This window comes from Neorhizobium sp. T7_12, from assembly GCF_002968535.1.
Lineage (GTDB): Bacteria > Pseudomonadota > Alphaproteobacteria > Rhizobiales > Rhizobiaceae > Neorhizobium > Neorhizobium tomejilense.
Genome location: NZ_PVBK01000002.1, coordinates 224,915 through 280,291 on the forward strand (window position 1 = coordinate 224,915; position 55,377 = coordinate 280,291).

58 protein-coding genes and 2 tRNA genes (1 of these 60 running past the window's edge) are annotated in these 55,377 nt (G+C 62.3%); 38 read left to right on the forward strand and 22 right to left on the reverse strand.

Features of this window, described 5'->3' with window-relative positions:
* Positions 1-17: 17 nt before the first annotated feature.
* A complete protein-coding gene (locus tag C5J26_RS07020) occupies positions 18-356 on the reverse strand; it encodes a PilZ domain-containing protein (RefSeq protein WP_105401131.1) in 339 nt (112 codons plus the stop codon).
* A gap of 186 nt (positions 357-542) precedes the next feature.
* Here C5J26_RS07020 and C5J26_RS07025 point away from each other — a divergent pair, with 186 nt between their 5' ends.
* Complete coding sequence (locus tag C5J26_RS07025) at positions 543-1,142, forward strand: TetR/AcrR family transcriptional regulator (protein WP_245441125.1); 600 nt, start codon at positions 543-545, stop codon at positions 1,140-1,142.
* On the forward strand, positions 1,139-1,972 hold the full coding sequence (locus C5J26_RS07030; protein ID WP_105401133.1) for a DMT family transporter: 834 nt from the start codon (positions 1,139-1,141) through the stop codon (positions 1,970-1,972). Before C5J26_RS07025 ends, C5J26_RS07030 begins: the two co-directional genes overlap by 4 nt.
* On the opposite strand, the gene C5J26_RS07035 is transcribed toward C5J26_RS07030, so the two are convergent.
* Positions 1,967-2,428: an Lrp/AsnC family transcriptional regulator gene (locus tag C5J26_RS07035; protein WP_105401134.1), complete on the reverse strand. Its 462-nt coding sequence runs from the start codon at positions 2,426-2,428 to the stop codon at positions 1,967-1,969. The genes C5J26_RS07030 and C5J26_RS07035 overlap by 6 nt on opposite strands.
* Before the next feature lie 153 nt (positions 2,429-2,581).
* On the opposite strand from C5J26_RS07035, the gene ald reads away from it, so the two are divergent.
* Positions 2,582-3,700: an alanine dehydrogenase gene (gene ald, locus C5J26_RS07040; protein ID WP_105401135.1), complete on the forward strand. Its 1,119-nt coding sequence runs from the start codon at positions 2,582-2,584 to the stop codon at positions 3,698-3,700.
* Positions 3,701-3,881: 181 nt separating this feature from the next.
* On the forward strand, positions 3,882-4,568 hold the full coding sequence (locus tag C5J26_RS07045; RefSeq protein ID WP_105401136.1) for a PadR family transcriptional regulator: 687 nt from the start codon (positions 3,882-3,884) through the stop codon (positions 4,566-4,568).
* A 67-nt stretch (positions 4,569-4,635) separates the two neighbouring features.
* Here C5J26_RS07045 and C5J26_RS07050 read toward each other — a convergent pair whose 3' ends face one another.
* The 6 genes from C5J26_RS07050 to C5J26_RS07075 form a co-directional block, all read right to left on the reverse strand.
* The gene (locus tag C5J26_RS07050; protein WP_105401137.1) at positions 4,636-5,139 is read right to left on the reverse strand and encodes a DUF1203 domain-containing protein; all 504 of its coding nucleotides are present in this window, start codon (positions 5,137-5,139) and stop codon (positions 4,636-4,638) included.
* A 113-nt stretch (positions 5,140-5,252) separates the two neighbouring features.
* A complete protein-coding gene (locus C5J26_RS07055; protein WP_105401138.1) occupies positions 5,253-5,720 on the reverse strand; it encodes a hypothetical protein in 468 nt (155 codons plus the stop codon).
* Entirely contained in the window at positions 5,720-6,277 is a 558-nt protein-coding gene (locus C5J26_RS07060; protein ID WP_046668066.1) for a GNAT family N-acetyltransferase, read from the reverse strand. The genes C5J26_RS07055 and C5J26_RS07060 overlap by 1 nt, the downstream gene beginning before the upstream one ends.
* Before the next feature lie 5 nt (positions 6,278-6,282).
* The gene (gene sseA, locus C5J26_RS07065; protein ID WP_105401139.1) at positions 6,283-7,149 is read right to left on the reverse strand and encodes a 3-mercaptopyruvate sulfurtransferase; all 867 of its coding nucleotides are present in this window, start codon (positions 7,147-7,149) and stop codon (positions 6,283-6,285) included.
* A gap of 25 nt (positions 7,150-7,174) precedes the next feature.
* The gene (locus C5J26_RS07070) at positions 7,175-7,912 is read right to left on the reverse strand and encodes an alanyl-tRNA editing protein (protein ID WP_105401140.1); all 738 of its coding nucleotides are present in this window, start codon (positions 7,910-7,912) and stop codon (positions 7,175-7,177) included.
* 25 nt (positions 7,913-7,937) lie between these two features.
* Entirely contained in the window at positions 7,938-8,975 is a 1,038-nt protein-coding gene (locus C5J26_RS07075; RefSeq protein ID WP_105401427.1) for a cysteine synthase A, read from the reverse strand.
* Between the two features lie 342 nt (positions 8,976-9,317).
* On the opposite strand from C5J26_RS07075, the gene C5J26_RS07080 reads away from it, so the two are divergent.
* Entirely contained in the window at positions 9,318-9,959 is a 642-nt protein-coding gene (locus tag C5J26_RS07080; protein ID WP_105401141.1) for a ChrR family anti-sigma-E factor, read from the forward strand.
* 33 nt (positions 9,960-9,992) lie between these two features.
* Here C5J26_RS07080 and C5J26_RS07085 read toward each other — a convergent pair whose 3' ends face one another.
* The 3 genes from C5J26_RS07085 to C5J26_RS07095 form a co-directional block, all read right to left on the reverse strand.
* Positions 9,993-10,235 (reverse strand): DUF982 domain-containing protein, encoded by a 243-nt coding sequence (locus tag C5J26_RS07085; RefSeq protein ID WP_007772754.1) that lies wholly within the window; start codon positions 10,233-10,235, stop codon positions 9,993-9,995.
* A gap of 155 nt (positions 10,236-10,390) precedes the next feature.
* Positions 10,391-10,780 (reverse strand): DUF1236 domain-containing protein, encoded by a 390-nt coding sequence (locus C5J26_RS07090; protein WP_105401142.1) that lies wholly within the window; start codon positions 10,778-10,780, stop codon positions 10,391-10,393.
* An 85-nt stretch (positions 10,781-10,865) separates the two neighbouring features.
* Positions 10,866-11,567: a DUF899 family protein gene (locus C5J26_RS07095; RefSeq protein WP_105401143.1), complete on the reverse strand. Its 702-nt coding sequence runs from the start codon at positions 11,565-11,567 to the stop codon at positions 10,866-10,868.
* Between the two features lie 164 nt (positions 11,568-11,731).
* Here C5J26_RS07095 and C5J26_RS07100 point away from each other — a divergent pair, with 164 nt between their 5' ends.
* Both C5J26_RS07100 and C5J26_RS07105 read left to right on the forward strand, forming a co-directional pair.
* Positions 11,732-12,373: an alpha/beta fold hydrolase gene (locus C5J26_RS07100; RefSeq protein WP_105401144.1), complete on the forward strand. Its 642-nt coding sequence runs from the start codon at positions 11,732-11,734 to the stop codon at positions 12,371-12,373.
* A gap of 209 nt (positions 12,374-12,582) precedes the next feature.
* Complete coding sequence (locus C5J26_RS07105) at positions 12,583-14,478, forward strand: bifunctional sugar phosphate isomerase/epimerase/4-hydroxyphenylpyruvate dioxygenase family protein (protein WP_105401145.1); 1,896 nt, start codon at positions 12,583-12,585, stop codon at positions 14,476-14,478.
* A 63-nt stretch (positions 14,479-14,541) separates the two neighbouring features.
* Here C5J26_RS07105 and C5J26_RS07110 read toward each other — a convergent pair whose 3' ends face one another.
* Positions 14,542-14,853: a helix-turn-helix domain-containing protein gene (locus C5J26_RS07110; RefSeq protein ID WP_105401146.1), complete on the reverse strand. Its 312-nt coding sequence runs from the start codon at positions 14,851-14,853 to the stop codon at positions 14,542-14,544.
* 91 nt (positions 14,854-14,944) lie between these two features.
* Between C5J26_RS07110 and C5J26_RS07115 the strand changes: the two genes are divergently transcribed.
* From C5J26_RS07115 to C5J26_RS07150, 8 genes are all read left to right on the forward strand, one after another.
* Positions 14,945-17,866 (forward strand): monovalent cation/H+ antiporter subunit A, encoded by a 2,922-nt coding sequence (locus C5J26_RS07115; protein WP_105401428.1) that lies wholly within the window; start codon positions 14,945-14,947, stop codon positions 17,864-17,866.
* The gene (locus C5J26_RS07120; RefSeq protein WP_046667993.1) at positions 17,866-18,204 is read left to right on the forward strand and encodes a Na+/H+ antiporter subunit C; all 339 of its coding nucleotides are present in this window, start codon (positions 17,866-17,868) and stop codon (positions 18,202-18,204) included. The genes C5J26_RS07115 and C5J26_RS07120 overlap by 1 nt, the downstream gene beginning before the upstream one ends.
* Positions 18,201-19,832: a monovalent cation/H+ antiporter subunit D gene (locus C5J26_RS07125; RefSeq protein ID WP_105401147.1), complete on the forward strand. Its 1,632-nt coding sequence runs from the start codon at positions 18,201-18,203 to the stop codon at positions 19,830-19,832. The genes C5J26_RS07120 and C5J26_RS07125 overlap by 4 nt, the downstream gene beginning before the upstream one ends.
* Positions 19,832-20,308: a Na+/H+ antiporter subunit E gene (locus C5J26_RS07130; protein WP_105401148.1), complete on the forward strand. Its 477-nt coding sequence runs from the start codon at positions 19,832-19,834 to the stop codon at positions 20,306-20,308. Before C5J26_RS07125 ends, C5J26_RS07130 begins: the two co-directional genes overlap by 1 nt.
* Positions 20,305-20,586: a K+/H+ antiporter subunit F gene (locus C5J26_RS07135; protein ID WP_046636911.1), complete on the forward strand. Its 282-nt coding sequence runs from the start codon at positions 20,305-20,307 to the stop codon at positions 20,584-20,586. Before C5J26_RS07130 ends, C5J26_RS07135 begins: the two co-directional genes overlap by 4 nt.
* On the forward strand, positions 20,583-20,984 hold the full coding sequence (mnhG, locus tag C5J26_RS07140) for a monovalent cation/H(+) antiporter subunit G (RefSeq protein ID WP_205412813.1): 402 nt from the start codon (positions 20,583-20,585) through the stop codon (positions 20,982-20,984). The genes C5J26_RS07135 and mnhG overlap by 4 nt, the downstream gene beginning before the upstream one ends.
* Positions 20,985-21,131: 147 nt before the next feature.
* The gene (locus tag C5J26_RS07145) at positions 21,132-22,535 is read left to right on the forward strand and encodes a PLP-dependent aminotransferase family protein (RefSeq protein ID WP_105401149.1); all 1,404 of its coding nucleotides are present in this window, start codon (positions 21,132-21,134) and stop codon (positions 22,533-22,535) included.
* Between the two features lie 128 nt (positions 22,536-22,663).
* Positions 22,664-23,047, forward strand: a complete 384-nt coding sequence (locus tag C5J26_RS07150) for a DUF983 domain-containing protein (protein WP_105401430.1) — start codon at positions 22,664-22,666, stop codon at positions 23,045-23,047.
* Positions 23,048-23,053: 6 nt separating this feature from the next.
* Here C5J26_RS07150 and C5J26_RS07155 read toward each other — a convergent pair whose 3' ends face one another.
* Complete coding sequence (locus C5J26_RS07155; protein WP_205412812.1) at positions 23,054-24,199, reverse strand: NAD(P)-binding domain-containing protein; 1,146 nt, start codon at positions 24,197-24,199, stop codon at positions 23,054-23,056.
* Positions 24,200-24,409: 210 nt separating this feature from the next.
* Here C5J26_RS07155 and recQ point away from each other — a divergent pair, with 210 nt between their 5' ends.
* Positions 24,410-26,269 carry a DNA helicase RecQ gene (gene recQ / locus C5J26_RS07160; RefSeq protein ID WP_105401150.1) on the forward strand — a complete coding sequence of 620 codons (1,860 nt, stop codon included), beginning with the start codon at positions 24,410-24,412 and terminating at the stop codon, positions 26,267-26,269.
* Positions 26,270-26,283: 14 nt separating this feature from the next.
* On the opposite strand, the gene C5J26_RS07165 is transcribed toward recQ, so the two are convergent.
* Positions 26,284-27,438, reverse strand: a complete 1,155-nt coding sequence (locus C5J26_RS07165; protein WP_105401151.1) for an ROK family transcriptional regulator — start codon at positions 27,436-27,438, stop codon at positions 26,284-26,286.
* A gap of 211 nt (positions 27,439-27,649) precedes the next feature.
* On the opposite strand from C5J26_RS07165, the gene C5J26_RS07170 reads away from it, so the two are divergent.
* The 11 genes from C5J26_RS07170 to C5J26_RS07220 all read left to right on the forward strand — a co-directional run bounded on the left by C5J26_RS07170 (position 27,650) and on the right by C5J26_RS07220 (position 39,600).
* The gene (locus tag C5J26_RS07170; protein WP_105401432.1) at positions 27,650-28,957 is read left to right on the forward strand and encodes an extracellular solute-binding protein; all 1,308 of its coding nucleotides are present in this window, start codon (positions 27,650-27,652) and stop codon (positions 28,955-28,957) included.
* A gap of 68 nt (positions 28,958-29,025) precedes the next feature.
* Entirely contained in the window at positions 29,026-29,916 is an 891-nt protein-coding gene (locus C5J26_RS07175; protein WP_105401152.1) for a carbohydrate ABC transporter permease, read from the forward strand.
* A 3-nt stretch (positions 29,917-29,919) separates the two neighbouring features.
* Positions 29,920-30,837: an ABC transporter permease subunit gene (locus C5J26_RS07180; protein ID WP_105401153.1), complete on the forward strand. Its 918-nt coding sequence runs from the start codon at positions 29,920-29,922 to the stop codon at positions 30,835-30,837.
* 2 nt (positions 30,838-30,839) lie between these two features.
* On the forward strand, positions 30,840-31,946 hold the full coding sequence (locus tag C5J26_RS07185; protein WP_105401154.1) for an ABC transporter ATP-binding protein: 1,107 nt from the start codon (positions 30,840-30,842) through the stop codon (positions 31,944-31,946).
* A gap of 38 nt (positions 31,947-31,984) precedes the next feature.
* Positions 31,985-32,812 carry a glycerophosphodiester phosphodiesterase family protein gene (locus C5J26_RS07190; RefSeq protein WP_105401155.1) on the forward strand — a complete coding sequence of 276 codons (828 nt, stop codon included), beginning with the start codon at positions 31,985-31,987 and terminating at the stop codon, positions 32,810-32,812.
* Positions 32,809-33,633: an inositol monophosphatase gene (locus C5J26_RS07195; RefSeq protein ID WP_105401156.1), complete on the forward strand. Its 825-nt coding sequence runs from the start codon at positions 32,809-32,811 to the stop codon at positions 33,631-33,633. Before C5J26_RS07190 ends, C5J26_RS07195 begins: the two co-directional genes overlap by 4 nt.
* 209 nt (positions 33,634-33,842) lie before the next feature.
* Positions 33,843-34,874, forward strand: a complete 1,032-nt coding sequence (locus C5J26_RS07200; RefSeq protein WP_105401157.1) for an ABC transporter ATP-binding protein — start codon at positions 33,843-33,845, stop codon at positions 34,872-34,874.
* Positions 34,871-35,935 (forward strand): ABC transporter ATP-binding protein, encoded by a 1,065-nt coding sequence (locus C5J26_RS07205; RefSeq protein WP_105401158.1) that lies wholly within the window; start codon positions 34,871-34,873, stop codon positions 35,933-35,935. The genes C5J26_RS07200 and C5J26_RS07205 overlap by 4 nt, the downstream gene beginning before the upstream one ends.
* 56 nt (positions 35,936-35,991) lie before the next feature.
* Entirely contained in the window at positions 35,992-37,557 is a 1,566-nt protein-coding gene (locus tag C5J26_RS07210; RefSeq protein WP_105401159.1) for an ABC transporter substrate-binding protein, read from the forward strand.
* Positions 37,558-37,732: 175 nt separating this feature from the next.
* Entirely contained in the window at positions 37,733-38,692 is a 960-nt protein-coding gene (locus C5J26_RS07215) for an ABC transporter permease (RefSeq protein WP_046636899.1), read from the forward strand.
* Positions 38,689-39,600: an ABC transporter permease gene (locus tag C5J26_RS07220; RefSeq protein ID WP_105401160.1), complete on the forward strand. Its 912-nt coding sequence runs from the start codon at positions 38,689-38,691 to the stop codon at positions 39,598-39,600. Before C5J26_RS07215 ends, C5J26_RS07220 begins: the two co-directional genes overlap by 4 nt.
* Before the next feature lie 74 nt (positions 39,601-39,674).
* Here the strand turns inward: C5J26_RS07220 and C5J26_RS07225 are convergent, their stop codons facing one another.
* Entirely contained in the window at positions 39,675-40,193 is a 519-nt protein-coding gene (locus tag C5J26_RS07225; protein ID WP_105401161.1) for a hypothetical protein, read from the reverse strand.
* Positions 40,194-40,355: 162 nt separating this feature from the next.
* Between C5J26_RS07225 and C5J26_RS07230 the strand changes: the two genes are divergently transcribed.
* Entirely contained in the window at positions 40,356-40,922 is a 567-nt protein-coding gene (locus tag C5J26_RS07230) for a TetR/AcrR family transcriptional regulator (protein ID WP_172745772.1), read from the forward strand.
* A gap of 116 nt (positions 40,923-41,038) precedes the next feature.
* Here C5J26_RS07230 and C5J26_RS07235 read toward each other — a convergent pair whose 3' ends face one another.
* The gene (locus C5J26_RS07235; RefSeq protein ID WP_105401163.1) at positions 41,039-42,628 is read right to left on the reverse strand and encodes an ABC transporter substrate-binding protein; all 1,590 of its coding nucleotides are present in this window, start codon (positions 42,626-42,628) and stop codon (positions 41,039-41,041) included.
* 327 nt (positions 42,629-42,955) lie between these two features.
* Between C5J26_RS07235 and C5J26_RS07240 the strand changes: the two genes are divergently transcribed.
* The 3 genes from C5J26_RS07240 to C5J26_RS07250 are packed head-to-tail and all read left to right on the forward strand — an operon-like array spanning position 42,956 to position 46,819.
* Positions 42,956-44,602 carry a GMC family oxidoreductase gene (locus C5J26_RS07240; protein ID WP_105401164.1) on the forward strand — a complete coding sequence of 549 codons (1,647 nt, stop codon included), beginning with the start codon at positions 42,956-42,958 and terminating at the stop codon, positions 44,600-44,602.
* A 34-nt stretch (positions 44,603-44,636) separates the two neighbouring features.
* Positions 44,637-45,710, forward strand: a complete 1,074-nt coding sequence (locus tag C5J26_RS07245) for an amidohydrolase family protein (RefSeq protein WP_105401165.1) — start codon at positions 44,637-44,639, stop codon at positions 45,708-45,710.
* A gap of 5 nt (positions 45,711-45,715) precedes the next feature.
* Entirely contained in the window at positions 45,716-46,819 is a 1,104-nt protein-coding gene (locus C5J26_RS07250; protein WP_105401166.1) for an amidohydrolase family protein, read from the forward strand.
* A gap of 352 nt (positions 46,820-47,171) precedes the next feature.
* On the opposite strand, the gene C5J26_RS32570 is transcribed toward C5J26_RS07250, so the two are convergent.
* From C5J26_RS32570 to C5J26_RS07265, 4 genes are all read right to left on the reverse strand, one after another.
* Positions 47,172-47,360 carry a hypothetical protein gene (locus C5J26_RS32570; RefSeq protein WP_172724315.1) on the reverse strand — a complete coding sequence of 63 codons (189 nt, stop codon included), beginning with the start codon at positions 47,358-47,360 and terminating at the stop codon, positions 47,172-47,174.
* Entirely contained in the window at positions 47,357-47,584 is a 228-nt protein-coding gene (locus tag C5J26_RS33175; protein WP_105401167.1) for a hypothetical protein, read from the reverse strand. Before C5J26_RS33175 ends, C5J26_RS32570 begins: the two co-directional genes overlap by 4 nt.
* Positions 47,585-48,273: 689 nt before the next feature.
* Positions 48,274-48,582 carry a hypothetical protein gene (locus C5J26_RS07260; RefSeq protein ID WP_172745773.1) on the reverse strand — a complete coding sequence of 103 codons (309 nt, stop codon included), beginning with the start codon at positions 48,580-48,582 and terminating at the stop codon, positions 48,274-48,276.
* Positions 48,583-48,777: 195 nt separating this feature from the next.
* Positions 48,778-48,852 (reverse strand) — tRNA-Asn (locus C5J26_RS07265).
* 192 nt (positions 48,853-49,044) lie between these two features.
* Between C5J26_RS07265 and C5J26_RS07270 the strand changes: the two genes are divergently transcribed.
* A complete protein-coding gene (locus C5J26_RS07270; protein ID WP_245282820.1) occupies positions 49,045-49,299 on the forward strand; it encodes a hypothetical protein in 255 nt (84 codons plus the stop codon).
* Between the two features lie 10 nt (positions 49,300-49,309).
* Here the strand turns inward: C5J26_RS07270 and C5J26_RS07275 are convergent, their stop codons facing one another.
* Positions 49,310-49,951, reverse strand: a complete 642-nt coding sequence (locus C5J26_RS07275) for an exopolysaccharide biosynthesis protein (protein ID WP_245441115.1) — start codon at positions 49,949-49,951, stop codon at positions 49,310-49,312.
* Between the two features lie 427 nt (positions 49,952-50,378).
* Here C5J26_RS07275 and C5J26_RS07280 point away from each other — a divergent pair, with 427 nt between their 5' ends.
* Positions 50,379-50,657: a hypothetical protein gene (locus C5J26_RS07280; protein ID WP_105401170.1), complete on the forward strand. Its 279-nt coding sequence runs from the start codon at positions 50,379-50,381 to the stop codon at positions 50,655-50,657.
* Positions 50,658-50,691: 34 nt separating this feature from the next.
* Here C5J26_RS07280 and C5J26_RS07285 read toward each other — a convergent pair whose 3' ends face one another.
* The gene (locus tag C5J26_RS07285; protein WP_172716999.1) at positions 50,692-50,952 is read right to left on the reverse strand and encodes a DUF982 domain-containing protein; all 261 of its coding nucleotides are present in this window, start codon (positions 50,950-50,952) and stop codon (positions 50,692-50,694) included.
* Between the two features lie 267 nt (positions 50,953-51,219).
* Here C5J26_RS07285 and C5J26_RS07290 point away from each other — a divergent pair.
* From C5J26_RS07290 to C5J26_RS07310, 5 genes are all read left to right on the forward strand, one after another.
* Positions 51,220-51,293: transfer RNA gene (locus C5J26_RS07290), tRNA-Cys, on the forward strand.
* A 173-nt stretch (positions 51,294-51,466) separates the two neighbouring features.
* Complete coding sequence (locus C5J26_RS07295; RefSeq protein ID WP_046624114.1) at positions 51,467-51,664, forward strand: hypothetical protein; 198 nt, start codon at positions 51,467-51,469, stop codon at positions 51,662-51,664.
* A 152-nt stretch (positions 51,665-51,816) separates the two neighbouring features.
* Entirely contained in the window at positions 51,817-52,470 is a 654-nt protein-coding gene (locus C5J26_RS07300) for a protein-L-isoaspartate O-methyltransferase (protein ID WP_206051163.1), read from the forward strand.
* A gap of 269 nt (positions 52,471-52,739) precedes the next feature.
* Entirely contained in the window at positions 52,740-53,654 is a 915-nt protein-coding gene (locus C5J26_RS07305) for a DUF2497 domain-containing protein (RefSeq protein WP_105401171.1), read from the forward strand.
* A gap of 141 nt (positions 53,655-53,795) precedes the next feature.
* On the forward strand, positions 53,796-55,377 hold the 5' portion of the coding sequence (locus C5J26_RS07310) for a valine--tRNA ligase (protein WP_105401172.1). Its footprint extends 1,250 nt past the window's final position; only the first 1,582 of its 2,832 coding nucleotides appear in the window; its start codon is at positions 53,796-53,798; the stop codon falls past the right edge of the window.

The window sequence follows — 55,377 nt, forward strand, 5'->3', positions numbered from 1 at the left end:
AATTGAGCCAGCCGGCCTCAGCGCGAGACTGGAACTTCTCTGTGGAAGAAGCGGAAATAGGACGATACCTGCGCCACCGCATTGCTGTTGATGCTGAACTGCACGCCGAGCCGGCCGCTGCGGCGCCATTTGACGGTGCCTTCCAGGATGCCGAGTTCCTCGCTTTCGATCCGGACCGGACTGCCGTCAGCGGCATGCAACGTGCGCCCGCCGAGATCGAGCGCCATGCCGGTTGGCGAAAGGTCGGTAACGCGGCCTTCGACGGCTTGATTGAAATATTTGACAGTACCCAGGATGCGGGTCTTCTTGCGCTCGGCACTACGGGTCTTCATTCGTCCGTTGCTGGTGGTGATCATGCGGTGCGGCCCTCGTTGTCTCTTCTGTTGTTCCCACCAATAGGGAGAACCTGTTGAAGTCCGCTTAGGTCGATCCGTAAAAATCTATCGATGGCCCGAATCTCCTGATGGCGAAGCTCCTTGAGAGCGGTGACTTGACGGTTGCAAGCGATGCCACTAGTGATGAGACAGACCTGTCTCATCACTATGGTATGTTTCGTGTCATCCGAGCGGACTTCGCAAACTTCCTCGAAGCGGCAGCATATTGTCGAAACGGCCTACAGGCTGTTCAGGCAGGACGGCTTTCACGCGACCGGTATCGACCGGATCATCGCCGAGGCCCAGGTGGCCAAAATGACCATGTATCGTCATTTTCCATCCAAGGAGGGCTTGATCGTCGAAGTCCTCGATGAGCGGTTCCGGCGTTTCGAAGAGCAGCTCGACCGCATGGCGGCCTTGTCGAAGCAGCCGGAAGGGATGATCGACGATATCATCGGGTGGTACGGGCGCTGGTTCAATCGCGCGGATTTCAACGGCTGCCTGTTTGCCCATGCGCTTGCCGAATACAGCTCGCCCGGCCATCCCGTCTTCGAAGCCGCCGTCAGGCAGAAGGAAAGCCTCAGGCGCCGCATGGCGGAAATTCTGGCAAAGCTGATGTCCGGCGCCCAAGCTGAAGCGACGTCCATCGCAATCCTGATGCTCATCGAAGGAGCCACCCTGATGGCCGAGATGGGGCAGGGCGATAAAGCCATCGACGCGGCACGCAAGGCGGCAGCGGATATTGTCGCCGCAGGCTGCCGCACATGAGCGCATCCGTCGTCCTGCTCGCCCTCTTTGCAGCCGCGCTTCATGCCTGCTGGAACGCGTTCCTGCGCTCCGGCGCCGACCGTTTCTGGACGATGACGATCATGGCGCTGGCGATGACGGTTGTCGCCTTGCCGGTGGCGTTGATCCTGCCACTGCCGTCCCCTGAAGCGTGGTTCTATCTGGTCGGCTCCGCGGTCTTCCAGCTGATCTACAGCCTGCTGCTGGTCGCCGCCTATCGGCATGGGGAACTGGGGCAGGTCTATCCGATCATCCGCGGCAGCGCACCGCTGCTGGTGACGCTGGCAGGGGTGATCTTCGCGCGGGAACTGCCGCTGCCGCTCTCGATGGTCGGCATATGTTTTGTGGTGCTGGGTATCCTGCTTCTGGCCCTTGGCAGGGGGAAAGCCTCGACCGGTTCAATGCTCTACGCATTGGCGACCGGCGTTTCGATTGCTGGTTATTCGACGATCGACGCAGTCGGCATTCGCCTGTCCGGCAATACGAGCGCCTATATCGCCTGGGTCTTTGTGCTGCCCGGCATCCTGCTCCTGGTCGCCTTCATGGCAATGCGCGGACCCCTGCGGATCGATCTGCGGTCCCGTGAAACCGTAAAAGCGATCGGGGGCGGCCTGGTTTCGCTCGTCTCCTACGGCGTGGTGCTGCTCGCCTATTCGATGGCCCCGGCGGGGCCGGTTTCGGCTCTGCGGGAAACCAGCGTCGTGTTTGCGGTGATGATTGGCTGGCTGCTTCTCGGCGAGACGCTGTCCGCGAAGCGCATCGCAGCCTGTATCGTGGTTGCGGCCGGCGCCATTCTCATCGGGTTTTCATAGTCCCACATTCGGTTTGTCGATGATTTCGCGCAGCGCGAAGCTCGAATTGATCTTCACCACATGCGGCAGCGCCGACAGCCAGTCGCGATGGATCCGCTCGTAATCCTCGAGGTCCTTGGCGGCGACCCGCAGGATGTAGTCGTATTCGCCCGACATCAGGTAACAGACCAGCACGTTGGGACAGAGTTTGACCGCCGCTTCGAATTCCGTGAGCGTCCTGGCGAACTGGCCGGACAACGAGATGTGGACGATCACCATCATCTTGTAGTCGAGCGCCTTGTTGGAAAGCCGGGCGTGATAACCGCTGATCGTGCCGTTCTTCTCAAGGATGTCGAGCCGCCGCGAACAGGCGGACGCCGACAGCCCGACACGCTCGGCAAGCTCCGCATTGGAGATGCGGCCTTCCTGCTGCAAGGTTCGCATGATCGCAACATCAATGGCATCGAATGCGCTCATTCGTGGATCCTTCGAAAAATTGGCCGTTCAAGCAATTATCTGCGAAAATGCGACATTTCGCAATTCGTCTTCGCAAGGACATTCACGCGATTTTCTGGTTTTCTTCCTCACGGGAACATCAACGGCGAAAGCCACAACTGAGAGGAACGCTGAATGCGTGTCGGATGCCCGAAGGAAATCAAAAACCATGAATACCGCGTGGGGCTGACGCCCGGCGCGGTACGTGAATATGTGGCCCACGGCCACGAGGTGCTGATCGAGACCAAGGCAGGTGCCGGCATCGGCGCGGATGACGGCGCCTATGTGGCAGCCGGGGCCAGGATCGTCGGTTCGGCCAAGGAAATCTTCGAAAGATCCGACATGGTCGTCAAGGTCAAGGAACCGCAGCCCTCCGAATGGGTGCAGCTCCGCGACGGCCAGCTTCTCTACACCTATCTCCATCTCGCGCCCGATCCGGAACAGACCAAGGGTCTGCTCGCGTCCGGCGTCACCGCCATCGCCTACGAGACCGTCACCGACGATCGCGGCGGGCTGCCGCTCTTGGCTCCGATGTCGGAAGTCGCCGGCCGCCTGGCAATCCAGGCGGGCGCCACCGCGCTGCAGAAGGCCCATGGCGGCCGCGGCATCCTGCTCGGCGGCGTGCCCGGCGTGCTGCCGGCGAAGGTCGCCGTCATCGGCGGCGGCGTCGTCGGCCTGCATGCGGCCCGAATGGCCGCCGGGCTTGGCGCCGACGTCTCGATCATCGACCGGTCGCTGCCGCGCCTGCGCCAGCTCGACGACATCTTCAACGGACGCGTCCACACCCGTTATTCGACCATCGATGCGGTGGAAGAGGAGGTCTTCTCCGCCGACCTGATCATCGGTGCCGTGCTGATCCCCGGTGCTGCCGCGCCAAAACTGGTCAGCCGTGAGATGCTGTCAGGCATGAAGCAGGGCGCAGTCATGGTCGACGTCGCGATCGACCAGGGCGGCTGCTTCGAAACCTCGCATGCGACGACGCATTCCGAGCCGACCTACGAGGTCGACGGCATCGTCCATTATTGCGTGGCCAACATGCCGGGTGCCGTGCCGGTGACCTCGGCGCATGCGCTGAACAATGCGACGCTGCAGCACGGGCTGGCGCTGGCCGACCGTGGCCTGCGGGCGATCGCCGAAGACAGGCACCTGCGCAACGGCCTCAACGTTCATCGGGGCCGGGTAACCAACAAGCCGGTCGCGGAAGCGCTCGGCTACGAGGCCTTCGCTCCGGAAAGCCTGCTCAGCGTCGCGTAACCGGAAGTGCCGCGGACCGGCTGAGACACTTTAGGGGCTGGAGAGACGCCGGGCGCTTCGCGTCCGGCGTTTTTCTGTGTTCAGAATCAACACGATATGATTTAGATATATCTAACTCGTTGACGGAGCATCTAGTGTGCTTATCTTTAGATATATCGAAAGACAGTCTAAGGAGATTAAAATGTTCAAGCACAGGTTCGATGGACGTAATGGCTGCGGCGAACGCGGCGGCCGCAAAGGGTTCGAGGAAGTGTTCGCCGCCCGCGGAGGCCCGTTCGGTGGAGGATTTGGACGCGGCGGCCGGGGTGGTCCCGGCGGCGGCCGCGGTTTCGGCGACGACGGCGATGGCCGGATTGGCCGCTTCCTGATGCAGGGCGACCTGCGCCTCGTCGTATTGGCGCTGATCGAGAAGGAACCGCGCCACGGCTACGAGATCATCAAGCATATCGAGGATCTCACCTACGGCTTCTATGCGCCGAGCCCCGGCGTCATCTATCCGACGCTGACCTATCTCGAAGAGGCCGGCTATGTGGTCGCCGAGGCGGACGGCAACAAGAAGCGCTATGCGATCACCGACGAAGGCCGCAAATATCTCGACGAGAACCGCAGCTTTGCCGCGACGATCCTCGATCGGTTGTCGCAGCTCGCCGAGCGCATCAAGCAGCGGCAGGAGCGCCACGAGCGCGGCCGCGAAACCGGCCCGTCACTGCCGCGCAGCGTCGATTCCGCCATGCTCAACCTTCGCGAGGTGATTGCCCGCAAGCTCGAGGGTGACGAAAAGAAGGGCAGCGAGATCGTCAGGTTGCTGCTCGATTTCGCCGAAAGCCTCGAACGCGACGACGAGCAGGGTGACAATACCCAGAATTGAAGCCTAAGCGGAGTTCAGAACGAACATGATGGCGCGCCGCTTCGATAGAACGGCGCGCTTTCGCGTTTCAGATTGCGAGAGCCGTGTCCGCGAACGCCGGCACTTCGACCTTTTCGATCCGGCACTGGTAACAATTGTTGCGGGCCGAGCGGACATGCACATAGGCGATGTCGTCCCGGGCCAGCAGTCCCTCGGCGCGCGAGGGGATCATCTCGGTCGGCGTCACCGCGCCGCTGCCATAGACGATCCGGTCGTCCGGGCCGTAGCCGCGGACGATATAATCCGTGCTCGCCAGCATGGGCGGCAGGACCTCTTCAGCCGCGTAACGCCGGCAGGGCTGCTTGTGCAGGAAGATCGGGCCGGTTTCCGCATAGGGCTGCAGTGCTGGGAAAGGCCGGTAGGCGAGAACCAGCAATTCCTCGCCGGCATCGATATTCTTGAGGCAATGGCGGCAGGGATAACCGGGGCCGTCGGACGTCATCGTTTCCGGCTGGCGTCCGTAGGCGTCGGCGCCGCCCTTCCAGAGATGCTCGGCATCGGCGGCGGGCATGGCTTTGAAGGAAATGGTCATCGGGCTCTCCTGTGGTGCGTGTTGCACAAACAGATGCGCCTGCAGGACGCGTCTCGCCACCCGATACTTGCCTCCGGTCAAGAATATGAAATCCGTTGCGCCAGCGGGCTGTATCAGTTGCCTTTGGGCGGCGAGCGTATGATGTTTTCCGCGACGATGCTGGGGCTCGACCAGTCGGTGAAGGTTTCAGCCATCAGCCGCGATGCTTCGATCTCGATTCGGTCGCCTGTCCGCGTGGGCTGGTTCTGGTCGTTCCAATTCCGCTGCAGGGTACCGCGATAGCTCCTGTTGTCGAAGGGGGAGATGTAAGTGAAGGAGATGAACGTGTCTTCGGATACGTGCGACCCGAACTGCCGCCGCACCGCGCCGCAATCCGAGCTCCATTTGCGCGGTGGTTCGAAAAAGGGCATCTGCCGACGCGGCGGCCACTTCGAACAAAGGACTTCGACCCTGTCGATGCCGACCGTTTGCGGAATGTAGAGGGTGATCCTGACCACCCACCAGGAGATAAATAACAGGAGGACGACGAGCATCATCACCACCAGAGCGATCAGCATCGCCTTGGGTGAGAATCGCGACATCAGCCGTCGAGCGCTTTCAGGAGCTCGGCATCCGTCATCGGCGGAACCAGCGCTTCATAGGTGGAAACCGGCGAAAAACCCATCATCTGGTAGAGCTGCAGGGCGCGCGGGTGGTCGAGCGTATTGGTGGTGACGGTCACCTTCTGCGGATTGTCCTGCCAGGCGGCATAGAGCGCCTGGAGCAGGAACCACTTGCCGATGCCGAGCCCGATCGCCCGTTCGAACAGGCCGAAATAGGAGAGCTCGATGACGTCGTCGCTTTCCTTGAACAGCTCGAAAAAGCCGGCCGGCGCGCCGTTGACGTAGAGCACGGTCACGGAGGTCCGCGGGTTGTGGACGGCGGCCGCAAGTTCGTCGTCACCCATGCGCAGGCGCTTGTACCAGTGCCAGCGTTTGCCCACCTGCCGATAGAGATAGCGATAGTAGTGAAGCGGGATTTCGGGGGCGCGGATGATCGCCGTCTGGATATTGACCGGCACGGCCAGGCTTGTTTTCGGCGGTGCGGTCATTTCCAGGCTGGTGACATGGGCTTTCAGCGGAGCGGGCTTCCTGGCCATGGCGCTCACGCCGCTTTCGGCGAGGGCGGGCCGGTAACCACAGGCGTATCCTGCCTGCTGCCCCATTCGGTCCATGACCCGTCATAAAGCGCGTTGTCCTCATGGCCGAGGGATTCGAGCGCCAGCGTGATGATCGCGGCGGTGATGCCGGAGCCGCAACTCGTCACCACCGGCCGGCCGAAGTCGATGCCGGCATCCTCGATCGCCTTTTGCAGCTCGGGCAGCGTACGCAGCTTGCCGTTGACCGAGAACGTGCCGGACGGGAGACTGGCAGCACCCGGCATATGACCGGAACGCATGCCGGCGCGTGGCTCCGGGTCGGTGCCGGCGAAACGGCCGGCCGGCCGTGCATCGGCGATCTGGCGCGTGCCGTCGCTGACGATCGACAGCATGGTCTGAAAGTCGATCACCTTGTCGACCCGGAAATTCGGGGTGAAGGTGACGGGCTCGGGCGAGGGGACGGTCGTTTCGAGGGGACGGCCCTCGGCCTTCCAGCCGTCGATGCCTCCGTCGAGCACGAAGACTTGGCCTGCGCCCATGATCCGGAACAGCCACCAGCCGCGCGGCGAGGAGAAGATGCCGGGACCGTCATAGATGACGATCCGATCGTTTTCACGGATGCCCATGCGGCCGACGGTCTCGGCAAACACGTCCGGCGCCGGCACCATATGCGGCAGCCCGGTCGAGTGATCGGCGACCCTGTCGTGGTCGAAGCGGATGGCGCCGGGGATGTGCCCGGCTGCGTATTCGGCATCCGCGTCGCGGTTCTGCGCGGGAAGATAGAAGGAGGCGTCGAGGATCTTGAGGTCGGGGCTGCCGAGCTCGTTGTGAAGCCACTCGGACGAAACGACGAAACGGCTGGTTTCACTCATGTCATATCTCCTTTGGGCCGATATATCAGGCCTCTGCGCCGGGCTCGCCGAACCGGATGCGGAACCGGCGGTTTTCCTTACCCTTCTTCTCGATCTTGGCGATATGAATCGCCCCGACCTCCTGCGTTTCGGAGACATGTGTTCCACCGCAGGGCTGGCTGTCAACGCTGGAATTTTCGCCTATGCAGACGAGGCTGACCCGCCCGAGACCCATCGGCGGGCGCACGTTCTTCGACTTGACGATGCCCGGATTGGCGGCAAGCTCCTCGTCGGTGATCCACTGCACGTAGACGGGGTGGTTCTGGCCGACGAGCTCCATCAGCCTGGCGGTCACCTCCTGCCGGTCGATCGTGTCGGTCATGTCGAAATCGACACGCGACTCCTCTTCGCCGACGGCGGCCCCGGTGATCGGATACTGGCAGACGACGGAGAGAAGATGGCAGGCGGTGTGCATGCGCATCAGTCTGTAGCGGCGCTGCCAGTCGATATGCATGACCAGGTTTTCGCCGACCAGCGGCTGGGCCTCGCCTTCCAGGGGCACGTGGAGGACGATATCCTTGGTGGCGCCGTGTCTGGTCTGCCCAAGCTGGATTTTGGTGCCGTCGGCGCGTTCGAGAAAGCCGGTATCGCCCGGCTGACCGCCGGACGCGGCGTAAAAACAGGTGCGATCCAGCTCGATGCCGCCGTCCTCGTGGATGGCCGTCACCACCGCTTCTGCTGTCGATAGATAGAAGTCGTCGCGGTAGAGAGCTTCAACGGGCATGGATCACTCTGTTCTTTGAAGGGTATCAGACCGTCTGGAAGGGAATGTCGATCTGCCGTTTCTGCGTCAGCCATGCCGGCACCGGCAAGCCCTTGGATTTCAGGAAATCCGGGTTGAAAAGCTTGGACTGATAGCGGTTGCCGTAGTCGCAAAGCACCGTCACGATCGTGTGGCCGGGGCCGAGATCCCTGGCGAGGCGAACGGCGCCGGCGATGTTGATACCGGTCGAGCCGCCGAGGCAGAGGCCTTCGTGCTCGACCAGGTCGAAGATATAGGGCAGCGCTTCCGCATCCGGGATCTGGTAGGCGAAATCCGGCTTGAAACCTTCGAGATTGGCGGTGATGCGGCCCTGGCCGATGCCCTCGGTGATCGAATTGCCTTCCGACTTGAACTCGCCATGGGCGTAGAATTCATAAAGGGCGGCACCTTCCGGATCAGCGATGCCGATCTTGATGTCCGGGTTGCGGGCCTTGAGGCCGAGGGCGACGCCGGCAAGCGTACCGCCTGAGCCGACTGCGCAGATGAAGCCGTCGACCTTGCCGCCGGTCTGCTCGAAGATCTCGGGCGCCGTGGTCTGGACATGGGCTTCCCGGTTGGCGACGTTGTCGAACTGGTTGGCCCAGATCGCGCCGGCGGGTTCGGTCTTTGCGAGCTCCTCGGCAAGGCGGCCCGAGATTTTCACGTAGTTGTTCGGGTTCTTGTAAGGGACGGCGGGAACCTCGACCAGTTCGGCACCAAGCAGCTTCAGCGCGTCCTTCTTTTCCTGGCTCTGGGTTTCCGGGATGACGATGACGGTGCGGTAGCCGAGCGCCTTGGCGACCACCGTCAGGCCGATCCCGGTATTGCCGGCCGTGCCTTCGACGATGACGCCGCCGGGGCGCAGGAGCCCCTTCTTTTCAGCGTCGCGGATGATGTAGAGCGCTGCCCGATCCTTGACCGATTGGCCGGGGTTCAGGAACTCCGCCTTGCCGAGGATTTCGCAGCCGGTCGCTTCGGAAGCGCCGTTCAGCCGGATGAGGGGCGTGTTGCCGATCACGTCGAGGACGGAGGAATGGGAGGTCATCGGGGGTGCCTTCTTGTTCATCGCACATGTAAACAGGGTCTTTTCGGCGGACAAGGACCCGGAGGCAAGAAATTCTGTTTCCGGAAAGGGTTTGCCCCCGTAAAATCCATCTATCCGAGGCCGGATCCGCGGTTGCGGGGGGGCGGTTGAAAGAGGGCTCGAAGTGCCGTCCTCTAATGTATCGACAAGCCCTTAAAAAAATCGGCCCTTTTATATTGGAAGTAGTAATCCAAATTTCTCTCCATGCGTATAGACGTACAGTTAAAGCAGACACGAAACCGCTTTCGGCGACGCGTTGACCTCGCTTTGACCGGATTTTTGCATAAAACTGGCATTTTGGACATGCTGCGGAACCTTGAACGGCTGGATCTTCTGATCGCGCATTACGTGTCCGGCTCGCTTCCGGAGCCGGCTCACGTTCTCGTCGGTTCGCATCTGGAAATGCAGGCCTCCGCCGCGAAACTGGCCGGTCTCATGGAGGGCTTTGCCGGTGAGATCCTGCATATGACCCCGCCAGTGGCATTGTCGGCCCGCGAGCGACGGTTGGCTGAGATCTTCGCCTCCGCCGCGCCGGCGGAGCCTCCTGCCAGGATCTTCGCAAAATCGGGATTTCCAGCGCCGCTGCGTGCCTATGCAGGTACGGACCTTGCCGATATCAGATGGAAAACGAAACTCCCGGGATTGCGCCATCACGTCATCGAAAGGTCGAAGGATCTCGAGGCGAGCCTTTTATGGGTGCGGCCGGGGAGGGCGCTGCCCCAGCACGGCCATCAGGGGCTTGAACTGACATTGGTGCTCGACGGCGAATTTCACGACCATCGCGGTAATTTCGGCAAGGGTGATGTCTCGATCGCGGACGAAACACTGGACCATCGGCCGATCGCGGGCAAGCGCGGGCCGTGTCTCTGTTTTTCCGTGCTGTTCGCGCCGATCGCCCTTTCCGGCTCCACCCTCCGGCTTTTCGGCGATCTGATCGGTCTCTGAACCATCAAGGCCGGTGACCGCCGGCCCATTCGTTCAGTTCAGATGCAGTTGCGCTTCGCTGACCGCTTCTTCGAATTGCTGGCGCGCTTCCTCCGGCGATCTGCGCCCATCGAGCGCTGCCCGGCAGACGCTGCGCGCCTTGACAAAGTGTGGTCCGCGCATATCCGGCCACCGATCCGTCAGGAGCGCAAGCGCCTCGAACGGTCCGTTGATGACCTCAGTACCGAGTTGCCCGAAGGCGACGCGCACCGGTTTTTGCCAACTTGCCTGCGGCATCTTTCGTTTCCTCCCTGGATACCAACCTTGAAAAACGACGAAGCGCGCAATTGGTTCCGTCGGACTCCAAAAAATTTTCATCGGCAGGCGATGGCCAGAAAAACTAGCCGCCGTACCTTTCGATACGACGGCTTCCGGTCAGCAATACGGGGCGATTATTCGACGACCTGAACCACAGTGTGGGTGCGCGGATCGACGATGACGCGCTGCTGGTTGACGACGGCATAAGCGTAGGTCGGCGATTCCGGGATAGGCGTCAGCATGACCTGCTGCGGGATAGGCTGGCCGACGACGATGCGCTCCTGCACCACCACGGACTGCTGGACAGGTTGCTGGCGTACATAGGTGACGACCCGTTCCGGCGGCGGATCGATCGCCGTGCCGGCGACCGCGCCGACCACGCCGCCCACGGCAGCACCGACCGGTCCACCGACGATTGCACCGGTAACCGCACCGCCCACGGCACCGTTGACCGTGCTCTGCTGGGCCATGGCGCCGGTCGCGAGGAGACCGATCGCGGCGGAGAGAATGATGAGCTTTTTCATGGTCACTTCCTTTCGGTTGAAGTGGCCGGAGAACGTGGCGGCATCATCTTTCGTTCCGCTGCGATGGGCGCTTAGGACTTCAGTCCTAGTAGGACAGCTTGGGATACCAGTGCGGCGCGCGGCCTTCCGGGGTAGAGTCGAAGATCGTCCAGATAGGCATCAGATCGGGTGCGCCGCGTGGGTCCTGGCCCGGGTCGGCGGTGACGCCGCCCATCTCGCCGCCCCAGAAATGCCGCATGGTTCCATCCCGGCGGGTGAACACGTTGAAGGCCGCGTCGTCGCTGCCGTCCTTGCCGATCGCGTGGTAATCCCGGCTGAACTCGCCGCTGGTATCCGAATAGAGCGGCAGATGATGCCAGCCGCGCTCCCGTTTGAAATCGGTCAGGCGCTGCAGCGGCGAGCGTGCGACGACCGCGAACCCGACGCGCTGCTGGATGTCGGGAACTTCGCCGTCCCAGGAGGAAAGCAGCGAGGTGCACATCGGGCAGGGCCGCTCCCGCTCCGGACCGAACATATAGCTGTAGATGACCAGCGTTTCCTTGTCTCCGAACAGTTCCTCGAACGAGATCGTGCCGTTCACGCCCTCGAACGTGTAGTTCTTCGGCACATGACCGCCGGGCGGCAGATGGCGTCGCTGCTCGGCCACGCGCTCGATATGGCGGCGGAGCTCGATTTCCTCGGCAAGAAGCGCCTCGCGCGCCTCCCTGTATGCGGCGCTTTCGTTGGGAAAGTGCACACCGTTCTTTCTCGCAAGTTCGATTGCTGGTGTGAGGCTCTGCATATCCATGACATTCCTCCATCTGTAATGGCCGGGCAGGAGACTTGGCCTTGCCCCCGCTGATATAGTCGCCAAATTGTGGGCGAACACGGGCTCGCCCACATAAAGGACGTGCGTCGGCAGTCTATTCCGACAGGCGCGTGGGAAAAATGAACCGGAATTGGGGGAGCAGGATGTCAGGGCGATTTCTGATCGAGGGACCGGAAGATACACGTCTCACGATCCTGCTTGCGCACGGCGCCGGCGCGCCGATGGATTCCGCATCGATGACGGCTGCGGCGAAAGCCCTGTCCGCCAAGGGTTTTCGTGTGGCGCGTTTCGAGTTCGGCTACATGGCGGGACGGCGGACCTCCGGCGATCGCAAACCGCCGCCGCGGGCCGAGACGCTCAATCCCGAATACAAGGCGGCGGTCGCCGAACTCGGCGCGAAGGGACCCCTGATCATCGGTGGCAAGTCGATGGGCGGCCGGGTGGCGAGCATGGTCGCCGACGAGCTCTACACGGAAGGCAGGATCGCCGGCTTGTTGTGCCTTGGTTATCCGTTCCATCCTCCGGGAAAACCGGAGCAGCTCCGCACCCAACATCTCAAGGGGCTCAGAACCCCGACGCTGATCTGCCAGGGAACCCGCGATGAATTCGGCACCCGCGAAGAAGTACCCGGCTACGAACTCTCCAAAGCCATCGAAATCCTCTGGCTGGAGGATGGCGACCACGACCTGAAGCCGCGCAAGACGATCTCCGGATTCTCAGCCGCCGACCATCTCGCGACGATGGCGGAAACCGTGCTGGCCTGGATTGCCCTGTTGAAGCCCTGAACAGGTTCCAAGCACCCTACCGGGGCCCCCTGGGGCGTTCGAGCGCTGTCGCCGAGGCTGACCATCGCTCGCCCACAAACTTCTCATTTGATGTTACGAACTATTTAGTACAAAATGGTGTCGCTGAAGCCGGCTCGAAGCGGGAGGTCGCTCGCTGGCGCATCTGAGGAGCCTCTTCGGTCACATTCCGAGGAAATGGGAGGGAGCGCATGAAAACGTCGATAGCCACGGTTTCGATCAGCGGAGAGCTGCCCGAGAAGCTGGAAGCGATTGCCAAGGCCGGTTTCGATGGAGTGGAGATCTTCGAAAACGATTTCCTCGCCTTTGACGGCAGCCCTTTGGATGTCGGGAAAATGGTCCGCGATCATGGCCTGGAGATCACGCTGTTCCAGCCGTTCCGCGATTTCGAGGGCATGCCCCCCTCGCATCGGAGCCGCACCTTCGATCGTGCCGAACGCAAGTTCGATGTGATGCAGGAACTCGGCACCGACCTCGTCCTCGTCTGCTCCAACGTCTCGCCGGTCTCGCTCGGCGGCATCGACCGGGCGGCGGCCGATTTCCACGAACTGGGTGAACGGGCGGCCAAACGTGGGTTGAGGGTGGGCTATGAGGCGCTCGCCTGGGGCCGACATATCAACGACCACCGCGATGCCTGGGAGATCGTGCGGCGTGCCGACCACCCGAATATCGGGCTGATCCTCGACAGCTTTCACACCCTGTCGCGCAAGATCGACATCAATTCGATCCGCTCCATCCCGAAGGACAAGATCTTCATCGTCCAGCTTGCCGATGCGCCGCTGATCGACATGGACCTGCTCTACTGGTCGCGGCATTTCCGCAACATGCCGGGCGAGGGCGATCTGCCGGTGACCGCCTTTACCACCGCGATCGCCGAGACCGGCTACGACGGCTATTTCTCGCTGGAAATCTTCAACGACCAGTTCCGTGGCGGATCCAGCCGGGCGATTGCCGATGACGGCTACCGCTCACTCATCTATCTGGGCGACCAGGTGCGGCGCAGCCCGAACGCATCGGGTCTGACGGTTCGCGACATGCCCGACCGCGCTTCGGTCAAAGGCGTCGGTTTCGTGGAATTCTCCTCCGACGAGAAGGATGCGGCCGATCTTGCCGCGATCCTGCGAACGCTCGGTTTCCGCAAGACCGCCGTGCACAAGTCGAAGAAGGTCGGCCTCTACAGCCAGGGCGATATCCGGCTCCTCGTCAATACCGACGAAAAGGGATTTGCCAACGCCTCGTTTGCCGTCCACGGCACCTCGGCCTATGCGATGGCTCTGGTCGTCGAGGATGCCGGGCAGGCGTTCGAAAGGGCGGTGGCGCTGGGGGCGGAACCGTTCCGGCAGCAGGTGGCAGCGGGCGAGGTGGAGATACCGGCGATCCGCGGCGTCGGCGGCGGGCTTGTCTACCTGATCGACGACAAGAGCAATCTCGGCCGTTTTTCCGAGATCGATTTCCAGCCCGTCAACGAAGAGGGCGAAGCCGAGGTGGCGCCGGCGCATCTCAGGCATGTCGATCATATCGCCCAGACGGTCGCCTACGAGGAGATGCTGACCTGGCTGCTCTTCTACACCTCGATCTTCGAGACGCAGAAGACGCCGATGGTCGATATCATCGATCCGGCCGGCGTGATACGCAGCCAGGTGGTCGAAAACGCCTCCGGCACGCTGCGGATCACCTTGAACGGTGCCGAGAACCGCCGCACGCTCGCGGGTCATTTCATCGCCGAAAAATTCGGATCCGGCGTCCAGCATCTCGCCTTCCAGACCGACGACATCTTTGCGACGGCCGCGGCGTTGCGCAAGAACGGTTTCAAGCCGCTTGCCATCTCGCCTAACTACTATGGCGACGTCGAAGCCCGCTTCGGCCTCGATGCGGAGCTTTCGGAGCGGCTGAAGGAAGAGAACATCCTCTACGACCGCGACGAGCACGGCGAGTATTTCCAGCTCTACAGCATGACCTATGGCGAGGGCTTCTTCTTCGAGATTGTCGAACGGCGCGGCTATCGCGGTTACGGCGCCCCGAACGCCATCTTCCGGATCGCGGCGCTGAAGAGGGCGCTTCGCCCTGAAGGCATGCCGAGGATTTAAACGGCGCCGGGACGGTTCGGTCACCAACTGGTGATACCCGGTCAGGGCCGCGCTCCGCTCGACCTATTGCCGTGTCTGGACGGCTCTCGGGCAGACGCCGAAATGGCCGCCTTCCATGTGGACGAAAGCGACGCCGCCCTCTTCGAAGGCGAGGCGCAGCTGCGCCTCCGTCGCGCGGTGCAGGTCGTGCCGGCTGCCTTCGTAATCACGGATAGTGCTGCGCGACACGCCCGACCGCTCGGCGAGATCGGTCTGCGTCCAATCCAGAAACCCACGGGCGGCACGACACAAGGCCGGCGTCAAAATTGCGTTCTTTGCGGCTTGACCCATCTCACCAAACTGCCCATATTGGTCAACATCTCCCATATATGGCAATTTGGATTCGATTGCTAGATGGAGCATTCGCAGGCATCTTCGCATCAGGCACAGGGCGAAGCGCAGCACATGGAAAGGCCGGAGCATTGGGATAACGTCAGGACCATATCTTCTTCTTTTCCTGCTGGTCCTGCCTTTTCTCGGAAGCCTGGTCTCCGTATCTCTGCTGCGAACCCGTTCGCGCGTGCTGCCGTCCTGGGTGGCCGGCGCCACCGCGCTCCTCTCCCTGTTGATCGTCGCGTCCTTCTATCCAAGCGTCACCAATGGCGGCGTGCTGCGCTTCGAGGGCACTTGGCTGCCGCAGCTCGGCCTCAACTTCACTCTTCGGATGGACGGTTTCGCCTGGCTCTTCTCCATGCTGATTGCCGGCATCGGCTTTCTCGTGGTCGTTTACGCCCGCTATTACATGTCGGAAGACGATCCGGTTCCGCGCTTCTTCTCCTTCCTTCTCGCCTTCATGGGCGCGATGCTCGGCATCGTCATCTCAGGCAATGTCATTCTGCTGTCGGTGTTCTGGGAGCTGACCAGCATCTTCTCCTTCCTGCTGATCAGCTACTGGCACAACAATGCCGCGGCCCGCGACGGCGCCCGCATGGCATTGACGATCACCGGGATCGGCGGTTTCTGCCTGCTGATCGGGTTGCTTCTGCTCGGCAACATCGTCGGCAGCTACGACCTCGACAAGATATTGGTCGCCGGCGACGTCATCCGCGGCCATTCCCTCTATGTGCCGGCCCTGGTCTTCATCCTGCTCGGCGCATTGACCAAGAGCGCACAGTTCCCCTTCCATTTCTGGCTGCCCAATGCCATGTCGGCGCCGACCCCGGTCTCGGCCTTCCTGCATTCGGCGACCATGGTGAAGGCGGGCGTCTTCCTGCTGGTGCGGTTCTGGCCGGCCCTGTCGGGAACCTACGAATGGTTCTACCTGGTCGGGCTGGCGGGCATCATCACGCTGGTGCTCGGCGCCTATTTCGCGATGTTCCAGCAGGACCTGAAGGGCCTGCTCGCCTATTCGACGATCAGCCATCTCGGCCTCATCACCACGCTCTTAAGCCTCGGCAGTCCGCTCGCGACCGTCGCGGCGATCTTCCACATGGTCAACCACGCGACCTTCAAGGCGTCGCTGTTCATGGCCGCCGGCATCATTGACCACGAGACCGGCACGCGCGACATGCGACGATTGAGCGGGCTTTTCCGGTATCTGCCGATCACCGGCACGCTTGCCATGGTGGCGAGTGCGGCGATGGCGGGCGTTCCTTTGCTGAACGGCTTCCTGTCGAAGGAAATGTTCTTCGCGGAAGCGGTCGAAACCCACGCGGATTCCATCCTCGACCGCATCCTCCCCTATGTGGCGACCCTCGCCAGCGCCTTCAGCGTCGCCTATTCGCTGCGCTTCATCCACACGGTGTTCTTCGGCCCGCCGCCGACGGACCTGCCCAAGCCGAAGCCTCATGAGCCGCCGCGCTGGATGCGTTTTCCCATCGACCTTCTCGTCGTCGCCTGCCTGATCGTCGGGATCATTCCGGCGATTTCGATCGGACCTTTCCTGCATACCGCCGTCGTCAGCGTGCTGGGTCCGGAGACCCCGGAATACAGCCTTTCCATCTGGCACGGCGTCAACCTGCCGCTGATCATGAGCGCCATCGCACTCGTCGGTGGCACGCTGCTCTATCTCTCGCTGCGCAAATATCTCGCGACCTGCGAGGACGGCCCGCCGATATTGCGCAACCTGAAGGGCCAGCGCATCTTCGAGCGGGTTCTTGTGGAAGTGTCCTGGCGCTGGGCTCGCTCGCTCGAACGCCGCTTCGGCACCCGCAATCTCCAGCCGCAGCTTCGCTGGGTGGTGGCGACCGGTTTCCTCGCCGGGCTCCTGCCGCTCTATCTCTCCGGTTTCGAAACCCGCGACATCGCCTTTTCCGGCATCGATCCAGCCTTTGCCGCGATCTGGCTGCTTGGCATCTGCCTCGCCTTCGGCACCGCATATCTCGCCAAATACCATCGGCTTGCGGCCCTCGTCATGCTCGGCGGCGTCGGGCTGATCGTCTGCATCACCTTCGTCTGGCTGTCGGCGCCGGATCTCGCCATCACCCAGCTCCTCGTCGAGATCGTCACTACCGTCCTCATCCTTCTCGGCCTGCGCTGGCTGCCGAAGCGGACGGAGGGACTGGCCGAGTCCATCACCCTGCGCGCTCGTTTCCGCCGCTTCCGGGACCTGGCGCTCGCCGTCGTCTGCGGCATCGGCATGACCTTCATCGCCTATGCCGTCATGACCATGCCGGTGCCGGATACGATCGCCAACTATTTCCTCGAGAACGCCTATTCGCAGGGCGGCGGGCGCAATGTCGTCAACGTCATCCTGGTGGATTTCCGCGGCTTCGATACGCTCGGCGAGATCGCCGTGCTCGGCGTCGTGGCGCTGACGGTGTTCGCGCTGCTTCGCCGTTTCCGTCCCGCTGATGACAGCATGGATCTGCCGGAGCAGCAGCGGATCCAGAACAGTTTCGATGAGGATCGTCCGGAGCGTTCGGCCGGCGATACGGTGCGCGACTACCTGCTCGTGCCCTCGGTCATCATGACCTGGCTTTTCCCGGTGATCATCACCTTCGCCGTCTATATTTTCATGCGCGGTCACGACATGCCGGGCGGCGGTTTCTCGGCCGGGCTGACGCTGTCGATCGCCTTCCTGCTGCAATATCTGGCCGGCGGCACGCGCTGGGCGGAAGATCGCCTTCGCATTCTGCCATTGCGCTGGATGGGGGCGGGCATACTCACCGCCTCGGCGACGGGCATCGGCGCCTGGTTCTTCGGTTACCCGTTCCTGACCTCGCATTTCCAGTATGTCGAGCTGCCGCTGATCGGCAAGATGCCGGCCGCCACCGCGCTGCTCTTCGATCTCGGCGTGTTCTCGCTGGTGGTCGGCTCCACGGTCCTCATTCTCGTGGCGCTGGCGCACCAGTCGATCCGCATCAACCGCCTGCGGGCGATCGATGCGGCGCGGACGGAGGAGGGCTGATGGAACTTGTTCTTGCCACTGCAATCGGTGTGATGACGGGCTGCGGCGTCTGGCTGATCCTGCGCCCGCGCACCTATCAGGTCATCGTCGGCCTTTCGCTTCTCTCCTATGCTGTCAATCTCTTCATCTTCGGCGTCGGAGGCGTGAAGACCAATGTCCCGCCGATCCTCGTCGACGGCGTACCCAATTCGACGCTTGCAGATCCGGTGCCGCAGGCGCTGGTGCTGACGGCCATCGTCATCGGGTTCGCGACGACCGCGCTGTTCCTCGTCGTGCTGCTGGCCTCCCGAGGCTTGACCGGTACCGACCATGTCGACGGGAGGAACGATCCGAGATGAGCGGCTGGACCCATCACCTCATCATCGCGCCGATCCTGGTGCCGCTGGTCGTCGCCGCGCTCCTGCTGTTCTTCGACGAGCGCCAGCGCGTCGTAAAGGCGATGATCAGCCTTGCATCGACGCTGATCCTGGTTGCGGTCTCGCTCGCGCTGCTGCGGATCGAAAGCGGCCCGAACGATTTCGACGGCGTCTATCTTCTCGGAAACTGGGCGGCGCCGTTCGGCATCGTGCTGGTGCTCGATGCGCTGTCGGCGCTGATGCTGCTGCTGGCGGCGCTGCTCTCCGTCGCCGCGCTGGTCTTTTCGCTAGCCCGCTGGCATGCGGTCGGCGCGCATTTCCACACCATGTTCCAGCTTCTGCTGGTGGGGCTGAACGGCGCCTTCCTGACCGGCGACCTCTTCAACCTCTTCGTCTTCTTCGAGGTGATGCTGGCGGCGTCCTATGGATTGCTGCTGCACGGTTCCGGCCCGCTACGCGTCAAGGCGGGCATGCACTATATCGCCGTCAACCTTGCCGCAGCACTTCTGTTCCTGATCGGCGTGAGCCTGATCTACGGCACCGCCGGCACGCTCAACATGGCCGATCTTGCAGCCCGCATTCCCGATATCGAGCCGGACCGGCGGATGCTGATGGAAGCGGGAGCGGGCGTGCTCGGCATCGCCTTCCTCATCAAGGCGGGCATGTGGCCGCTCTGTTTCTGGCTGCCGACCGCCTATAGCGCCGCCTCCGCCCCGGTCGCCGGCATATTCGCGATCATGAGCAAGCTCGGCATCTACATCATCCTGCGGCTGACCATGCTGCTCTTCGGCGAAGGACCTTCCGCCGGTTTCGGTGCGGACGTGCTTCTCTACGGCGGCATCGCGACTCTGATCTTCGGCACGGTCGGCGTGCTGGCGTCGCAGGCGCTGGGAAGGCTTGCCGGTTTCTCGGTTCTGGTCTCGTCGGGCACGCTGCTGATGGTGCTCGGCATCAATGACGGGGCGATCTCGTCCGGCGCGCTGCTCTACCTCGTCAGCTCGACGCTGACGATCAGCGCCTTCTTCATGCTGATCGAACTGGTGGAACGCGGCCAGGATGCCGGTGCGATCGTGCTTGCCGTCACCATGGAGGCCTATGGCGACGCGGACGACGACGAGCCAGAGGAGGGCGACGGCGTCACCATGCCGGGCACGATGGCAATCCTCGGCATCTGCTTTGCCGCCTGCGGTATCCTGCTCTCCGGCCTGCCGCCGCTTTCCGGCTTTATCGCCAAGTTCGCGATGCTGTCGGCGATGATGGGGACGGGGGCAATCGGCGTGCCGCCGACGGCGGCCGTCTGGGTTCTGGTCACCCTGGTTATTCTCTCCGGCATCGCCGCGCTGATTTCGATGACGCGCGCCGGCATCCGCACTTTCTGGAGCTCGCTCGAAGGAACCGTGCCGCGCGTCCTCGTCATCGAGATCGTGCCGGTGATGTTCCTGCTTTTCCTGACGCTGGCTTTGACTGTCCAGGCAGGCCCCGCGATGCAGTACATGGACACTACGATCCGCAGCCTCAGCAATCCGAGGATCTATATCGACGCAGTGCGTAACGCAGCGCCCGTTGCCGATTATGACGGCGTCTCCTCGACCAACGCAGGGAGCAAGTGATGCTGCCCTATCCGCTGCTCACCTTGTTGCTGATCCTGATGTGGCTGCTGCTCAACGGCTTCACGCGCGGCCATCTCGTGCTTGGCGTCCTGGTCGCCGTCTTCGCTTCATGGGCGATGGCGTCGCTGCGCCCGGACAAGCCGAGGCTCGTCAAATGGTACCTGCTGCCGAAATTGTTCGGGATCGTGCTCTACGATATCGTCAAATCAAATATCGCGGTGGCGAGGATTATTCTCAGGAGCGGCCGGCGCAGCCACAATCCGGGCTTCCTGACCGTCCCGCTGGACATCGAGAACCACACGGCGATTGCGGTACTCGCCGTGGTGCTGACCAGCACGCCGGGATCGGCCTGGCTGGAATACGATTCCAACGACCGGACAGTGCTGCTGCATGTGCTCGATATCGACAACGAGGCGGAGTGGCGGGATACGATCAAGAACAGGTATGAGAAGCTGCTGATGGAGATATTCGCATGAGCGCCATCATTCTCTTCAGTGCGGTTTCGATCGCGCAACTGATGCTGGCCGCGGCGATGGCGATCGCCTCGCTGCGCATGTTCCGGGGCCCAAGGGCACAGGACCGCATCATCGGCCTCGACACGCTCTACATCAACGCGATGCTGCTCCTGGTGACCTTCGGTATCGGCACGGGCCGCGTGATCTATTTCGAGGCAGCGCTGGTCATGGGCATGCTGGGCTTCGTGGCGACTGTGGCGCTCGCGAAATTCCTGATGCGCGGGGAGGTGATCGAATGATGCAGTCTGCCGCCGACATGCCCGTGTGGGCAGCGATTGCGGTCGCGTTTTTCCTGCTGATCGGCTCCGGCCTGGCGCTGATCGGTGCGATCGGCTTCCTGCGCCTGCCGACATTCTACGAGCGCATCCATGCCCCGACGCTCGGCACCAGCTGGGGGATCGGCGGCGTCATGCTGGCCTCGATGATCTTCTTCACGGTGTCCTCGGGGCGTCCAGTCTTCCACGAACTCCTGATCGGCATCTTCGTCACGGTGACGACGCCGATTACCTTCATGCTGCTCGCCCGCGCGGCTCTCCACCGCGACCGTGCGGAAGGCAACGGCAATGTTCCGGACAAGCCGAACAGGAGCCAACCCGCCGGGGAGGATTTGGGCGAGAGCGATCCCCGGAAAGGGTAGGGCGCTCCAGCTGGGCGGCGAAAGTGGGCGGCAATCGCCGACATCTCTGATCTGCGGGCTGCGGCGCGATGGCCGCTTTTTTCCTGATGACAGACTCACTGAGCAACAATATACAGTCAATCCAGGACTAACTATCGGACGTCATGGATGAAGACCTGGAAGCCTGACCTTACCCGCAGCCGCTCCCCGCGCTACATGGCGATCGCCGATGTCATCGAGATGGATTTGCGGAGCGGCAACCTCGTGATCGGTGATCGATTGCCGCCGCAGCGCGAGCTGGCCAAGGTGCTCAACGTCGACTTCACCACCGTAGCGCGCGGCTATCTGGAAGCCCAGAAGCGTGGTCTGGTCAGTTCGCATGTCGGGCGCGGCACCTTCGTGACCGGCGGTGCCGACAAGGAGCGCCGGGGTTTCGTCTCCGACGCCGCGCCGGATCCGCGCCGGGCCTCGATCGTTGATTTTTCCATGAACATGCCGCCGGAGCCGGACGATCCGGAACTGATTGGCCGGATGCAAGGCGGGCTGACCACCGTCGCCACCAACCTCGTGCCTTTGCTGCGTTATCAGAGTTTCGGTGGTGCCGGCGTCGACAAGGAGGCGGCGGCGGTTTGGCTCGGCCGGCGCGGCCTGGTTCCGTCGCAGGAGCGTATCTTCCTCACCCCCGGCGCGCATCCGGCGCTGCTGGCGATCTTCGGCATGCTGGCAAAGCCGGGCGAGACCGTGCTGTCTGAGAACATCACCTATCCCGGTATGCGCTCGATCGCAGCACAACTGCGACTGACCCTTGTCGGCCTGCCGATGGATGACGAGGGCATTCTGCCGGCAGCCTTTGCCGAGGCCTGCGAGAAGAAGAAGCCGAAGGCACTCTATCTCAATCCGATCCTGCAGAACCCGATGACGCTGACCGTTCCGGAACGGCGTCGCGAGGAGATCTGCGCCGTGGCGCGAAAATATGGCGTGCCGATCGTCGAGGACGATGCCTACGGCTTCATTCCCCTGCGCGCGCCGGCACCGCTGGCGGCGATCGCTCCGGACCTGACCTGGCATGTCGGCGGGCTTTCCAAATCTCTCGGCGCCGGCCTCAGGCTCGCCTATGTCGTCGCCCCGGATACCAGGGCCGCGTGGCCCTTCGTCAGCGCCATGCGCGCCAACAACGTCATGGCATCGCCGCTGTCGGCAGCGCTCGCCACCCGTTGGATCGAGGACGGCACGGCCGACAACATCCTGCACTTCGTCAGGACCGAAGCGATGGCCCGCCAGGCGCTGGTCGCAAACATACTGCCGGAGGGCAGCTATCGCGGCGACCCGCTCAGCTTCAACATCTGGCTGCCGTTGGCACAGGGCTGGACCCGCTCGACGTTCGGCAGCCACATGCGTTCCGCCGGCATCGGCGTTGTGGCGAGCGACGCCTTCTGCGTCGACGGCCCGGCACCGGAAGCGGTGCGCGTATGCCTCGGCGGTCCCATCCAGCGGCCGGCGCTCGAGGCTGCCCTGGAATTCATGGGACATGCGCTGCAAAGCTCGCCCGAAATGGCCGGCTCCTTCTTCTGATCTCTCCACTCTGCGATCCATGGCCGGAACGCCTGCGGCATTCTGGCTAATCGACTCATTGAATGCATCAATTTATATAATGAGTGCAATCAATTGACGATTTGATCGCTTTGCTCCCAAGGACGATGATCATGGATCACGAATGGCCTCCTCTCCCTCCCATGCAGACCGGTATCCGCGGGCGCTGCCCACGTTGTGGTCAGGGGCATCTGTTCAACGGCTTCCTGACGCTCAGCCGGAAATGCGAATCCTGCGGACTGGATTATTCCTTCGCCGACCCCGCAGACGGTCCGGCCTTCTTCGTGATGTGCTTTGCCTGCGTGCCGAGCGTGCTTCTCGGCGTCTGGCTGGAAGTGCAGTATCAGCCGGCCTGGTGGGTTCACCTGCTGGTAACATTGCCCTTCATGCTTCTCACCTGCATCCCGCCGCTTCGGCCGCTGAAGGGTTGGCTGGTGGCGAGCCAGTATTTCTACAAGGCGGAAGAAGGAAAGCTGGTGAGACGCGCCAGCTAGGTCGCATCATTTGCCGAGATTGACTGGAGCGTCGAGGAAAGCTTTCAATTCCCGCGCGGCTGCGCTGCCTGCACGGTTCGCCCCGATCGTCGAAGCAGATGGGCCGTAGCCGACCAGGTGGATGCGCGGGTCCTTGGCGACCTGCGTCGCCAGCCGACCGGTCATCAGGATGCCGCCGCTCGCCTCGCGCAGTTGCAGCGGGGCGAGGTGATCGAGCGAGCTGCGAAAGCCCGTGCACCAGAGGATCACATCGGCCCGTTGCTCGGAGCCATCCGCCCAGCGTATCCCGTGTTCGGTGATCTCGGAAAACATCGGCAACCTTTTCAGCGTGCCCCGTTCGCGCGCCGCCTGGATCGCCGGCGTGACGGGCAGGCCGGTCACCGAAACCACTGAACCCGGCGGAAGGCCCTGGCGGACACGATCTTCCACCAAAGCCACAGCCGCGCGTCCCACCTCCGGGGTGAACGGCTCGTCGCGGAATTGCGGCTCCCGTCGCGTCACCCAGGTGGTCGAGGTGACGTGGGAGATCTCGTCGAGCAACTGGATCGCCGAAATCCCGCCGCCGACCACGACGACATGCAGGCCAGAAAATTCCTCGGCGGTGCGATAATCGCGCGTATGGAGCTGCCGCCCATGGAAACGGTCAGCGCCGGGATAGTCGGGGATGTAAGGCGATTCCCATGTGCCGGTGGCATTGATCAAGCCCCGCGCCGAAAAGGCGCCGCGGTCGGTTTCGACCCTCAACCGATCGCCCCTCGGGCAGACGACCGTCACCTTGACGGGACGATGGACGCGCAGATCGAAGGCGGCTTCGTAGGCCGCAAAATATTGCGGCACGGCGACCGACGCCTTCACCAGATTGGCTGAAGTATCGACCACCTCCTCGAACCGCATTCCGGGGAGATCATGCACGCGGTTGGCGGTGGCCAGCGTCAAAGAAGGCCAGCGAAACTGCCAGGCACCGCCAGGCTCCGGAGACTGGTCGAAGACCACGAAATCCTTGTCCGGCGCAAGGCCGAGCTTGCGCAGGTGATAGGCCGAGGACAGGCCCGCCTGGCCGGCTCCGATCACGACGATATCGACCTTGACTGCCACCCGGGCGTGCTCGGGTCCTTTGTCAGCGAGGTGATCCGGTTCGGGGTCTGCGGCCATGCGGAATATCCATGCCAGTGACGGGGCGAGGGGCGGGCAGACAAGGCTTATACGGCCGCGAAAGACGCTTCAAGCAAAACGGGCCGCAGGGGCGCCGGGAGAATTGCCGGGCCTCAATTCATATAGGGACACCCATGGTCGAGTGCCCAGGTGCTCGCTCTGGCCGCCGGACCTGTGCCATAGTGCGGTCCTTCCGACGAAAGCGATTCCATGCCACCGACCCCAGACCGCATCGATCCCCTGTTTGACAGACAAGGCACGAAAAACCCGCTCGACGTGCTGAAGCGCGTCTACGGCTATTCGTCGTTCCGGGGCAAACAAGCGGCTGTCGTCGAGCAGGTCGTATCGGGCGGCGATGCCGTGGTGCTGTTTCCGACCGGTGCGGGCAAATCGCTCTGCTTCCAGATCCCCGCCCTCTGCCGTGACGGCGTCGGCATTGTCGTTTCGCCGCTGATCGCCCTGATGCGCGACCAGGTGGAGGCGCTGAAACAGCTCGGCGTGCGCGCCGCCGCCCTCAATTCCTCGCTGACGCGCGAAGAATTCGTCGACGTCCGCCGGGCGATCACAAACGGCGATCTCGATCTTCTCTATGTGACCCCCGAGCGCATCGTCACGCCGGCCTTCAAGGAGATGATCGGCAATGCGAGGATCGCGTTGTTCGCGATCGACGAGGCGCACTGCGTCTCGCAATGGGGCCACGACTTCCGCCCGGAATATCGCGAGCTCGGCCATCTCGCGGAATATTATCCAGGCGTGCCGCGCATGGCGCTGACGGCGACCGCCGATCCACACACCCGCGAAGATATCATCGACAAGCTTGCGCTCCGCTCGGCGGAGGTGTTCACCACTTCTTTCGACCGACCGAACATCGCCTATGAGATCGTCGAGCGGGACCAGCCGCGCCAGCAGCTCCTGCGTTTTCTCTCCCGCCACAAGGGTTCGAGCGGCATCGTCTATTGCCTGTCGCGCGCCAAGGTCGAGGATACCGCCGAGTGGCTGAACGGGCAGGGTATTCGCGCGCTCGCCTACCACGCGGGCATGGATCGCAGCATGCGCGATGCCAATCAGGACGCGTTCCTGAAGGAAGAGGACCTCTGCCTGGTCGCCACCGTCGCCTTCGGCATGGGCATCGACAAGCCGAACGTGCGTTATGTCGCCCATCTCGATCTGCCCGGTTCGGTCGAGGCCTATTACCAGGAGACCGGCCGCGCCGGGCGTGACGGCCTGCCGTCCGATGTCTGGATGGCCTATGGCATGGCTGACGTCATCCAGCGCGGCCGGATGATCGACGGCGGCACGTCGGGCGATGACATCAAACGGGTCGAGCGCGCCAAGCTCAATGCGCTGCTCGGCATCTGCGAAACGCCGGGCTGCCGAAGGCAGGCGATCCTCGCTCATTTCGGCGAGGCGCATGGCGGCGAGTGCGGCAACTGCGACACCTGCCTCAAGCCGGTCGAAACTTGGGACGGAACCGAGGCCGCCATCAAGGCGCTGGCGGCGATCTACCGGACTGGCGAACGTTTCGGCACCGGCCACCTGATCGACGTGTTGCTCGGGAACCGGAACGAGAAGACCACGCGCTTCGGCCATGCGGACATGCCTGTCTTCGGCGTCGGCAAGGATATTCCGTCGAAGACCTGGCAATCGGTCTATCGCCAGCTCCTCGCCGCCGGCTTCGTCAGCGTCGATCATGAGGCGTTCGGCGCGCTGAAGCTGGAAGAGGGCGCGCGCGCCGTTTTCAAGCGCGAACGCGAGGTCCGTTTCCGCAAGGACCGCCCGACGACGGGCAAGGCATCGCGAAGCGCATCGCCGAGCGCGGCAAACGCAAGATCTGCGTTGGAAGGGTCCGATGCCGAACTCTTCGAGGCACTGCGCGTCGCGCGCCTGGGGATTGCCAAGGAGCTTTCGGTGCCGCCCTATGTCGTTTTTCCGGATACGACCCTGGTCGCGTTTGCGACCGCCCGCCCGACGAGCCGCGACGCGCTGCTCGGCATTTCCGGGGTAGGGCAATCGAAGCTCGAGCGTTACGGCGACGCCTTCCTGGCGGTGATCCGGGCGCACGAGAGATAGGCAGCAACCGCGTATCAGTAGAACGTCGAGTGGAAAGGCGTGACCGCAGCCCCCATCGCCGATGCGTCGCTGGCGATCTCCGAAATGATCAGCTTTGGACTGGGGCGCGGTACGCCATAACGAGGGCGTCCGAAAATCTCCGTCCGGTCGATCATCATCTGCGCCAGGTCCGGCGGTACCTGCCCGCCGAAGACGATCGCCTGCGGATCGAAGATCGCCGAGATGGCATTGACCAGGCGATTGTAGGCCGGCGTGATTTCGTTCACCCATTCGGCAACACCTGGCCATTGCGGGTCGAAATGCCGGCGCATGTAAGTGATGGAGGGCACATCGACGCCATTGCGAACAAGCCGCTCGATGAGCAGCTGTAGCGCTGGTCGCCGCTGGTTTTCCTCTTGGTTGTAGATGCCTGAAAACTCGCCGGCATTGCCATTGCCGCCCAGCAGCAATTCGCCGTCGCTGACCAGCCCGCCGCCGAAACCGTAGTTGAAGCTGAGATAAGCGAAATGCTTGACGTAGCGGCCGGCACCGAACATCGACTCGGCGATGGCACCGGTATTGGCGCCGTTATGCACCCAAACCGGTTTGCTGAAAAACTCCGCCAGCAGCGGGCCGAGCTCGATCAGCGACCATTCATGCAGCGGCAGGGGCGCGTTGTAGCGGGTTCCTCCGACATGATAGCCCGCTATTGCAAAGCCGATGCCGAAAAGAGCCTCCGGGGACAGGTCGTTGAGTTTCTGTGCCTCCACGAGCCGTGTCCTGACCAGATCGAGAGACTGCGCCATCGTGTGTTCGCGCAGCGTCACGCTGCTTTCGGAGAGGATATTGCCGGCAAGGTCCATCAGGCAGATGCCGATAACGTCGGTATTGACCGAGATGCCGCAGGAATAGGCGTAGCGGGCGTTGAGGCGGATCGTCGGGCTCGGTTGCCCGCGGCCGACGCCAGGTTTTGGAGAGCCGAGCAAGACGACGCCGCGTTCCGCCAACTGGTCGATGATCCGATAGACCGATTGCTGGGTGAGGTCGGTATGATCGGTGACTTCGGATCGTGAAAGGCCGGGATAACGCCAGATGAGTTTGAGCAGGCTGCGCTCGTTCGGCGAAACGACGCCGTTTTCACCCGTGCGCAGGAACTGGGGCGGGATCAGAGCTTCGGGAAAATAGGCCACTGATCCACCTCCGTCGCCACAATTACCATGGAGGTGTAATAATTGCGGTTGCACACCGCCGTCTACCTCGCGTTTCCCTTTGCTTAGATGGAAATTCCTCTCGCGACAAGGGTGTAGCTCCGTCATCCAATTGTTACACATAAAGTGTAGTAATTCCGTCGTTCCGATGCCGATCCCACTCGGCCGATCCCCAAAACAGGCGAGGGCAATGATGAAGATTTCCATTTTGGCGGCGGCTGCCGCCCTGATGGCGGGCGCGTGTTCCGCGCAGGCCGCCAATATCGAGTTCTGGTACGGCAATACGGGCCCTGTCGAAACCGCGATCAAGACCCAGTGCGATGCTTTCAATGCCGCACAGACCCAGCACAAGGTCACCTGCGTCGGCCAGGGCAGCTACGAAGTGTCGATGCAGAAGGCGATCGCCGCCTTTCGCGCCAAGAACCATCCGGTGCTGATCCAGTTCTTCGACGCCGGCACGCTCGACCTGATGCTGTCGAACGCGGTCGTGCCGATCCAGGAAATCCTGCCCGACGTCAAATGGGACAATTACATCGCCGGCGCCCGCGCCTATTACGAAACGTCCGGCGGCAAGCTGTTCGCGCAGCCCTACAATGCCTCGACGCTGCTGTTCTATACGAATAGGACCGAACTCGAGAAGGCCGGCATCACACAGACCCCGATCACCTGGGAAGAGGTGATCGACGCCGCCCGCAAGCTGAAGGCCGCCGGCCATGCATGCCCGTTCGTCACCGATGGCGATACCTGGCGCGTGCTGGAGCAGTTCTCCGCCCGCCACGGCCTGCCGATCGCGTCCAGGCACAATGGTTATGACGGCCTCGACGCCGAATACGTCTTCAACACCACCTTCGCCGCCAAGCACCTCCAGAACCTGGTGGACTGGCGCAAGGAAGGCCTGGTCAAGCTCAACGCCGATACCAAGGCCGGCAATTACACCGCCGCCTTCAACGCCGGCGAATGCGCTATGATGGAAGGCTCCTCCGGCTCCTACGCCGCCTCCACCAAGGCTTTCGACGGCAAGTACCAGCTCACCGTCAACATGGCGCCGATGTACAAGGGCTACGAGCGCCACAACACGCTGGTGGGCGGCGCTTCGATCTACGTGATGAAGGGCCATGACCAGGCTCAAGTCGATGGCGCCAAGGCCTTCCTCGACTTCCTGCGCAAGCCGGAACAGCAGATGGCTTTCACCGCGGCGACCGGCTACGTCCCCGTCACCAACGACGTGCTCGAGGCGATCAACAAGAGCGGCGACGCGAAGGCCGCGAAATACGCGACGGCCGCAATCGGCATCGAGTCGATGAACCAGCCCCCGACCGCCGACAGCCGCGGTATTCGCCTCGGCTTCTACGTGCAGTTCCGCGAAATCTTCATGGAAGAGACCCAGAAGGCCTATGGCGGCCAGCAGACCATGCAGGTCTCGCTCGACAATGCCAAGAAGCGCGGCGACGAGCTGCTGCGCCGCTTCGAGCAGACCTACAAGGGCGTCAAGCTGCCTTGATCCAAGCTTGATCGGCGCGGGCGGGACAAAAACCTGTCCGTGCCGATCCCTCACTTCGGGCTTTTCTCATGACCTCTGAATCCACCCTCTTCAGCAATCGCTGGCTGCCGGCCCTGCTGGTCGCGCCGTTCATGCTGCTGATCGTCCTTTTCTTCTACGTGCCGATCTTCCAGGCCTTCTACTGGTCCTTCTTTCTCGAACAGCCGTTCGGCGGCGGTTCGATGTTCGTCGGCTTCGACAATTTCGCCCGCGTCCTTTCCGACCGGGAATTCTGGCAGGCAGGCTGGCGCACCATCCTGTTCATGGTGACCGGATCGTCGCTCGCCGTGCTGATCCCGCTGATCCTCGCGGTCGCCGCCGACCGGAAGATTCGCCTGTCGCTGCCGGCCCGCAATGTGCTGGTCTGGCCGAAGGGCGTCGCGGGCGCTTCGATCGGCGTCGTGTTCGCTTTCGTCTTCAATCCGTTCGTTGGCATCCTGGCACCGCTCAACCAGGCCTTTCCGGGCATCTGGGCGCCTGGCATCGACGGCACGGATGCCTTTATCACCCTGATCGCCGCGCATGTCTGGAGCGGTATCCCGTTCAATTTCGTCATCCTTCTGGCCGGGCTGCAATCGATCCCGCGCACCATGCACCAGGCGGCGGCGATGGACGGGGCAGGGCCCTGGCGGAGGATTTTTGACGTGCAATTGCCGCTGATCATGCCGCAGCTCTTCCTGACGCTGGTGCTGGAATTCACCGAAAGCGTCACCTCGGCCTTCGCGCTGATCGACACGATCACCCATGGCGGTCCGGGCGGCGCCACCACGCTGCTCGTCTACAAGATCTACAAGGACGGTTTCAGCGGTTACGACCTCTCCGGCGCCTCTACCCAGACCGCGATCCTGATGGTCTTCGTCATCCTTCTCACCGCCGCCCAGTTCGTCTTTCTCGGCCGGCGCATCAACTACGAGCGCTGACAGATGATCGAGAACGCACGCTCCCTCAACGTCGCCGCAAGCCTGGTCCTTTTGGTCGGCATGCTCTACATTCTAGGCCCGCTCTACCTGACGCTGGCGACGGCTTCGCAATCCTATGAATTCCTGCTGCGCAATGGGCTTGCCTGGTATCCCGGCGACCAGTTCCTGAACAATGCGGCGCGCATCTTCACCGAGACGCGCATCCCGATCCAGATGTTCAACAGCCTCGCCGTGGCGTTCAGCCTGGCGATCGTGACCTGCATCCTGTCCTTCCTGTCTGCCTATGCGATCGTCTATTTCCGCATTCGCTGGGCGGGCGTCGCCTTCGCATTGATCCTCGCCACCATCATGCTGCCGGTCGATATCCGCGTCATCACCACCTATCAGGTGGCGTCGAACATATTCTCACCGATCAATGCACTGCTCGACGTGACGGGCCTGAATGGTGTGATCGCGGAACTCTTCGGAGCGCCCGTCCAGCTCGAGTTGAGCGTTCTGAACACCCATTTCGGTCTCATCGCGCCGCTTGCCGCGCATGGCACCGGCACCTTCCTGTTCCGTCAGTTCTTCCGCACCCTGCCGGGTGATCTGTTCAAGGCTGCCCGCATGGACGGGGCGGGGCCGGTCCGCTTCATGTTCGATATCCTGCTGCCCCTGTCGCGCACCAGCTTCGCGGCGCTGTTCGTGCTGACCTTCCTGAGCGGCTGGACGCAGTATCTCTGGCCGCTTGTGGCCTCCTCGACGCCCGACATGCAGACCGCAGTCGTCGGCCTGGCGCGGCTGCTGCCGGATTCCGACGGCACCGTGCCCGACTTTCCGATGATCATGGCGGGCGCCGTGATCGTTTCCCTCGTGCCCCTCCTGATGATCGCGCTCTTACAGCGGTATCTGGTGCAGGGCCTCGTGCTTTCGGAGAAATAGCGATGAACGCCATAGATACAGCCATCCGCGCGGCCGCCGCGAGCATCACGGTCAAGGGCCTGACCAAGGCCTACGACGCCCAGACGGTGGTCATTCCGCCGATGGATGTCGAGCTCAAGGCCGGCGAATTCACGGTCGTGCTCGGTCCTTCCGGCTGCGGCAAGTCCACCCTGTTGCAGATGATCGCCGGGCTGGAACGGGTGAGCGGCGGCAAGATCCTCATCGGCGCCCGCGAGGTTCAGGACCTCGAACCGAAACATCGTGGCTGCGCCATGGTGTTCCAGAATTATGCGCTCTATCCGCACATGACGGTGTTCGAGAACATGGCTTACAGCCTGAAGGTCGCCGGCATGCAGAAGGCCGAGCGCACCGAGCGGGTAGCAGCAGTCGCAAAGATGCTCGGCCTTGCCGACTATCTGCAACGCAAGCCAGGACAGCTTTCCGGTGGCCAGCGCCAGCGCGTCGCGATCGGCCGCGCCATCGTGCGCGAACCCGGCGTGCTGCTGTTCGACGAGCCGCTGTCCAACCTCGATGCGCAGCTTCGCCACGACATGCGCGTCGAGCTTGCCGACCTGCACCGCCGCATCGGCGCCACCACCGTCTTCGTCACCCACGACCAGGTGGAGGCGATGACGCTCGCCGACCGTATCCTGATCCTCAACAAAGGCCGGATCGAACAGTTCGATACGCCGAAGGCCATCTATCACCATCCGGCCTCGGTCTTCGTCGCGAAATTCATCGGTGCCCCGCCGATGAATATCTTGTCCGTGACCGGAGATGGATCGGCGCTGCGGCTCGCCGACGGGCAGGTGGTGGCGAACGCCCCGCTGACCGGCGCCTACCAGCTCGGCCTCCGGCCTGAGGATATCGTCGTCGATGGCAAGGCGGACGGCCATGCGGTCAAGGCAAAACTCAGGTTCCGCGAGGATCTCGGCTCCCATTCGGTGCTGGCCGCCGATCTCGGCGGCTCGATCGTCCGCATCGCGACGCCCTTCGGCGCGGAGATTGCCGACCAGCTCGAACTTCATCTGAATTTCCCGACCTCGCGGCTGCATCTTTTCGATGCTGCGACGGGTCGGGCCATACCCGGTGCCTTCGGCGCCCAATGAAAGCCCGGCGCTCAAGGCGCCCTATGAAAGAAACCCCCATGAATTATAGAGACTTCATCGCCGATCCGGCACGTAGGTGCGCCGTCGTTGCCCATCGCGGCGCCTGGCACGGCGCTCCGGAAAACAGCCTGGCGGCCATCGAGAACGCCATCGCGCTCGGCTGCGAGATCGTCGAACTCGACGTGCGCAAGAGCGCCGACGGCGAGCTTTTCCTGATGCATGACGATACGCTGGAACGCATGGCCGACATCGACCGCGATGCCGAGACTTTCACCATGGCCGAGCTGCAGGCAATCGCGCTCCGCGAAGACGACGGCGGCGAAGGCCGGGCGTTTACCGACCAGCGTATTCCGACGCTGAAACAGGCACTAGAAGTCATCCGCGGCCGCATCTTCGCCGATCTCGATCTCAAGGATCGCGGACTTTTCTCCGAAGTCGCCGCCTGCGCCCGCGAGATAGGCGCGGCCGCCGATGTCGACCTCAAGACGAAGGTTTACAGCATGGCCGACGTGGAATGGGTGCGTGCCCAGAAGATCGACGGCGTGCCGTTCATGGGCATGGTCCGTTTCACCGCCGAAAACACCGGCGATGCGCTGGCAGTGCTCTCCGAACTCTCGCCCTTCATGTGCGAAATCCGCTTCGACAGCCTCGAAACGATCGCCCATCACCGCGATGCCTTCGCCAAGGCGGGCATGGCGCTCTGGGTCAACACGCTCGACCAACCGGGCAGCGGCGAATGGACGGACAGTGCGGCGCTTGCCAACCCCGATCTGATCTGGGGCCGGTTGATGGACGCGGGCATCAGCGTTATCCAGACGGACCAGCCCGCCGCATTGAAATCCTACATAAAGGCTCGCCGAGCATGACGATCATTTCCGAGGCAGTGCTCCAGTCCCTCATGGAGGATATGCGCCAGGCGGGGGAGGCGGAGATTCTGCCTCGTTTCCTCGGCATAACGGCGGATGGCATCCGCGCCAAGACCGCCCCGGACGACATCGTCACCGATGCCGACCTGGGTGCGGAACGTCGGCTTTCCGCAGCACTCGCCGGTCATTTTCCCGAGGCGCTGATCGTCGGCGAGGAAGCGGTCTCGGCCGATCCGGCTCTGCTCGACCGGCTGGCGGATGCCGAACTCGCAGCGATCATCGATCCCGTCGACGGCACCTGGAACTTCGCCCACGGCGTACCGCTGTTCGGCATGATCGTGGCGATCGTTTCCGGCGGAAACACCGTCGCCGGGCTGATCCACTATCCGTTGACCGGTGATTTCCTCGTGGCGCGGCCGGGCGAGGGGGCCTGGCATGTCTCCCGTGACGGAACTCGAACCCGCCTTGCCGTGGCCGCGCCGGTTCCGGTCAGCGAAATGAGCGGTTTCGTGCCGCTGCACATGTTCTCGTCGCAAGAACAGGCGGCGTTCGCGCCGCGGGTCCTGCGTTTCGGCCGTACCACCACATGGCGTTGCTCCGCCTTCGAATACCGGATGGTGGCGACCGGAGCGATGAGCTTTTCGCTGAATGCGGACATGAATCCGTGGGACCATGCGGCAGGCGAACTGATCCACCGCGAAGCCGGCGGCCATAGCGGACTTCTGAGCGGCGAACCCTATCGCCCCGCGATGGCGAAAGGACGGTTGCTGCTTGCACCCGATGCGGCGAGCTGGGAGGCCATCCGCGAGAGCCTGAGCTGAAAGCCCGAGCTTCGGACAACGGCAATTTTCATTCTGGCTTTCGTCATCGTGACGTGTAATGTATACATGATCGGGCTCTCGGGAGGAGCCTATATCGCGTATCAGGATCCCTGACGGGGCTTCGGCGCGGTGAGGAGAATGCGTAGCAGCCGCCCGCATGTCACATATTGATCAAGCGGGCAGCGGACTGATAGGAGGATCAGGGCCGGATGCAGCAGCTTGCCGAGACCACGATGGCCGGCCAGGACACGCTTCTGGATATCCAGAACCTGACGTTGTCACTGCGTGACCAATCGGGTTGGGTCGAAGTCCTCAACAATGTTTCGCTTTCGGTGAAGCCGAAGGAAATTCTCGGCGTCGTCGGCGAAAGTGGCTGCGGCAAGTCGATGACCGCGCTCTCCATTCTCCGGCTCCTGCCGCCGCGCGATTCTCGCCTTGGCGGCCAAATCCTGTTCGGCGGCCAGAACCTCGCCTCCTGTTCCGAATCGCAGATGAATCGCATTCGCGGCCGACACATCAGCATGATTTTCCAGGAACCGATGAGTGCCCTCGACCCCGTATTCACCGTGGGTTACCAGATAGAGGAAACCCTTCAGCGGCATTTCAAGCTCAGCCGTCGAGAGGCTGCGGAGCGCGCCATCGCGGCGCTGGATTCGGTCGGCATCGCATCGCCGCGCCACGTCGCCACGCTTTACCCGATGAACCTTTCGGGCGGCATGCGCCAGCGTGTGATGATCGCCATGGCGCTGGTCTGCGAACCGCGCCTGCTCATCGCCGACGAGCCGACCACGGCTCTCGACGTGACGATCCAGGCGCAGATCATGGACCTGCTTTTAGGCCTGGCCGACCGCACCGGCACGGCCATCATGTTCATCACCCACAATCTCGGTCTGGTCGCGCAGAGCTGCCATCGGATGGTCACCATGTATGCAGGGCAGGTCGTCGAGGGCGGTCCGGTGAGGGAGGTCATCGCCGGCCCCCGCCATCCCTACACGGCCGGTCTCCTGCACTCGATACCCGACAGCAACCGCGCGCGCGGCACGCTGCCCTCGATCGCCGGTCGCGTCCCGTCGCTGCGTCAGATGCCGAAGGGCTGTCGCTTCGGGCCGCGCTGTTCCTATTCAATGCAGCCCTGCGAACTGCCCCAAAGCATCGAGAACGAGGGCGTAGAGGATGTTGATCGCAGGGAAGTGCGCTGCAATCGCTGGGAAGAACTCGCATTGAGAGGGGTCGGGGCATGAGTTTGAGCGCTCCTTCCGGGCAGTCGGCGCTTGATGTCGATGATCTGCATGTCACCTTCGGCAATCCGCGGCGAGGCTCGCTGATCCGCGCCGTCGACGGGGTCAGCTTCAGCGTTCGCAGGGGCGAGATCTTCGGCGTGATCGGCGAATCCGGTTCCGGAAAATCGACGCTTGGCCGCTGTCTCGTCGGCCTGCTCAGCCCAAGCGGCGGCGGGGTTTTGCATGACGGTATCGATCCGTTCAAGTTTTCCCGCCGCCAACTCAACCGCCACCGGCGCAAGTATCAGATCGTCTCTCAGGATCCGAATGCGGCTTTCGATCCGCGCATGACCATCCTCCAGAGCATCTGCGAGCCCTTGAACATAGCCGGCGAGGGGACGAGGGCCGAGCGCCGCGAAAAGGCGTTTGCGATGCTTGACCGGGTGTCGCTGTCGGCCGAAATGGCCAACCGTTATCCGCACGAGATTTCCGGCGGCCAGAAGCAGCGCGCCAATATCGCCCGTGCGCTGATGCTGGATCCGAACGTGATCGTCTGCGACGAGGTGGTGGCGGCGCTCGACGTGTCGATCCAGGCCGACATGCTCAATCTATTCGCCCGGCTGCAGGAGCAGTTCGGCCTCACCTACGTCTTCATCAGCCATGACCTGCGGGTGGTCAGCCATATCAGCGACCGGGTGGCCGTCATGTATTTCGGCAAGATCGTCGAGGTCGGCCCCGCCCACGCCGTAATCGAAACGCCGCTGCATCCCTACACGGAGGCGCTGCGCTCGGCCGAACCGGAGATCGACCCGACGGTCGCCGATGCCCGGCAGAGGATCATCCTGCAGGGCGAGATACCGAGCGCGATCGCCCCGCCAAGCGGCTGCCGTTTCCACACGCGCTGTCCGCGGGTGCGCGACATCTGTCGCACGCAGGAACCCCGGCAGCGCGAATTGCTGCCCGGGCGGCATGTCGCATGCCATTTCGCCGAGGAGATGCTGGGCGAAAAGGAGAGGAGAGGTCTTGACTTGCGGAAAGGGACGGCAGCCGCCGAGGCGCCGCCGCGCAGGGCGCTGACATGATGTGACGCTGATATTGCGGCCGGGCACGGCCGGTCATGGATGATGGAGGAGAAGACGTGACCACAAATCTATTTGGAAAGATACCGGATATTAGCCGTCGTTCGCTGTTGACGGGAACGGTCGCCGCCGGAGGCCTGGCCCTGCTGCCTGCAACCGTGCGGGCTCAGGCCCCGCAACCGAGATCCGGCGGCACTCTGAGGGCCGTGATGCCGTTCAACCCCGCCGCGCTCGACCCGCTGACGGGCCGTAACAATCCCGACTTCAACGCCCTTCTCCTGATGTTCGACGCGCTGATCGGCTTTGATCCGCAGACGCTCGAACTGCAGCCGATGCTGGCCACCTCCTGGAAGTTCACGGACCCTACAACGCTGGTTCTCGAACTGCGCCAGGGCGTCGAGTTCCATGACGGCACGCCGTTCAATGCCGAGGCGGTGGTCTTCCACCTGCAGCGCTGCAGCACCTATGATCGTTCGAACGTGAAATCGGATCTTGCTGTCGTCGGCAAGGTCGAGGCGACCGGCCCCTATCAGGTTTCGCTGAAGCTGAAATATCCGGACGCTACCTTGCCTGCGATCCTGACCGACCGCGCCGGTCTCATCGTGTCGCCTGCTTCGGTCAAGGCTGCCGCGGGCGGCAATGTCGACCGCGCGCCTGTCGGTACCGGGCCGTTCAAGTTCGTCGAATGGCAGGACAACACCCTTATCAAGGTCGTGAAAAACGCCAACTACTGGGGTGAAAAGCCTTATCTCGACGGCGTCGACATGCGCATCGTCAACGAGTTCAATACGGCTGTGCGTACGGTGACGGCCGGCGAATCCGATATCGTTCTCAACATGAGCGCGCAGCAGATGGCTGTGGCCAAGCGTGACCCGAAGCTGATCGCCGAAGCGACGCCCTCGATGATCTACTACACCGCCTTCCTGAATTACGGTGAGGGGCCGCTGAAGGACGTTCGCGTTCGGCAGGCGATGAACTGGGCGCTCGACCGGCCGGTGCTCAATCAGGTCCTGTGGGGCGGTCTCGGCGGCGGACATTGCAGCATGTTCCCGTCAGGCTTCTGGGCCAACGACCCGGCGACCGAAAACTATTACAAGCTGGATCTCGACCGCGCCAAGTCGCTGCTGAAGGCGGCAGGTTTCGCAAACGGCATCGAGATCGCCACCTTCACCTGGGCCGACCAGGCGGCGGTGCAGCGTCAGGAAGTCCTGGGCGCCCAGCTTGCCGAGGCGGGCATCCGGCTGAAGGTCACTCCGGCGCAGCCGGCGCAGACGATGCAATACTTCCTCACCGAGAAGAAGGGTCAGATGCTGATGACCCCGACCGGCGGTCTTCCGGATCCGGCAACGGCCTACGATCGCCAGTTCTCGGCAACGGCCTACCGCAACGCGGCGAAGATCGAACTGCCGGGCTATCGTGAGCTGATGGATGCGTCGATGAACACGTTCGACAATGCCAAGCGCAAGGACGTGCTCCACAAGATGCAGAGTTTCGTGCTGGAAAACGCCCTGCATCTGCCGCAGTTCTCGTCTGCCGGCATCATTATTCGTACGCCCAAGGTGCACGGCTTCAACTTCAGCCTGCTGCAGCGCCCGCGCTTCCACAAGGTGTGGATGGAGGCCTGAGCCTCAAGCGATGCGATCCCCGATGCGACCATCGCGCCAGGGGATCGCCCGGAACCGGAGCGCTGCGGTTTTGCCCGTGCCGCCCCCGCATCGGAAGGCTGCGTTTCTGCGCGTCCGGTGTTCCCGCGCCGGCCCCTGAATTGGCCGGCGTCAATTGCGGATTGACGGAGTATCGATGATGTACGGCGTCCCCGGGATGGTTGCGCAAAGGCTCATGCAGCTGGTGCCCGTGATGATTGTGGCCACCTTCGTGGTGTTTTCCCTCGTCTACATGATGCCTGGCGACCCGGCCATGATGATCGCGGGCGACTATGCGACGGCGGAACGGATCGCGGAAATCCGCCAGATCTACGGATTCGACCGTCCGATGCTGGTGCAATATTTCTTCTGGCTGGGAAATGCCCTGCAGGGCGATCTCGGTCATTCGCTGTTCTCGAACGAATCGGTTCTGCGGCTGATCCTTTCGCGCCTGCCGCACACGGTCCTGCTGGTGCTCTATGCGCTGGTTCTCGGCGCCGCGCTGGGCATTCCCCTCGGCATTCTTGCCGCGACGCGCCAGGGCACCACGCTCGACAAGATTATCACCAGCGTCGCCTCGCTCGGTGTCGCGGTGCCCAATTTCTGGCTCGGCATCATTCTGGTGACGCTCTTTTCGCTCGGTTATCGCTGGTTCCCGGCGACCGGCGCGGTGTCCGTCTTCGAAAAACCGCTGGAGTCGCTCTATTACGCAACCCTTCCGGCGGTAGCGCTCTCCACCGGCGTGGTCGCGGTTCTGGCGAGGCAGGTGCGCAGCGCACTGCTCGAAGTGCTGGGCTCGCAATATATCCGCACGCTGCGGGCCAAGGGGCTTGGTTCCGGCGCCATCCTGTGGAAGCACGGGCTGCGTAACGTGGCGGCGACGATGCTGACGATTGCCGGCCTGCAGGTGAACCGGCTGTTTTCCAGCGCCGTCATCATCGAGGCGGTCTTCGCCATCCCCGGCGTCGGCAACCTCATCAGCTATTCGGCGCTCAACAAGGATTTCCCGGTGGTGCAGGGCGTGGCGCTCGTGCTGGTGCTGGTGGTGATCCTCACCAATCTCCTGGTCGACGTGCTCAACGCGACTTTCGATCCCAGAGTGGCAGCCTCCACATGACCGATACGAACATGACCGCGATCACCCCAACCGCTGCTGCGCCGGCAGCCAGGGCGACCCTTCCGCCCCCCGTCCGCTTCCGCTTCTGGGCCTGGCTGTGGGGCGACAAGCGGGCGCTGATCAGCCTTGCCTATCTCTCCGTCCTGGTTCTGGCGGCGATCTTCGCGCCGGTGATCGCGCCCTATGCGCCGAACAAGCAGAACCTGATGGACCTTCTGGCGCCGCCGAGCGGCGCGCACTGGCTCGGCACCGACGACCTTGGCCGCGATACGCTGAGCCGGCTGATATACGGTTCCTACAACGCGCTTTATGCCGCGAGCCTCGCCGTCGGCATCGGCGTGGCGATCGGCGTGCCGCTTGGCGTGTTCATCGGTTTTGTCGGCGGCTGGGTCGACCAGGTCGGCAGCCGCATCATCGACGGGGTTCTTGCCTTTCCGCCGCTCGTGCTGGCCGTCGCCGTGACAGGCGCGCTCGGCATCGGTCTCACCAATGCCATGATCGCCGTCGGCTTCGCCTTCGCGCCGGTGCTTGCCCGGACGATGCGGGCGCAGACGCTGGTGGTGAAGAACGCGCTTTATGTGGAGGCAGCGACCGGTTTCGGCGCATCGCGCCTGCACCTGATCCTGCGCCATATCCTGCCCAATGCCATCCAGCCTGTCATCGTCGAGGTGACCCTGATGCTGGCCGTGGCGCTTCTGGCGGAGGCTGGATTGAGCTTCCTGTCGCTCGGCGTCCAGCCCCCTGAGTCGAGCTGGGGCGGCATGCTGGCGCGCGCCTACCACTATGTCGAGGTTGCGCCCGAGCAGATGTATGCGCCGGGTTTCGCCATCCTGTTCACGGCGCTCGGCTTCAACACGCTCGGCGAATCGATCCGCGTGCTCCTCGATCCGACCATCAAGCGCCGGTAATTCCCGATTTTAGAGCAGATCCTGTTCAATCCGGGTCATATCCGGCAGGTCCTTGCGATCTTGTCTTGTCGACGTCATCGACGATGTCTTCGTTCGGCTTTGCGCCTTCCAAAAGCCGTCAGTCCCCACGGCTTGTAAATGGAAAGCAGGAGAGGAATGAGAAGCACGATCAACCCTGCCGCAGAATGGACTACGACCGAAAGCTGAATTCGCCCCAGTTCTGGGGGGAAAGGGAGTCTCGCAACACTGGCATCGGCCAGTCTGGCAATCCCTGGCAGCTGTGCAAGGAGAACCGCTAGAATAGCTATGGAAATTACCAGCTTGGCGAGCACCCACCAATGATCGAGTAGTCGCCATGGGGTGAAGAGTGCTTGAATGATGCCAAGCAGCAGCGCCGAGCCAAGAAGGGGGACGATAACGACCAAGGTGATCAAGTCCATCGATGGATAAACACCCAAGAACAACTCCGTTTCTGACGTCACCAGCCCTGTTCCCGCCAAAGCCAAAAAGGTGGCGACGGAGCCTATTGAACCTACCGAGGTAGCGACGTGAAGAACCAGGGCTGCCTTTCGAACATGCGGACTGAAGAGCATCTGAATCCTTTGAGTGGGCGTGAGCGATAACCCCTCCTGCTTGCTGGCTATCGGGAGCGGGCGTAATATTCGGTGACACGTTGTCCAGGATGGGATCAACGAACAGAATGCGCAGAATGAAGTTTTTTGGACACTTGGCTGCGAATGACCAGTGGAGGACGCATGCAGGCTCCAATTCGGGACCGGCGGATCAACCGTACCCGCACCACCCTTCAACATGCGCTGAAAAGCCTCATTCACTCCAGGGGCTACGAGAATGTGACAGTCAATGACATCTGCACGGAGGCGAACGTCGCGCGCTCGACCTTTTACCTGCATTTCACCGGCAAAGATGATCTCAAACGAAGCGTGTTCGAGCACCTGCTCAACGAAATCGAAAGGCAACGTCCAAGTGGCTCAAACATCCCCTTCGACTTTGTCGAACCGATTTTCCAACATGCCCGCAATCACTACGGCTCCTACAAAGCCCTCCGGCGCGGACGAGGAAGAACAATTGCTCTGGCCCGAATAGATCAAATATTTGGAGACCTCATTCGAGAGCAGGTTCATACCTCGGATGTCTCTGCAGAGGAGAGCTTTATTCCTCAGCCGATGATCGTCGCGTTCTACACCGGAAGCTTTATGGCCCTGCTTATCTGGTGGCTAGATTCCGGAGCACGAATAGCGCCAGAGCAAATGGCGTCGATGTATCGCCGTCTCGCCTGTGCCGAACTCCCACCGCTTAAGTAGCTTACAAATCTGTAAAGCTTGGGAAAGGTGAGTGACAACGGAGCAATCTAGATGCGAAACAGCCCGGCCTCGCGGTCGGGCTGTTTCGTCGCGTCTATCGTATCTTGGTATGCGGATCACGCGGTCTGGTCGAGCCAGACGCGATGGAAGCGCGGCGAGTGCAGCCGGTCGTACCGGAAGTCCTTGACCTTCTTGTTGCGGATCGACATGGCGGCCGAGGTCACCAGCGGCAGGTGCAGGGCCTGCTCCACGACGAAGCGCTGAAGTGCGGCAAATGCCTTCTTGCGTTCGCCGGCATCGGCCGAAGTACCTGTCGCGGTGAGCAGCTTGCGGAACTGCGGATCTTCCACCTTGCCGGCGTTGAACTGGCCGGTCGCCCCGAACAGCCGCTCGTAGGTCTGGCTCGGATCGAGCCACCCACCCTGCGGGTTGAGGATCATCGCGCCCTGACCCTCGATGTAGAAGCGTTGGTTGACCACCTGAGGGGGCGTGGGGGTGACCTTGAGGCGGATGCCGACCTGTTCGAGCTGGTTGCCGACCAGTTCCATGCGCTGCATCGACGTCTGGTCCGGCCAGCTCCAGGTTTCGACTTCCAGGCCCTTCGGATACCCGGCCTCCGCCAGCAGGCTGCGCGCCTTGTTCGGATCATGCTTGTAGAAATGTGCCGTGTCGGCATCCACCGCCCAGAAATCCTTGGGAAACATGGTGGAGGTTGGCTCGCCGAGGCCGAGCATCAGGACTTGGTTCAGTTCGTCGCGATTGATGGCGTAGTTCATCGCCCGCCGGACCCGGAGGTCGTTGAGCGGCGGCTTGGCGAAATTCATCATCAGGGTGAAGAAGATCATCGAAGGATTGGCTTCGGCCGTCAGGTCCTGCACCCGGCGGGCGGTGGCGATCTGCTGCGCGGCCATGTTGAGCGCAAGATCGGTTTCACCGGCCGTCACCGTGCGGGCGGCGGTGTTGAGCTCGTTGATGATGCGGAAGTTGATGCCGTCGAGATAGGGCAGGCCCGGCTGCCAGTAGTTGGGGTTTTTCTCGACACGGATCAGGTCGTTGTCGCGCCACTCGGCGAACTTGAACGGTCCGGTGCCGACGGGATTGCGATCGACATTGCCGTCGGCAGCCGCCTTGATCGAGGCGGGCGAGACGATGCAGCCGACGCGGCCGGTCAGGATGGTCGGCAGCGAATAGTTCGGCTGCTTCAGCTTGAGCGTCACTTGGCTCGGGCCGGTGACCGCCACCGACGCAACCGAAACCAGGTCCGATTTTACGTTGGAGCGCGGATCGTTGATGAAGCGGTCGAGGTTGAATTTCACGGCCTCGGCGTTGAACGGGGTGCCGTCATGGAATTTCACGCCATCGACGAGGTTGAGCACCAGCGTCGTCGGATCGGTGAAGGTCCAGTCCTTGGCCAGCATCGGCTTGAGCTCGAGCGTCGCCGGATCGAAGGCGATCAGCGCGTCGAACAACGCATAAAGTGCGTTGAAGTCCGGCACGTTGCGCCCGGTCATCGGGTCGAGTGCGGCCGGGTTGAACGGCATGGCAATGCGCAAGGTGCCGCCCGGTTTGGCCTGCGGCGTCTGGGCGAACATCTGCCCGGGCAGCAGCATCGCGCCTCCGAGCGCTGCGCCGGACGCCAGAAGCGTTCTCCGGTTGATCCTGCTGTCATGGATGATTGACGGCACGCCGTCCTTCGTCTTGCTCATCTCTGGGCTCCTCCCCAATGAAACAAACTGATGAAACAAACTCATGCCGACAAGACTGGTGATGCATACATCACACCCGCGATTCGGCTTCCTCCTCCCGAATTGCGACAACCTGCCGTAGGGGAAACCTACAACAGGAGGATATCGATGTATACTTTTGTATTCGGTTTTGCCGCAACACGACTTCCTTCCAGCCGGCTCGTATGCCATGATTATACGGGAGGCTGTGATTGTGCGGTCGTTGTGTCCTTTGCTCTTCCGGTGCCCGTTTTGGCGCCGTGATCGCGAGGCGCGCGGCTGCCTGTTGCGGAAAGTGGAGGAGAGACCATGGGTGCGTTCGAGCATTCCCGTATCTACGATTACGTCATCGTGGGCGGTGGCACGGCAGGCTGCGTTCTGGCCAACCGGCTGTCTGCGGACCCGACGGTCGAGGTGTTGATGATCGAGGGCGGCGGCGAGGGGCGCGGCTTCTACGTCGACATGCCGCTCGGTCTCGCCCATCTCATCGGCAGGCCCCAATATGACTGGCTCTACAAGGGCGAGCCCGAACCCTACCTCAACGGCCGTCAGCTCGCCCTGCCGCGCGGAAAAATGCTCGGGGGCAGTTCCGCGATCAATGGCCTCATCTATGTGCGCGGCCATGCCTATGACTACGATCAATGGGCGCAGCTCGGCAATCGTGGCTGGTCCTGGGAAAGCGTGCTGCCCTATTTCAAGCGCTCCGAAACGTTCCATCGGGCCGGTTCCGAGGCGCACGGCACCGAGGGTGAATGGGCGGTTTCCGATCCCAATGTGCGCTGGGAGGCCCTGGAAGCCTATCGCCAGGCGGCGATCGAGCAGGGTCTTCCCGCTGCCGACGACTACAATTCCGGCGACAACGAAGGCGTGGCCTTCTTCGTCGCCACCATCAAGAACGGCGTGCGCCATTCCACCGCCCGCGCATTTCTGGAACCTGTCCGCAACCGCCGCAACCTGACCGTCGTGACCGGCGCTCTCGTCGACAGGATCACCCTGGAGGGCAGCCAAGCGAGCGGAGTCGTGTTCAGCCTGGATGGCCGGAACCACGAGGCGAAAGCGGGGCGGGAAGTCATTCTGTCGGCCGGTGCCTATAGCTCGCCGGCCATCCTCGAACGCTCCGGCATTGGCGCTCCGGACCTGCTCGCATCAGCGGGAATAGAGGTGCTGCACGCATTGCCGGGTGTCGGCGAAAACCTGCAGGACCACTGGCACATCAGGGTACAGCACCGGCTTCGCAATACCCACACGCTGAATACCCGCGCCGGAACGCGGTTCGGCCGGATGCTGCTCGGCATGCAGTATCTTGCGACCAAACGCGGGCCGCTTGGCGGCTCGCCGACGCTGTTGGGCGCCTTCCTCAAGACCACGCCGGATGCGCCGGCGCCGGAAATCCAGATCCACGTCTCCGGCGCCACCTCGCCGAGTTTCGGCGGCGCCATGCATCCGTTCCCCGGCATCACCTCGTCTGCCTGCATCCTGCGGCCGGCAAGCCGCGGCTATTGCCATGTTGGGGGCAGGGACCCTTCGGCTCAGCCGCGCATCCTGCACAATTTCCTGAAGGAGGAGGCCGACCGCGAAATCCTGATCCGGTCGATCGAAGCGGTCCGGAGGATCGCTGTGAGCCCCGCCATGGCGCCTTTCGAGCCGGAGGAAATCGCGCCGACCGCAGCCGTGCAGTCGCAAGACGAAATGCTCGACTACGCGCGCCAAACCCTCAACACCACCTTTCACCCGGTCGGCACCTGCAAGATGGGCCGCGACCGCATGGCGGTGGTCGACGATCGGCTGCGCGTTCACGGTATCACCGGGCTGCGCGTCGTCGACGCCTCGATCATGCCGACCATCGTCTCCGGCAATACCCAGGCCCCGACCGTGATGATCGCGGAAAAGGCGGCGGATTTCATCCGCGAGGAAAGACTGGGGCTCGAGGAAAAGATGGGGACGCAGGCGGCATGAGGCCGCGCATACGAAAGCAGCACAGATGTTAACGATGAGCGAGACGCACAAGAAGATGGCTAGATTCGACACCGCCGGGGCGATCGATTGCGACGTCCACCCGCCGACACCGCGTCGCGCCGACCTGCTTCCCTATCTCGACGACTACTGGCAGGAGATGGTGACGTCACGCGAAGTCGACGTGCTGGAACTGATGGGATATCCGGAGCGCACGCGTCCTTATATGCGGCCGGACTGGACATGGAGCGGCGATCCGCTCGCGCAGATGCAGAAGAACCTGCTCGACCCGTTGGGTCTCGGAGGCGCCATCCTCAATGTGGTTTCCGGAGCCCACGCCCTGTTCGATCCCTACCTCGCAGCCGCCATATGCCGCGCCACCAACGACTGGCTCGCCGACAAGTGGCTGAGCCGCGACAGCCGGCTCAGGGCATCGATGCTGGTACCTTTCCAGAATGTCGAGGCCGCGGTCGAGGAGATCGAGCGACGGGCCGAGGACAAGCGTTTCGTGCAGGTCCTGACGCTTGCGATGACCGAGCTGCCGCTCGGCCGCCGCACTTACTGGCCAATCTACGAGGCGGCGGAGAAACACTGCCTGCCGATCGGCATTCATGCGGGATCGAATTTCCGCCACGCGCCGAGCCATAGCGGCTTCCATTCCTTCCTGATCGAGGACCATGTGGTTCAGCCGCAGGGTTTCTCCACCCAGGTCGCGAGCCTGATTTCCGAGGGCGTCTTCGTCAAATATCCAAAGCTGAAGGCCGTGATGATCGAGTCCGGCGTGACCTGGATGCCGGCGCTGATGTGGCGCATGAGCAAGGACTGGCGCGGCACCCGCATCGAGGTGCCGTGGGTCAAGGACGCACCGGCCGACATCATCCGCAGGCATATCCGCATGACCTCGCAGCCCTTCGATGGCCCTGACGATGTCGAGGACGTCGCCAAGACGCTCGACCATTTGCTCAGCGATGATATGCTGCTGTTCTCCTCGGACTATCCCCATTGGCATTTCGAGGGGCTGGACGTGCTGCCCGAGGGCCTGCCGGAAGCCAAGGTGAACAAGATCCTTCGCGACAACGTTCTCGCCACCTATCCGAGATTTGGAGGCTGATCCCCATGGAAACCCCGGTACTCGAACGTAGCTCCGAAAAATCCCAGATGCAGGGCGTGGTGGATTGCGACGTGCATCCGGCTTTCTCCCGGCCGGACCAGTTGCTCGACTACCTGCCCGAACGCTGGAAAACGCATGTGCGGGATTTCGCGGTGCGCACGGCAAACCCCTTGCTCGGCACGCTGCCCTATCCGCGCATGACGCCGGGCAACGGCATGCGCCGCGATTCCTGGCCACCGAATGGCGGCCCGCCAGCCTCCGATCTGGCATTCCTGCGGCAACAGCTGCTCGAAGAGTGCAACATCGACTACGGCATCCTGCAGCCGCTCGCAGCCGGCAGCGTCGCCTTCAACCAGGAGCTTGGCGCCGCACTTTGCGCTGCCCTCAACGACTGGCAGATCGACAAGTTCGCCGGGCCGGAACCGCGCCTGAAGGCTTCCATCTGCGTGCCCCAGGAAGACGCCAGAGAATCGGTTGCGGAGATCGACCGGCGCGTCACCGACCGTCGCTTCGTGCAGATCGCCATGCCGCCGCGCACGCTAGAGCCCTGCGGCCGCCGCCGCTACTGGCCTATCTACGAGGCTGCTGAACATTACGGCCTGCCGATCGGGCTGCACACCAGCGCCTTCGGCTACCGCCCGAATACGCCGTCCGGCTGGAGCTCGTTTTATCTGGAGGAGCACTACGCCGCCTCCAACAGCCTCCAGACCGTGCTCTCCAGCATGATCCTCGAAGGCGTGTTCGAACAGTTCCCGAAGTTGAAGATCGTGCTCGTCGAAGGCGGGTTCTCGTGGCTGCCGTCACTCGTCTGGCGGCTCGACCGGGAATGGAAGCGCATGCGCGACGAGGTTCCGCATGTGAAGCGCAAGCCGTCCGAATATGTGCGCGAGAACTTCTGGTACACCACCCAGCCGATCGAGGAGCCGGAGAACAACCGGCATCTCCTCGATATCCTGCGCTGGATCGGCACGGACCGCTTGATGTTCTCGACCGACTATCCGCACTGGGATTTCGACGATCCGCGTTTTGCCTTCAAGGTGCCGCTGACGCCGGCCGAGCGCTCCGCGATCTTCCGCGACAACGCGGTGGAATTGTTCGGCCTGAAATAAGCTCGGCGGAGAACCCGGTCCCGGAAAAGCGCCCGGCAACCCGCCGCGTCGTCGCGTGGGCTCAACAAGGCTCGCGGCGGCGATAGGGTGAAAGTCTGATTCAGTGGCGCCTGAAACGACAAAAGCGCGCCAAAAAGCGCGCTTTTGTTGAAAATGGCTCCCCGGGCCGCGGCCACCAGTCGGACTTGGTCTCCGGCTCCAGCAGCTTCGGGATATCGTCGACATGGAATCAGCATGGATCTGCCGATCTTCTTCACAACGCCTATGCGGCGAGCCTTCTCCCATATTGTGCGCGGGGCAAGCGTGACGCCGGCCGATGCCTTGATACGTTCGGAAATCTGCTGGGGCGACATCAGCCCGTCGAGTAGGCCGGGAGTTTGGTCTTCTGCCATGCAACACCTTTTTCCAACGAAAACACAGATATGCCGTCGGCAAGGTTGCCGACAACGTTGCCGATGTCTCCTCTGTGGTGGTGGCGCTGGTGAGGCGTTATTGGAAAGCTATTCAGCGTTTTGGCGCGGCCAAGCGTGTCGAGCGTCACGAATAACCACCCAGAGCCAACAGAAGTGCGCCTGCCGCGATTATGGCTAGGCCTGGCCAGTTTTTCGATATTCCCAGGTACCTGAGGCCCTGGCGCCGTGGCTCAAGCGTGCCGCCGCCTTGCGGCATTCGATGCGGATCACTCGGTCTTCGACCAAGTGCAGACGAAAAGAGAAGAAGAAGTCCGCCGATTATTAGGGCGGCACCGATCAGGATTGCCCACATGGTAGTCTCCGCTAGCGTCAATGTGGATTAAACCAGAACCAAACTTGATCGTTCCTCTTTGTCAAAACTCACTTCGGGCGGGTTCGCCTATCTCATTAAAAAGCCCTCTCCCGGGCAAGGGAGAGGGCGTCGCGCCGGTCCGCCCTAGAGGCTGCCGAAATTATCTTTATCGATTTCGAACGGCAATGGTCCTGGCGTAAGGCTGCGTGATCCGGCCTAGCGCCTGCGGTAGCGCGGCGACCGGTAAACCGTTCGATCGCGGGGAGGGGCCTCATCCGGGGCTAAGGATTTGCTGGTGGCAGCATATTCTTGAAATAGCTGTAGGCCGTTTGAACCCACTCCGCGCCCGGCACCTTTCCCATAATCGGTATCGCCTGACTAGCGGTGTAGATCAATGCGCCAAGGACGGCGACGGCAACCGTTTTTCGAGCTTGTGATACCATCTCCTTCCCGAGGGATAGGAGTGGTTTTGAAATCGCCGACCAACGTTTTCAAGAGTGCGGACAAGTGAAAGCACATCCCGTTTGTCTGGATTTGGCTTATCGGTTGCCCATTGGCTCACGGTTTCGAGGGCATCCGCGACGGAAGGATCAACAGCCCCGGATTTCGCCACCTCTCTCGCGAGAGCCTTAGCGCTCTCAGCGACAGTGGCCACCGAAGGAAAATCGAGATCTACGGACAGCGCATTCTCACAAAAGGACCGCCACTGTGGAAACCGCGCCAGTGCCCGGAAAACGGTCTCGATATGGCCGAGGTGGACTGGCGATTGTGAAGTCTTGGAGATCTCGGATGAGCCGTTCAAGACCAGCCACGTCTGCCTCGCGAAGTGCATCGACCTTCGCGAGTTGTCTTCGAACCTCATCCCGCAGGGCGAAGAATGGCTGGGCTTTGATGTTGGTGCGAACTAATGGCTCTCGGTAGGAGAGTGCGCTCTTCTCGAGTCGATTGAGCCTTCTATCAATCTCGGTGAGCAGGTTGAAGAGTTTCGTCGCCTTCATTTTGCTCCCCGCAATCATAGGTCCGCCAGGGAATCATATCGGTGAGGCGCACGAAATTCCAGCAGGGCTTGATCTGGCAGACTTATCCAAGGGAGTCGAACCGGGTTTGCGGACTTCAAAAGTGGGGAGGGGAAGTGGGGAAGAAAGTGCCCATTATCGAAAAATATGACGATAACAGGCACTTAATTCTGAAAATGGCTCCCCGGGCCGGATTCGAACCGGCGACCTGTCGATTAACAGTCGAATGCTCTACCGCTGAGCTACCAGGGATCATCCGCGAAGGGTCGCGGCGTGTGCGGCGGGTAATACAAATGCTTTGTCGTTTTGCCAAGCGGTTTTTGCAAAAAAAACGAACTTGGTTGTTTTATCCCCGGTAAAGCCCCATTTCCCGGGCAAAGTTAGGCCTCTAACCGGTGAGGATAATCGAGAGTGGCAGGCGAACGGAAGCCGACGCGATTTGGAATGGACCCGCAAAGCGGCAAGCTGGCGCTCGGAAGCGTACAGATTCCCATGCCGCGCTCGCGGATCGGCCGGGTCATCGTCGGTCTCGTCCTGATTTTCTGCGGCATGCTCGGCTTCCTGCCGATCCTTGGCTTCTGGATGCTGCCGCTGGGTTTCCTGGTGCTTTCGCACGATCTGCCCTTCGTGCGGCGCCAGCGCCGCCGTATCGCGCTCTGGTGGGCAAGGCGGCGAGGCCGCAAGGCCGAGCAGCGATAAGGCTGCCCGATCAGGCGAACATCGACGCGATACCCTGGCCGGCGCTGAACGCCAGGTAAGCAAGCACGGCGAAATAGATTACCGTCACGACGTTGAAGAGGTAACCGCCGAGCACGATCAGCCCGTCGCGCTGGATCATGCCGGTCGACAGAAGCAGGATCGCGATCGCCGGCAGCGTATTGGAGAAGGGCACCAGACCCAGCGGAAACATCAGGAGCACGCCGCCGGCCGCGATTGCCAGGCCGTTCACCCGGTTGACGAGCCGCCCGGTGGTCAATGCGGAGATGCGCGGCTTCAGGAATCGGTCGAGGCGCGAGACGATGCTGACACCTTTTTCCAGCGCCGGCAGCAGTTTTTTCGTATCGAGTTCGCGGTCGAGGATTTTCTTCGGCAGCCACGGCAACCGGTTGGCAGTGATCGCCAGGCTGATCAGGATGATCGCCGCCCCGAACACGGTGCTGACGCCGGGGATCGACACGGGGAGGAGGAAGGGCAGGGAGGCGACGGCGCAGATGAGCAGCAGGCCCTGTTCGCCGACCGCGTCCATCAGTTGGCGCAACGTCACCGACTGACCCGAGATGCCGTCGATAAGCTGCCGCAGCGTGCCGCTCAGCGAGGATGAGGTATCGTCGAACTCGATGCTTGCGCTCACTCTTCGTTTCTCCATTCCGCTTCAAATGAGCGGTATGGATATCAACAAACCGTGTCCTCGCAAAGGCGCGAGCCACAACCTGCCAGAAACGTGAACGCCCGGCGTCTCATGGAAAATCAAAGGCTGCGCACTCCGGCAGGCGCTATCGGGCCGTTATCGAGACTGCGCCCAATAATCGTACGCCCCGCAGGCCAGCACGACCGCGAGGATCGCCAGGACCACCGGATTGAGCGTGGTGATGAATTCCAGATACTGCATTACGGTCTCCTCCTACCGCATCTTCGCCGCCCGGTGCTCCCCCACCCGGCAACGACATCATTTTAGCACAGTCGCCGGGCCGTCGCTACTTTAGTGTTGCCGCAGAGACTCTGGCGCATCTCCCCCCGAATCACTAGGATTGCTGCCGGGATTGAAGACGAGGGTGAACATGGGTCTGAGAGTGATCGAAGGCGGGCTTGCGGCCTGCGTGGCGAAGCCTGCCGATCAGGGCGAGATGCCGAGCCGCGACGACGTGCTTCGCGAGGCCGAACGGAGGATCAGGTCGACCGGGTACGAGACCTGGCGCAATCGCGAAACAATGACCGGCATACCGGTGCCGCGCGAAATCCGCTATCTGGCCATGCAGATCGGATTCGTGGCCGAAGCCATCGCCAGATTGGCCGATATTCCGGCTGACTATCGTTCCGACTTCTACTGGCCAGCGTAGGCGCCGCCATGTGATCGGCAGGGTTAGATCGAGGTCAATTCAGCATCTTCGCTTCGATACTGGCGAGGATGAAGGTTTCCCGCACCTTTTCCAGGGGGAGCTTGCGCTGCAGGCAGGCGGCGCATTCCTTCAGGGCTTTGAGGTAGTAGGTACCTTCGCGAACCGGCCAGCGCCAGTTGAGGTATTCCAGGGCTTCTTTTGGCCCGCGGATCGTTTCTGGGAAACCGTATCCAATGCGTACTCTGACCGGGGAACTCCACACGGCATCATCTGCTTCAGTTACGTTACTCGTCATGTCTACACCTTGCATTGCGGCGTAGGAAACTCATCCGAGAGGATTTGGTTGCCTGGGTTTGGTGAATTTTTTATGAAACCAGCCTGGATGCCATTCCGGCGCTCATCCCGAGGCACCGCGAACGCAGGCTTGAGGCGGGAATGCAGTTATCGACCTGCCGGCTGTGGCCTCGTGCAGGAAAAAAATGACAAACGGGCCAAACCCGCTTGCGCCGTTATTCGATTCGTTCTAAACGCCCGACACCACTCGCTCTTTATGCGTTCGGACGGCCTCGTGGCGGAGTGGTGACGCAGAGGACTGCAAATCCTTGCACCCGAGTTCGATTCTCGGCGAGGCCTCCAATTTCCCCTTCTTTCCGGATCTGTTCCTCAAATCCAAACGTACTTTGATACCAAGGATTTACCACACATATTTGTGTGCGCTGCAACATGGTTAATTTTTTAACCTTCTCCTCCTAGGCTCGGAACAGAAAGGCCCGCTCAGCAATTATGGGGTGGAACGGAGGGAAGGCGCCATGATCACCAGGATAATCAACGTACACCGTCAGGCAGCCAACGAGGTCGAAGGCACCGGCACATTCGCCGACGGCATGTTCCCGCTGACCTCCGCCGAGCAGTCTGCCTTCGACAAGGACCATAGCCTGCGCTCTTCCTATAGCCGGGACTACGTGACCATCCGCAAGCTGGAAGAAGCGCCGCCGGCCTACGCTTGAGCCTCGGCGCCACGGTTGAGCCGCAGGAGAGCGAGGCGCTCTCCTCCGCTTTTTTGCTTCGAAAGCGGCCAGTGTCTTGAAAGCATGTCCCGCCGTCAGTAAGACGGTCATGCGTAGACCGGCGCATCGCCGGGTGATTTGGGACGACTGAGATGATGGATTTCGAAGCAGCACGGACGAAGATGGTCGAAAATCAGATCCGCACCACCGATGTCACGTCGCATTCGGTTCTGCGGGCCTTCTACAATGTTCCGCGCGAAGCCTTCGTGCCGGCCAAGGCAAAATCGCTCGCCTATATCGATGCGGACATCGAGGTTGCCCCCGGTCGGTATCTGATGGAGGCTTCGCCGCTTGCCAAGCTTCTGCAGCTTGCCGCAATCACCAAGGACGACGTCGTGCTCGAAATCGGCACCGGCAGTGGTTATGCGACCGCCGTCCTGTCGCTGATCGCAGGCTCCGTCGTCTCGCTGGAGGCGGATGAGACGCTGGCCTCGCAGGCAACCGCGACGCTCTCCTCGCTCGGCTACGACAACGTCGCGGTCGTTACCGGCGAGCTCGAGAATGGTTATGCCGCCGAGGCGCCCTATGACCTGGTCTTCGTCAACGGTGCCGTCGAGGAAGTGCCTGCCGCGCTTCTGGAACAGCTGCGCGATGGCGGACGGCTGGTCGCCGTCGTCGGTTATGGCAATGCTGCCCAGGCAAAGGTGCTGGTGAGGGAGCAGGGCTCCATCTCCGAAAGCGCCTATTTCAACGCGTCGGTGAAGCCCCTGCCGGGCTTCCGAAAGGCCAAGGAATTCGTGTTCTGACCGATCGGCGCGGTTCGAACGCCATGAACGGGAAGGGGCCTTGCGGCCCCTTTGTCGTTTCCGGCGGCGCCACCTGTCTGTTTCACGCCAGTGTCACTTGTTTCCTGCAACTGTGACTTACGGGATTCACAACCCCAACAAAACTGTGTATCGGTAGGAGGCCTGGGGCACTTGTCATTGTTTCCAGCCCCCCCAACACCTTAGAGTAACGTCGATTCGGTTCACCCTCCACGGGGCCGACTCGAGTGCCGGTAACAGCGGGGATGAAAATGGCTCAGCCAAATGTAGCGCGTGAACCCTCCATGGAAGAAATCTTGGCGTCCATTCGCCGGATCATTGAAAGCAATGAACCGAATGCCGAGAATGCGCTCAGCGGCCAGCTTCCCCCGGTCTATGGCGACGACGAGATCGAAGACGGCGAAGAGACGAGCTTTGTTCCCGACATGGCCGCCAATGATCGCGGCGCGCCATCGCGCAACGAGCCGATGAACTACCCGTCGGGATCGTCGGGCCAGGCGGCACAGCAGGATCGTACCCTGTCGCTCGCAGATGTCGCCGCAAGGGTACGGGCCGCTTCCACCCGCCAGCAGGAGACCGGCCCCGTACGCCTCTCGGCCGCTTCGACTGCGCCGGCCCCGTCGGCGGCTGCCTCTTCCGCGCAAACGCCGTCCTCGCCTGCATCGGCGGCACGCCAGGAGGAGCCGGCTCAGCTTCGCCCGATGCCGCGCATGCCCGAATTCCGCGAACCGGCCACCCAACCAGCCCCCGTCACGCAGGCTGCCTCGGTGGCGCCGCAGCCGGAGCCGGTCCAGCGTGTCATGATGCCGGTCTTCGACCCGCCGCTGTCGGCTACGCACAGAGCCGAGGCGCCGGTGCGGCCCGAACCGAGAATCGAACCGAAAACGGAACCGAAACTCGCCGCGGAACCGGCCGCGCGCAGCCTGCCGGCGAAGATCGAGGAGACCGCGAACCTCCTGTCCGCCGAAGCCGGCGCTCAGGTCGCGAAATCCTTCAGCGAGCTCGCCTCGGTGTTCAACGGCATGGAGCGCCGCTCGCTCGAGGACATGGCCGGCGACATGCTGCGCCCGATGCTGCAGGAATGGCTGGACGACAACCTGCCGACGCTGGTCGAGCGCCTGGTGCGCGAGGAAATCGAACGCGTATCCCGCGGCACGCGCCGCTAAGCCAGCGGTTGGCTTGGCCCATCCGCCCGCAAGGCTAATCGATACGGCCGCTCCGGTGACGGGGCGGCTTTTTTATTGACTTGGAACACCCCATCCTATTTACACCCCGATAGCTCTCAAAGAACAAAAACGGGTCAGGAAATGCTCGAAAAGACCTATGATTCCGCAGAAGTAGAACCGAGGATCGCCAAGGCCTGGGACGAGGCCGACGCTTTCCGCGCCGGCGTCAACGCCAAGCCGGGCGCGGAAACCTTCACGATCGTGATCCCGCCGCCGAACGTGACCGGTTCGCTGCATATGGGCCATGCGCTCAACAACACGCTGCAGGACATCATGATCCGCTTCGAGCGGATGCGCGGCAAGGACGTGCTGTGGCAGCCGGGCATGGACCATGCGGGCATCGCCACCCAGATGGTCGTCGAGCGCCAGTTGATGGAGCGCCAGCTTCCGGGACGCCGCGAAATGGGCCGCGAGGCCTTCGTCGACAAGATCTGGGAATGGAAGGAAGAATCGGGCGGCCTGATCTTCAACCAGCTGAAGCGCCTCGGCGCCTCCTGTGACTGGTCGCGCGAACGTTTCACCATGGACGAGGGCCTGTCGGCCGCGGTCCTGGAAGTCTTCGTTACACTCTACAAGCAGGGCTTGATCTACAAGGACAAGCGCCTCGTCAACTGGGACCCGAAGCTGCTGACCGCGATCTCCGACATGGAAGTCGAGCAGATCGAGGTCAAAGGCAATCTGTGGCACCTTCGTTATCCGCTCGAAAACGGCGTCACCTATCAGTATCCCGTCGCCTTCGACGAAGACGGTAACGCGACCGAATTCGAGACGCGCGACTATATCGTCGTCGCGACGACGCGTCCCGAAACCATGCTCGGCGATACCGGCATTGCGGTCAATCCGGATGACGAACGCTACAGGTCGATCGTCGGCAAACATGTCATCCTGCCGATCGTCGGCCGCAGGATCCCGATCGTCGCGGACGATTACGCCGATCCGGCGGCCGGTAGCGGCGCGGTCAAGATCACGCCGGCCCACGACTTCAACGACTTCGAGGTCGGCAAGCGGGCAGGGCTGCGCCGGATCAATGTTCTCGATATCGACGGCACGGTCACCATCAAGGACAACGAGGATTTTCTGGAAGGCCTGGACAATCCAGCGGCCTTGCATGGTGCCTGGGATCGACTGGAAGGCCAGGATCGGTTCACGGCCCGCAAGATCATCGTCGAGATATTCGAGGAAGCCGGTCTGCTCGACAAGATCGAGCCGCACAAGCACATGGTGCCGCATGGCGACCGTGGCGGCGTGCCGATCGAGCCGCGCCTGACCGAACAATGGTGGGTGGACAACAAGACGCTTGCCCAGCCGGCGATCGCCTCCGTTCGCGAAGGCCGCACCAGGTTTGTTCCGAAGAACTGGGAAAATACCTATTTCCAGTGGATGGACAACATCCAGCCCTGGTGCATTTCCCGTCAGCTCTGGTGGGGACACCAGATCCCCGCCTGGTACGGCCCGGATGGTCAGGTCTTCGTCGAAAAGACTGAGGAGGAGGCGCTGCAGGCGGCAATTCAGCATTACCTGTCGCACGAGGGGCCGATGAAAGCCCTCGTCGAGGACCTGCTGGAGAACTTCAAGCCGGGCGAGATCCTGACCCGCGACGAGGACGTGCTCGATACCTGGTTCTCTTCCGCATTGTGGCCTTTCTCGACGCTCGGATGGCCGG

Excerpts from the sequence above, each read along its gene's own strand:
- C5J26_RS07020 (WP_105401131.1), bottom strand. The coding sequence starts at position 356 with ATGATCACCACCAGCAACGGACGAATGAAGACCCGTAGTGCCGAGCGC.
- C5J26_RS07025 (WP_245441125.1), top strand. The coding sequence starts at position 543 with ATGGTATGTTTCGTGTCATCCGAGCGGACTTCGCAAACTTCCTCGAAG.
- C5J26_RS07030 (WP_105401133.1), top strand. The coding sequence starts at position 1,139 with ATGAGCGCATCCGTCGTCCTGCTCGCCCTCTTTGCAGCCGCGCTTCAT.
- C5J26_RS07035 (WP_105401134.1), bottom strand. The coding sequence starts at position 2,428 with ATGAGCGCATTCGATGCCATTGATGTTGCGATCATGCGAACCTTGCAG.
- ald (WP_105401135.1), top strand. The coding sequence starts at position 2,582 with ATGCGTGTCGGATGCCCGAAGGAAATCAAAAACCATGAATACCGCGTG.
- C5J26_RS07045 (WP_105401136.1), top strand. The coding sequence starts at position 3,882 with ATGTTCAAGCACAGGTTCGATGGACGTAATGGCTGCGGCGAACGCGGC.
- C5J26_RS07050 (WP_105401137.1), bottom strand. The coding sequence starts at position 5,139 with ATGACCATTTCCTTCAAAGCCATGCCCGCCGCCGATGCCGAGCATCTC.
- C5J26_RS07055 (WP_105401138.1), bottom strand. The coding sequence starts at position 5,720 with ATGTCGCGATTCTCACCCAAGGCGATGCTGATCGCTCTGGTGGTGATG.
- C5J26_RS07060 (WP_046668066.1), bottom strand. The coding sequence starts at position 6,277 with ATGGCCAGGAAGCCCGCTCCGCTGAAAGCCCATGTCACCAGCCTGGAA.
- sseA (WP_105401139.1), bottom strand. The coding sequence starts at position 7,149 with ATGAGTGAAACCAGCCGTTTCGTCGTTTCGTCCGAGTGGCTTCACAAC.
- C5J26_RS07070 (WP_105401140.1), bottom strand. The coding sequence starts at position 7,912 with ATGCCCGTTGAAGCTCTCTACCGCGACGACTTCTATCTATCGACAGCA.
- C5J26_RS07075 (WP_105401427.1), bottom strand. The coding sequence starts at position 8,975 with ATGACCTCCCATTCCTCCGTCCTCGACGTGATCGGCAACACGCCCCTC.
- C5J26_RS07080 (WP_105401141.1), top strand. The coding sequence starts at position 9,318 with ATGCTGCGGAACCTTGAACGGCTGGATCTTCTGATCGCGCATTACGTG.
- C5J26_RS07085 (WP_007772754.1), bottom strand. The coding sequence starts at position 10,235 with ATGCCGCAGGCAAGTTGGCAAAAACCGGTGCGCGTCGCCTTCGGGCAA.
- C5J26_RS07090 (WP_105401142.1), bottom strand. The coding sequence starts at position 10,780 with ATGAAAAAGCTCATCATTCTCTCCGCCGCGATCGGTCTCCTCGCGACC.
- C5J26_RS07095 (WP_105401143.1), bottom strand. The coding sequence starts at position 11,567 with ATGGATATGCAGAGCCTCACACCAGCAATCGAACTTGCGAGAAAGAAC.
- C5J26_RS07100 (WP_105401144.1), top strand. The coding sequence starts at position 11,732 with ATGTCAGGGCGATTTCTGATCGAGGGACCGGAAGATACACGTCTCACG.
- C5J26_RS07105 (WP_105401145.1), top strand. The coding sequence starts at position 12,583 with ATGAAAACGTCGATAGCCACGGTTTCGATCAGCGGAGAGCTGCCCGAG.
- C5J26_RS07120 (WP_046667993.1), top strand. The coding sequence starts at position 17,866 with ATGGAACTTGTTCTTGCCACTGCAATCGGTGTGATGACGGGCTGCGGC.
- C5J26_RS07125 (WP_105401147.1), top strand. The coding sequence starts at position 18,201 with ATGAGCGGCTGGACCCATCACCTCATCATCGCGCCGATCCTGGTGCCG.
- C5J26_RS07130 (WP_105401148.1), top strand. The coding sequence starts at position 19,832 with ATGCTGCCCTATCCGCTGCTCACCTTGTTGCTGATCCTGATGTGGCTG.
- C5J26_RS07135 (WP_046636911.1), top strand. The coding sequence starts at position 20,305 with ATGAGCGCCATCATTCTCTTCAGTGCGGTTTCGATCGCGCAACTGATG.
- mnhG (WP_205412813.1), top strand. The coding sequence starts at position 20,583 with ATGATGCAGTCTGCCGCCGACATGCCCGTGTGGGCAGCGATTGCGGTC.
- C5J26_RS07145 (WP_105401149.1), top strand. The coding sequence starts at position 21,132 with ATGAAGACCTGGAAGCCTGACCTTACCCGCAGCCGCTCCCCGCGCTAC.
- C5J26_RS07155 (WP_205412812.1), bottom strand. The coding sequence starts at position 24,199 with ATGGCCGCAGACCCCGAACCGGATCACCTCGCTGACAAAGGACCCGAG.
- recQ (WP_105401150.1), top strand. The coding sequence starts at position 24,410 with ATGCCACCGACCCCAGACCGCATCGATCCCCTGTTTGACAGACAAGGC.
- C5J26_RS07170 (WP_105401432.1), top strand. The coding sequence starts at position 27,650 with ATGAAGATTTCCATTTTGGCGGCGGCTGCCGCCCTGATGGCGGGCGCG.
- C5J26_RS07175 (WP_105401152.1), top strand. The coding sequence starts at position 29,026 with ATGACCTCTGAATCCACCCTCTTCAGCAATCGCTGGCTGCCGGCCCTG.
- C5J26_RS07180 (WP_105401153.1), top strand. The coding sequence starts at position 29,920 with ATGATCGAGAACGCACGCTCCCTCAACGTCGCCGCAAGCCTGGTCCTT.
- C5J26_RS07185 (WP_105401154.1), top strand. The coding sequence starts at position 30,840 with ATGAACGCCATAGATACAGCCATCCGCGCGGCCGCCGCGAGCATCACG.
- C5J26_RS07190 (WP_105401155.1), top strand. The coding sequence starts at position 31,985 with ATGAATTATAGAGACTTCATCGCCGATCCGGCACGTAGGTGCGCCGTC.
- C5J26_RS07195 (WP_105401156.1), top strand. The coding sequence starts at position 32,809 with ATGACGATCATTTCCGAGGCAGTGCTCCAGTCCCTCATGGAGGATATG.
- C5J26_RS07200 (WP_105401157.1), top strand. The coding sequence starts at position 33,843 with ATGCAGCAGCTTGCCGAGACCACGATGGCCGGCCAGGACACGCTTCTG.
- C5J26_RS07205 (WP_105401158.1), top strand. The coding sequence starts at position 34,871 with ATGAGTTTGAGCGCTCCTTCCGGGCAGTCGGCGCTTGATGTCGATGAT.
- C5J26_RS07215 (WP_046636899.1), top strand. The coding sequence starts at position 37,733 with ATGATGTACGGCGTCCCCGGGATGGTTGCGCAAAGGCTCATGCAGCTG.
- C5J26_RS07220 (WP_105401160.1), top strand. The coding sequence starts at position 38,689 with ATGACCGATACGAACATGACCGCGATCACCCCAACCGCTGCTGCGCCG.
- C5J26_RS07225 (WP_105401161.1), bottom strand. The coding sequence starts at position 40,193 with ATGCTCTTCAGTCCGCATGTTCGAAAGGCAGCCCTGGTTCTTCACGTC.
- C5J26_RS07230 (WP_172745772.1), top strand. The coding sequence starts at position 40,356 with ATGCAGGCTCCAATTCGGGACCGGCGGATCAACCGTACCCGCACCACC.
- C5J26_RS07235 (WP_105401163.1), bottom strand. The coding sequence starts at position 42,628 with ATGAGCAAGACGAAGGACGGCGTGCCGTCAATCATCCATGACAGCAGG.
- C5J26_RS07240 (WP_105401164.1), top strand. The coding sequence starts at position 42,956 with ATGGGTGCGTTCGAGCATTCCCGTATCTACGATTACGTCATCGTGGGC.
- C5J26_RS07245 (WP_105401165.1), top strand. The coding sequence starts at position 44,637 with ATGAGCGAGACGCACAAGAAGATGGCTAGATTCGACACCGCCGGGGCG.
- C5J26_RS07250 (WP_105401166.1), top strand. The coding sequence starts at position 45,716 with ATGGAAACCCCGGTACTCGAACGTAGCTCCGAAAAATCCCAGATGCAG.
- C5J26_RS33175 (WP_105401167.1), bottom strand. The coding sequence starts at position 47,584 with ATGTGGGCAATCCTGATCGGTGCCGCCCTAATAATCGGCGGACTTCTT.
- C5J26_RS07260 (WP_172745773.1), bottom strand. The coding sequence starts at position 48,582 with ATGAAGGCGACGAAACTCTTCAACCTGCTCACCGAGATTGATAGAAGG.
- C5J26_RS07270 (WP_245282820.1), top strand. The coding sequence starts at position 49,045 with ATGGACCCGCAAAGCGGCAAGCTGGCGCTCGGAAGCGTACAGATTCCC.
- C5J26_RS07280 (WP_105401170.1), top strand. The coding sequence starts at position 50,379 with ATGGGTCTGAGAGTGATCGAAGGCGGGCTTGCGGCCTGCGTGGCGAAG.
- C5J26_RS07285 (WP_172716999.1), bottom strand. The coding sequence starts at position 50,952 with ATGACGAGTAACGTAACTGAAGCAGATGATGCCGTGTGGAGTTCCCCG.
- C5J26_RS07295 (WP_046624114.1), top strand. The coding sequence starts at position 51,467 with ATGATCACCAGGATAATCAACGTACACCGTCAGGCAGCCAACGAGGTC.
- C5J26_RS07300 (WP_206051163.1), top strand. The coding sequence starts at position 51,817 with ATGATGGATTTCGAAGCAGCACGGACGAAGATGGTCGAAAATCAGATC.
- C5J26_RS07305 (WP_105401171.1), top strand. The coding sequence starts at position 52,740 with ATGGCTCAGCCAAATGTAGCGCGTGAACCCTCCATGGAAGAAATCTTG.